Raw genomic sequence first — 54,028 nt, forward strand, 5'->3', positions numbered from 1 at the left:
GCGGGCCGGCGGAAGTAGCCTCGGCTGGTGAGTGAACTCAGCCACGTCGACGAGACCGGGGCGGCCCGGATGGTCGACGTCTCCGGCAAGACCGCCACCGCGCGGACCGCGCTCGCGGGCGGCACCGTGCGGACCACCGCGGAGGTGCTGCGGCTGCTGGCATCCGACGGCCTCCCCAAGGGTGACGCGCTGGCCACCGCCCGGATCGCCGGGATCATGGGCGCCAAGCGCGTGCCCGAGCTGATCCCGCTGTGCCACCAGATCGCGCTTTCCGGCGTGAAGGTGGAGTTCGAGCTGGGCGAGACCGACGTCCGGATCCGCGCGACGGCCAAGACCACCGACGTCACCGGTGTCGAGATGGAGGCGCTGACCGCGGTGGCCGTCGCCGGGCTGACGCTGCACGACATGATCAAGGCCGTCGACCCGGCGGCGACACTGGACGAGGTCCGCCTGCTCCGCAAGGACGGCGGCAAGACCGGGACCTGGGAGCGGCCGTGAAGCGCGACGCGCGGGTGATCGTGGCGTCCAACCGCGCCGCGAAGGGTGTCTACGAGGACAAGACCGGCCCGGTGATCGTCGCCTGGCTGGCCGGCCGCGGGTACGACGTGCCGGCGCCGGTCGTCGTCGAGGACGGCGACCCGGTCGGCGTGGCGCTGCGGGCGGCGCTGGCCGACGGCGTCGCCGTGGTGCTCACCACCGGCGGCACCGGCATCTCGCCGACCGACCGCACCCCCGACGTCACGCGCGGGGTGCTGGACCACGAGCTGCCGGGCGTCGCGGACGCGATCCGCGCGGCCGGCCTGCCGAAGGTGCCGACCGCGGTGCTCTCGCGCGGGGTCGCGGGGGTGGCCGGGCGGACCCTGGTCGTGAACCTGCCGGGCTCCAGCGGCGGCGTGAAGGACGGCCTCGGCGTGCTCGACGGCATCCTGGACCACGCGGTCGACCAGCTCGCCGGCGGTGACCACCCGCGGCCCGCCGCTTCCGCGCCTTCGGTGCGGGTCGTGCGGGCGCTGGTCACCGAGGAGGAGCTGTCGGTCGAGGAGCACGCGCGGCTGGTCGAGGACGACGCGGCGGGCGCGGTGGTGACGTTCGCCGGGGTGGTCCGCGACCACGACGGCGGCAAGGGTGTGCGCGACCTGACCTACGAAGGCCACCCGAGCGCGGGTGAGGTGATCGCCGACGTCGTCGCAGACCTCTCGGCGCGCTGGATCGGGGTGCGGGCGGTGGCGGTGAGCCACCGTGTCGGGCACCTGACGATCGGGGACGTGGCGCTGGCGTGCGCCGTGGCGGCGGAACACCGCGGCCAGGCGTTCTCGGCGTGCGCGGAGCTCGTGGACGAGGTCAAGGCGCGGCTGCCGGTCTGGAAGCACCAGCACTTCACCGACGGCACGGACGAGTGGGTCAACTCGCCGTGACCCGGCGCGGCGCCTGAGAGGCGCTGTGCGCGCCTGAAGACTCGAAGCGGCCCGGGAGGCCGTTCAGGCGTCACGGGCTCGCACGGGCGAACTCAGGCCCGGATGTGCGCGAGCCCTCCACCGCCCGGGGGATCGGCGGTGGAGGGCTCGGCTGTCACGGCTCGAGGCCGGACCTGCGCCTCAGAGCGCGATCGTCACTTGGTGGCGATCTTCTGGCCGACGAGGATCATGTCCGCGTTCGGGATGTACTTCGCGTTCAGGTCCTGCAGCTTGGCGTAGCCGCCCTGGACGTTGAACTGCTTGGCGATCTTGGACAGCGTGTCGCCCGCCACGACGGTGTAGTCACCGATCGGGTTCGAGGACGACACACCGGTCGCCGCCGGAGCCGCGGGCGCCGCCTTCTTCGGGGCGGTCGTGGTCTTCTTCGGGGTCGACTGCTTGGTGGTGGTCTTGTGGGTGGCCTTGGGGGCCGACGAGCCGCCGCCGCCCTTCTTGCCACAGACCGGCCACGCGCCGATGCCCTGACCCTGCAGGACGCGCTCGGCCACGGCGATCTGCTGCTCACGCGAAGCGTTCTGCGCGCTGCCGGTGCCGCCGTAGGCCTTCCACGTGCTCTGCGAGAACTGCAGACCGCCGTAGTAGCCGTTGCCGGTGCTGGTGCCCCAGTTGCCGCCGCTCTCGCACTGCGCGATGGCGTCCCAGTTCGTCGCCGACGCGGGGGTCGCGGCGATAGCGAGGGGAGCGCCGACCGCGATGCCCGCGATGGCGACGCGAGCGACGGTGCGGGTGGCAGCGGACATCTTGCGGTGCTTGCCTCGGTAAGACATTTGAATGCTTCTCGGTTTCCCTGCGCCTACGAGCCGGTGCTGAGGGTCAGGATCGGGGTCCTGGCGCCGGCTTCGGGGGCCGGCAGACGAGTCCGACGCACGGCGCGTCTTCGTCGTCCCCTCGTCCCTGTCCGGAAATGCTTTCGCTCGGGGTATGGGTCCGGGTATCCGTCGGACAGAGCTAGGCGCTACGGATTCCCGGTCGTGCTGGTTGGTCGGGGCCAACCGAAAAGCGACGGTACGTAACGAGCGCCGTGATCGGAAATTATTCGAGGCGTGACCTACGTCACAGTAACGGCACGCAACCCCCATCGATGTGGGTGTCTTCGCAGGTCAGCGCACCGTTACCTGGTCGTTTCCAAGCCGAGATAAAACACGGATCGTGAGGCTTGCATCACGTGTTTTGCGCAGCGAATGGGCCATTCGCGACGCCGGGCGAGCGAATGAAGCGCGCATCTTATGGCGCACTCCTGCAGTCCGCCAGACTTGACAATCCTGCCTCAGGTGCCCCTTGCGTCACAGCAGTCCCACCTGTTCGTGGGGTTTGAAGTCCCGCCGGATGCGCTCTTCCGGCCGGGGCGGGCCCCGCGGGCCGACGCAGTGCGATGGACCAGGCGAAACACGTCACCGGATGGCGTTGTGGACAGCCGCCGTTCAGCCTGCCGCGAACAGCCGGATCCGGTGACGCGCCACGCCGGGGGAGAAAGAGGTGTCGGCGAGCGGTCGGCTGCCGTACCCGAGCGGTAGGTCGAGTAAGGAGAGGACGAACTCGCGAACCGCGCCGGACGGCACCCTCGCGTGATCGGAGGGGCATCAAGCGTGATTGAAGAGGCATCAAGCGTGATTGGAGGGGCATCACGCTTGTCAGGAGGAGGGGTCAGCCGCCGGCGAAAGGGGGGAGGACGTCCAGCTCGGCGCCGTCGGTCAGGGGACGGGCTTGGTCGCGGACCGCGATGCCGTCGAGGAGGTAGCTGACCGCGTCCAGGATCTTCGGGAGACTCTCGGGGTGCAGGCGGCGCAGCTCGGCCACCGCGTCGGCGACCGACGCGCCGGACGGCAGCTGCACCTTCTCCTCTTCCGAGCCCGCGGCGGCGCGCGCCGCCGCGAAGTACCGCACCACGATGGTCAGGGTCGTCATCTCAGCCGCCGATCGCGCTCATCGGCCGGATCGGCTGCGCGAACCCGGCGTCGTTGATCTCGTGGCCGGCCAGCTTGCCCCACATCGTGGCCCGCCAGGCGTCCGCCACCTCCTCATCGCGCGCGCCCGCGCGCACGAGGGACCGCAAGTCCGTCTCGTCGTTGCTGAACAGGCAGGAGCGCACCGCGCCGTCGGCGGTCAGCCGGGTCCGCTCGCACGCCGAGCAGAACGGCCGGGTCACCGACGCGATCACGCCGACGTCGCCGGGCCCGCCGTCGACCAGCCAGCGCTCGGCCGGCGCGCCGCCCCGGGCCACCGGGAACGGCGTCAGCGTGAACGCCTCGCCCAGCATGCCGAGGATCTCCGACGCGGTGATCATCTCGCCGCGGTTCCAGCCGTGCTGGGCGTCCAGCGGCATCTGCTCGATGAACCGCAGGTGGTAGCCCTCGGCCAGGCAGAACTTCAGCAGCGGCACGGCTTCGGCGTCGTTCACGCCCCGCATCAGCACGGCGTTGACCTTCACCGGCGACATCCCGGCGTCGCGCGCGGCGGCCATGCCGGCCAGCACGTGCGAGAGCCGGTCCCGGCGGGTGATCTCGAGGAACGTCTTCGGGTCGACGGTGTCGAGCGAGACGTTGATCCGGGCCAGGCCCGCCGCCGCGAGGGCCGCCGCACGCTTGGCGAGGCCGATCCCGTTGGTGGTCATGGACAGCCGGGGCCGCGGCTCCAGGGCCGTGATCCGCGCGACGAGGTCCTCGAGGCCGGGCCGCAGCAGCGGCTCGCCGCCGGTGAGCCGGATGTCGGTGACGCCGAGCCGCTCGACGGCGATCCGGACCAGCCGGATCAGCTCGTCGTCGGAGAGCACCTGCTCGCCCGGCATCCAGTCGAGGCCCTCCGCGGGCATGCAGTAGGTGCAGCGCAGGTTGCACCGGTCGGTGAGGGAAACCCTCAGATCGGTGGCGATCCGGCCGAACGTGTCGATGAGACGGGGGTTCTCGGGCCGGGGCGCGCGAGATGAACCTCGTGTGCCGGGAACACGAGGAAACCCGAGATCCACTGCGGTCATTACGCACAGAGTAGCTCGCATGTCGCGCAAACCTCAGTGATCGTCCGGATACTTTGGGCAGTAAGCTGTTCAGTGGGCGAACGACCTGCGCGAACCGAAGGACAGTGATGACGGGCACAGCGGAAAAGAGCTATCCGGTCCCGGAAGAGGAGCTCTTCCGCTTCGCGGAATTGGGTCGCGCCGGCAGCACGCTCACGGTGCTCCGGCACGCCAGGATCGCCGAGCGGATGGGCCTGTCCGGCACCGACCACAAGACGTTCGACCTGGTCGTCCAATCGGGCGGACCGTTGACCGCGGGGCGGATCGCCGACCTGACCGGGCTGTCCACCGGGGCCGTGACCGGCGTCATCGACCGGCTGGAGAAGATCGGGCTGGTCCGCCGCGTCCGCGACCCCGAAGACCGCCGCAAGGTCCTCGTCGAGGTCGTGCCCGGGGCCGGCGAGCGCTTCGCGCCGCTCTTCGAGTCGGCCTTCGAGTGGCTCCGCGAGAGCCTGGCGCAGTTCTCACCGGCCGAGCGAAAAGTCATCGAGCGTTATCAGAATGTCATGCTCGAACAGCTGCGCGCGGAGATCATGGACAATTCGCGCCCCGCATAGCTTTTCCTCAAGTGCGGAGATAATCTTCCCTCCATGCCGCAATTCCGGTTGTCCGAGGCCGCGCACCTGCTCGGAGTCAGTGACGACACCGTCCGGCGGTGGGTGCGCGCGGGGCAGCTGACCGCCACCGACGACGCCGCCGGCCGCAAGGTCGTGGACGGCGCCCAGCTGGCCGGGTTCGCCCGGGCGCAGGCCACCAGCCCCGAGGACCCGTCCGCGGTCGGGCGCTCCGCCCGCAACCGGTTCGTCGGGCTGGTCACCGAGGTGGTCGCCGACAAGGTGATGGCCCAGGTGGAGATGCAGTGCGGGGCACACCGCGTGGTGTCCCTGATGAGTACGGAAGCCGTCCGCGAGCTGGGCCTGCGCCCGGGGGTGCTCGCGGTCGCGGTGGTCAAGGCGACCACCGTTGTGGTGGAAACACCGGAAGGAAGTCGATGAAGAAGCTTGCTCTCGCCGTCGGGGCCGTCGCGGCCGTCGCCTTGTTCGCGGGCGCGTGCAGCAGCTCGGACCAGCCCAGCACGCAGTCCGGCGGGTCGTCGGCCAGCGCCCCCGCGCCGAAGGGCACCGGCGACGCCGGCGGCACGATCACCGTGTTCGCCGCCGCGTCCCTGACCGAGTCGTTCACCGCGCTCGGCAAGGAGTTCGAAGCCTCGCACCCGGGCGTCACCGTGAAGTTCAGCTTCGCGGGTTCGTCCGGCCTGGTCCAGCAGCTGACCAACGGCGCGAAGGCCGACGTCTTCGCCTCGGCCGACCAGGCCAACATGGACAAGGCCGTCCAGGCGGGCGTGATCGACGGCCAGCCGACCGTGTTCGCCACCAACAAGCTGGCCATCGCGGTCGCGCCGGGCAACCCCAAGGGCATCAAGTCCTTCGCCGACCTGAACAAGGCCGGCCTGACCGTGGTGACCTGCGCCCCGCAGGTGCCGTGCGGTTCGGCCACCAAGAAGGTCGAGACCGCGACCGGCGTCACGCTCAAGCCGAAGAGCGAGGAGCAGGACGTCAAGCAGGTGCTGGCCAAGGTCCAGTCCGGCGACGCCGACGCGGGCCTGGTCTACGTCACCGACGCCACCTCGGCCGCGGGCAAGGTCGACAAGGTCGACTTCGCCGAGGCGAGCGGCGCGATCAACAACTACCCGATCGCCGCGGTCAAGGGCGGGCAGAGCGCGCTGGCCAAGGAGTTCGACGAGTTCGTCCTCGGTGACCAGGGCAAGGCCCAGCTGAGCAAGGTCGGGTTCGGCCCTGCGCAGTAAGCGTCTCGCGAACGGCCGGCCGGGATCCGTCCCGGCCGGCCGTTCGCGTGTCCCCTGGGTGCTCGCGATCCCCGCGACCCTGGCCCTGGCGCTGGTGGTGCTGCCGGTGGTCGGGCTGCTGGTGCGCTCGGACCTGTCGCGGCTGCCGTCGCTGGTCGCCACGCCGTCGTCGTGGCACGCGCTGCGGCTGTCGCTGATCACGGCCGCGCTGTCCACCTTGACCTGTGTCGTGCTCGGGGTGCCGCTGGCCGTCGTGCTCGCGCGGGCCCGGTTCCGCGGCGTCCGGCTGCTGCGCTCGATCGTGCTGCTGCCGCTGGTGCTGCCGCCGGTGGTCGGCGGGCTCGCGCTGCTCTACCTGCTCGGCCGCAAGGGCTTCCTCGGCATGCTGATCACCACGCTGACCGGGGAGTCGGTGCCGTTCACCACGACCGCGGTGGTCATCGCGCAGACGTTCGTCGCGATGCCGTTCCTCGTGGTCAGCCTCGAAGGCGCGCTGCGCGGGTCCGGCGACCGCTACGAGCAGGTCGCCGCGACGCTCGGCGCGCGCCCGTGGACGGTGTTCCGCCGGGTCACGCTGCCGCTGCTGCTGCCCGCGCTCGGCTCCGGCGTCGTCCTGAGCTTCGCTCGCGCGCTGGGTGAGTTCGGCGCGACGATCACTTTCGCCGGCAGCCTCGAAGACGTCACCCGCACGCTGCCGCTCGAGGTCTACACGCAGGCCGAAGTGGACATCGACAGCGCCGTCGCGCTGTCGCTGCTGCTCATCGTCGTGGCGGTCGTCGTCATCGCCGTCGCGCGGCCACGCTCGTGGGAAGGCGGCCTGCGGTGAGCCTGACCGCCCGGATCGAGGCCGTCCGCGGCTCGTTCTCGCTGGACGTCGACCTCGACGTGCCCACCGGCACGGTGCTGGCCCTGCTCGGCCCGAACGGCTCCGGCAAGTCGACGGTGCTGGGCTGCCTGTCGGGGCTGATCACGCCGACGTCGGCGGAGATCACGGTGTCGGGGCGCGCGCTGGCCGGCGTGCCGCCGCACCGCCGGGGGATCGGCCTGCTGTCCCAGGACGCGCTGCTCTTCCCGCACCTGTCCGCGGCGGACAACGTCGCGTTCTCCCCGCGCTCGACCGGCGCCGGCCGGCGCGCCGCGCGGGAACGCGCCTACTACTGGCTGGCCGAAGTGGACGCCGTCGAGCTCGCCGACCGGCGGCCCGGGCAGCTGTCCGGCGGCCAGGCCCAGCGCGTCGCGATCGCCAGGGCGCTCGCCGCCGAGCCGGACCTGCTGCTGCTCGACGAGCCGTTCGCCGCGCTGGACGTCGACGCCGCGCCGGCGATCCGCGGCCTGCTGCGGCGGGTGCTCAAGACCGGGCCGACCACGGTGCTCGTCACGCACGACCCGCTGGACGCGCTGGCGCTCGCCGGCCACGTCGCGGTGCTGAACGGCGGCCGGATCGTCGAACACGGCCCCACCCGCGAAGTCCTGTCCGCCCCGCGAACGGCGTTCACCGCGCGGATCGCCGGGCTCAACCTCATCTCCGGGACCGCGGTCCCGGACGGCCTGCGGACGGCGTCGGGTGACGTGGTGGCGGGCATCGCGGCGCCGGACGTCGTGGCCGGCGAGCCCGCGGTGGCGGTGTTCCCGCCGAACGCCGTCGCCGTCTACCCGCACGACGGTGAGCACCGGGGGAGCCCGCGCAACACCGCCGAGGCGCACGTCGCCGCGCTGGAGCCGCACGGGCCGGTGATCCGGGTCCGCGCCGAGGGCGACGGCTGGGCGCACGGCCTCACCGCCGACCTCACCCCGGCCGCCGTGGCCGAGCTCGCGCTGGAGCCCGGCTCGGCGGTGACGCTGTCGGTGAAGGCCGCGACCGTGGCCGTGCACCCGGCCGCGGCCTCCTGACGCTCAGCCGTCGTGGTGGTGGCCGCCGCCGGGGTGGACGTGGAACTTCGCCACTTCCGGCGGGTGCACGACGAACGGCCGCATCATGCCTTCGTCCTCGTGGTCGAGGATGTGGCAGTGGTACATGAACTCGCCGGTGCCGCCGCCGAACCGCCCGGCGACGCTGACCCACTGGCCGGGGTTCACGATGATCGTGTCCTTCCAGCCCTCCTCGTACTTCTCCAGCGGCACGTCGGCGAAGCCGCTGATCGGCGCGGTCGTCCGCTCCGAGGCCTGGTCGAACGTCGTGGTGAAGCTCCGCCGGAACAGCGCCTGGAACTCCGTCAGGTGGATGTGGACCGGGTGCGCCGGGCCGCCGTTCGCGACGTGCACGAGGTTCCACACCGCCCAGCGGTCGTGGTTGATGAAGATGCCGGTGGTGTCGTCGAAGAGCCGGCCGATCATCCGGAACGTCTTGAGCCCGCCGGCCGGATCGTTCAGCTGGATGATCCCCGCGCCGCCCGGGTCGGCGTCGACCTGCTCGAGGTCCCACATCTCCGGGTGGCCCTCGGCGTTGAGCAGCAGCGCGACCCAGACGTGGTCGTGGTCCTCCGGCAGCGTCGAACCGTGCACCAGCCGCGTGTAGGACGTCGAGACCTTCTCCGGCAGCCGGAACGAGTCGTGCTTCGCGCGGCCGTCGACGCGGAACTCCATGACGTCCGGCTCGATCCCGCCCAGCCGCGGGTCGGCGTTGCGCAGCTTGAGCTTCTGGCCCCTGAAGCGGCTGAAGTCGATCAGGACGTCGAAGCGTTCGGCCGGGGCGACGGTCAGGCCGCCGGCGGGCAGTGTCGTGGGCGCCGGCAGCAGGCCGCCGTCGGTGCCGATCAGGCGGACGGCGTCGTTGACCGGAGTGTTGTCCTCGTCGACCAGGTCGAGCGTGAAGAACCGCGAGTTGGCGGCGTTGAGCAGCCGGAAGCGGTACCACTTCGCGTCGACGTCCAGGTGCGGCCAGATCACGCCGTTGACCAGGGTGAACGGCCCGGAGAACGGGATCATCGGGCCGTTCGGGACGTACGGGAACTTGAACAGCAGCTGCCCGGTGAGCGCGCCGGTCGCGTCGGTGTCCAGGTTGCGGTCGGTGAGGATCAGCGGGAGCTCGCGGTCGCCGTGGGGCAGGTCGAGCGCGTCCTCTTCGTCGTCGCGGATCAGGTACATCCCGGCGAGACCCGTATGGACGTTGAAGCGGGTGATCGCCATGGCGTGGTCGTGGTACCAGAGCGGCATCGCCGGCTGGCGGTTCTGGTACTCGGCCAGCTGCGACGTGCCCTTGAGGCCGGCGTTGTGCGCCCAGCCGTCGTTGCCCGCGTTGGTGCGCGCGCCGTGGAGGTGCACGACCGTCCACGCCGGCAGGTCGGCGACACCCTCGACGACCGAGTAGCCGGGCCTGTCCAGCTCGCGGCCCGGCCGGCTGGTCGGCGCGTCCGTCACCGGGCCCTGAACGGCCACCAACGGAAACTCGCCGTCGATTTCGTTCGACCACGAAATCCGCAGCTGCTTACCACTGCGGACGTCGATCGTCGGACCCGGGAAATGGCCCGCGTACGTCCACAAAGTACTTTCGGGCAATTGTGAGTGCAGCCGCTGCTTCCTCGCCACCATGGGAATGGTGATCGTGTCCCGGCTCCGGGGCCGCAGCACCGGCGGAACCCGCAGTGGGTCCAGGAACTTGGTGAGCCCCCAGTCCGGCCCGGTGACGAGTCCGCCGGCGGTCGGGCGTTCGATGATTTCGGTCATTCGGTTCTCCCCCTTACCTGTTCGGGGGCAGGACGAATTGCGCCCCGGCGATTACGCAGGCGACGTCGAAAAGTATTCCCCCGAACCCCCTCGGTGGCCGGATACGCGACTCCCCTCGCAACACCGGCAATTCCCACTGTAGCCCTTTTCGGCGAGAGCCGCAGGCGCCTCGCGCGCGTGATAGGTTTCGCGCATGAACGAGCGCCGGTGGACGTATCTCTCCGACATGGACGGCGTCCTGGTCAAGGAGGAGCACCTCGTCCCGGGCGCGGACGAGTTCCTCGCCGAACTGAAGGCGAACGGCATCGACTTCCTGGTGCTGACCAACAACTCGATCTACACCCCGCGCGACCTGCGGGCCCGGCTGGAGCGCACCGGGCTCGACATCCCCGAAGAGTCGATCTGGACCTCGGCGCTCGCGACGGCGAAGTTCCTCTCCTCGCAGCGGCCGAACGGCTCGGCGTACGTCATCGGCGAAGCGGGCCTCACGACGGCGCTGCACGAGGTCGGCTACGTGCTGACCGAGCGTGACCCGGACTACGTCGTGCTCGGCGAGACGCGGACGTACAGCTTCAGCGCGATCACCCGCGCGATCCGGCTCATCGAGGGCGGCGCGAAGTTCATCGCGACCAACCCGGACGCGACCGGGCCGAGCATCGAAGGCTCGATGCCGGCCACGGGGTCGGTCGCGGCGCTGATCGAGAAGGCCACCGGGCGCTCGCCGTACTACGTCGGCAAGCCGAACCCGCTGATGATGCGCTCGGCGTTGCGCCGATTGGGTGCGCACTCGGAGTCGACGCTGATGATCGGCGACCGGATGGACACCGACGTGCATTCGGGCATCGAGGCCGGGCTGCAGACCATCCTCGTGCTCACCGGCATATCCACCCGGGAGTCGGCCGAACGCTATCCGTATCGGCCCACGCTCGTGCTCGACTCGATCGCCGACCTGATCGGGCGAACCACGGACCCGTTCGGCGAAGGCTGACGGTGAGCCGGGTGGAAGAAGGGCTTATCGTCAGCGGATGAGCAAGTCCACGTACGTAGTGGGCGACGTGCACGGCCACCGTGACGAACTGGCCGACGCACTACGCGCCGAAGGCCTGGTCGACGACGAAGACAACTGGTCGGGGGCCGAGGACCAGCTGTGGTTCCTCGGGGACTTCGTCGACCGCGGCCCGGACGGCGTCGGCGCGATCGACCTGGTCATGCAGCTCGAAGCCCAGGCGGCCGAGGCCGGCGGCCAGGTGCAGACGCTGCTGGGCAACCACGAGATCCTGGCACTGGGGATGTACCACTTCGGCGACGAGCCGGTGCCGTCCGACTTCGGCCCCCGCAGCTTCGCCCGCAGCTGGGAGATCAACGGCGGCCTGCTGTCGGACCAGGACCGGCTGACCCCGGAGCACATCGAGTGGCTGACCGCGCGCCCCCTGGCCGCGCTCGCCGCCGACCACCTGCTGCTGCACTCGGACACGCTGGAGTACCTCGACTGGGGGTCGTCCATCGAGGCGATCAACGAGGCGGCGACCGAGATCCTCACGGGGTCGGACCTCGAGTCGTGGTGGGACGTCTGGCGCCGCATGACGACGCGTTACGCGTTCCGCGGCCCCGACGGCGAGGAGAACGCCGACAAGCTGATGGGCGCCCTGGGCGGCTCGCGGATCGTGCACGGGCACAGCGTCATCGCCGACCAGCTGGGCATCCACCCGACGCAGATCGAGGGGCCGTTCCTGTACGCGGGCGGCAAGGCCCTCGGGGTCGACGGCGGGCTGTTCGTCGGCGGGCCCTGCCTGGTGGTGGAGCTGCCGTACGAGCCGGAGTCCTGATCAGCCGATCTCGACGATGTCCTTGCCGAGCGGCATCAGCGACACCGGGATCATCTTGAAGTTCGCGATGCCGAGCGGGATGCCGATGATCGTGATGCAGAGCGCGACGCCGGTGAAGACGTGCCCGATCGCCAGCCAGAGCCCGGCGAAGACGAACCAGATGACGTTGCCGAGGCAGGAGGCGGCGCCGGCGTCGCGCCGCTCGACGACCGTGCGCCCGAACGGCCAGAGCGCGTAGGCCGCGATCCGGAACGACGCGAGCCCGAACGGGATCGTGATGATCAGGATGCAGCAGATGACACCCGCGACCAGGTAACCCAGCGCCATCCAGAGGCCGCAGAGCAGGAGCCAGATGATGTTCAGCAGCGTGCGCATCAGACGTGCAGCTCCCCGCTCACGACGGTGACGGCCTGACCGGCGAGGTGCACCCGGTCGCCGTCCTGACGCGTCCGGACGATCCCGCCGCGCTGCGAGACCTGTTCGCCGGTGAGCTCCTTCTTGCCGAGCCGCTCCGACCAGTAGGGCGACAGGATGCAGTGCGCGGAGCCGGTCACCGGGTCTTCGTCGATCCCGACGCCGGGCGCGAAGAAGCGGCTGACGTAGTCGTCACCCTTCGCGGTGACGAGCAGGCGGCCCTTCCAGGTCTCCTTGAGCCGGACGAGGTCGGGTTCGAGGGTTCTGACCGTCTGGGCGTCGGTGAGGACGGCGAAGAGGTTCTCGACGCCGCGCCCGGTGTACTCGATCTCGACACCGGGGAGGATTCCGGACAGGTCGTCGTCGGTCGCCGCGGGCGGGTCGGAGGGGAAGTCCAGCTCGACCCAGCCGCCGTCGGCCCGGGCGCGGAGTTCGCCGCTCTTGGTGGTGTAGACCTGCTCACCGCCGAGGACGTGAGTGGCGGCGACGGTGGCGTGCCCGCAGAGCGCGACCTCGACCTCGGGCGTGAACCACCGAAGCGACTTCGGGCCGTCCCCGGTGGTGACGACGAAGGCGGTCTCGGCGTGCTTCATCTCAGCGGCGACGGCTTGCATCCAGGCGGCGTCGGCGGGCTCGTCGAGGAGGACGACTCCCGCGGAGTTCCCGGTGAAGGCCCGGTCGGTGAAGGCGTCGACGATGAAGAAGCGCATGGCTTCCAATCTAGCGGCGACCCGGTTCCCCTCGGCGAGATTTAGGGGTTCGCCCCTAGGAGGTCTCCCCGATGGTCGGCTTGACGATCTTCTCGCCGTCCGGCCCGCGTTCGGGCTTGAGGTCGAAGACGTCTTCCTCGACGGCGTACTTGTTCTTGTGCTCCTTGTCGTCTTCCTTCTTCTTGCCCGCACCCCCGGCCCCGGCGGCACCGGAGGCCCCGCCCTTGGCCCCGACCTTGCCCTTGGCCGCCGCGGCGGCGGTGGCCCCGCGTTCCAGCCGTTCACCGGGAACCTTGCCACCGGTCCTCTCCGCACCGGCTTCCTTCGGAGCACCACCGGCCCCGGAGACCCGCGACCCGGCAAACCCGGACCCGGCGCGGGACTTGCCTCGCGTGATGTCTCCGCTGCCTGAGCCGACACCGGGGTTGCCGCCACCGGTCATGGCGAGGCCGTCGGGGGTCATGCGCGGGAAGGCGCTGGGGGCGGGGCCGCCGCCGCGGAAGCTCGTGTTGCCACCGCCGAAGGTGCCGCCGGTGCCGCTGGTGGCGCCGGGCGGGACGTAGGCGGGCGGGTTGGTTGTCGTTCCCGGGAACCCGCCGCCGGTCGTCCCGCCGGGGCCGGTGATGCCGCCGCCCGGGCCGGTGATGCCGCCGGTGCCGGTGCTCGTGCCTGTTCCGCCGCCGATGGTGGGGGTGCCGGTGAAGCTGGTGCTGCTGGTCCCGTGGAAACCGGCGGCAGAGGTGGAGTCCCCACCCCCCAACTGCGGCGGCGGCGCGTAGGTGGGTTGGGAGCTGGCGGTTTCGTGGTAGGTGCCATCGAGGTTCTGAAGCACCTGAACGGCTTGCTGGTGCGCCGCGTCGGCTTGTTGTTGCTTGGCCTGGATGTCGACCATGGTGGAGCTCATGCCGATGAGGTCACCGGAGTTGTACTGCTGCTTGGCCTTGTCGAGCTCGGCCTGCTGGTTGAAGCCGGTGGGCTCAGGCATATTGGTCTTGGCGTAATGCGCGGCGGCGGACTGCTGGGAGTAGTGGTTGGAGACGAGCTGCATGGCATTGCCGGTGTCTTCGGTGTGGCCCGCGGTGTCCTGGAAGAAGCCGTTCGCCTGCTCGGCCGCGGGGCCCTGCCAGGACCCACCGGACGCGGTCGCCGCGTCCCGGAACTGGTTCGAGGCATCGGCCAGCCAGTTGCCGTAGACGTTGGCCACCCGGCTGCGGTCGTTGATGCCTTCGATGTCGAGGTCCTTGTGCACCATGTCGTACAGGACTTCGTGCGGGCTGTTGGCGTAGTTCTCACCGGGCGCCGGCGAGTCACCGCGCAGGTTTTGGCCCTGCTGCAGGAGTTTCCCCTGTGCGACGGAGTAGTCCGACGCAGCTTTTTGAGTCAGCTGCTGGCCATCCGCGCCGTGGCCCTGGAGCTTCTGCTCGGTGGCGGCGTAGTAGTCACCCTCGGACTGGCGATGCTGCGCCCGGTGCGGCTGACTCATGGCAGGACTCCGTCTCAGTTCTTCGGCAGCAGGGGTTCGACCTTCGCGGCAATTTCTTCTGCCTGTTGACAGGCTTTCGCGGTGTCCGTACCCGAGGCGAGCAGGACAAAAGCCCGGGAGCTGGGTTTCACTTCCATCCACACACCGCACTGCCCGGACGAATTCTCCGGTTCGCGTTCTTCGACCGCGGCTCGGCCGTTTACCGTCCCCTCGCTCGCCTGGCTCGGGTTTCCGACGTTGTCCTTGTAGTTCCGCCCCGGCTGCAGAATGAGTGCCGCGTCCACGCCGGGTGTGTTACCCGAGGTGGGTTTGGTGGTTCGGCAGGCTTCTTTCGTGTTCGTCTCCGCGACCATCGGGCCGGCTTTGGGAAAGCCCTGTCCGGCGAGGACCTGGTCGAGAATCGAGCACGGGCTCACGCTGGCGAAGGGGTCATCGGGATCGGCGGTCGCGCCGCTCGTGGCGGGGGCGGTTGATCCCGCCACCGTTGAACTGGGGTTCGCTTGGCCGCCGACCTGACTGGTGCAGGCGGTCAGGCCGAAGGCGATGGCCAACGCGGCGAACCCGGCCGGAACGCGTCGAACGGTCACTACGCCTGCAGCCCCTTGTTGAGTTCGGTGAACGTCATGCTGTGCGCGTCCTCGGTTTCGCGGTAGTTCTTGCGCGCGATGACCATCGCTTCGCGAGCCCGCTGGATACCGTCACGCATCTTGATGAGGTTGGGGATCAATGACTGCTCGTCCCCGTCGGCCACCTTCACGTTGAAGTCGGCGACGGATTGGGCGTACTCGCTGCCGCCCATTTTGGCCTTGAGCGACAGGGTGCGGACGTCGACGATCATGGCGTTGTAGCCGTCGAGGAAGAAGTCGCAGGCCTTCATATAGGCCTGGAAGCCCTCCTCGTTCACCGCGAACTGACCGTTTTCGGCGAGGCCCTTCAGGTGGTTGCCGCCCTCGCTGACCTGCTTCGCGGCCTCCGAGTCGACATTTCCGCTGAGCAGGCCGGAGATGAAGTTCGACCCCGCGTCCCCTTCTCCGGCCGGTGGTTTGAAAGACCCAGGTGCGCCGAACTGTGAACCGCTCATGACGCCCTCCCCGTCGTTCGGCACCACCCTGCGTGGTCCCTCTGCACTGTACTAGTGACGAACCGGCCGCGTCAGTGGTTCCGGCCACGGTCGTGGAGCCAGGTGCGCAGGTGGGAACCATCCGATGGGGTGAACCTGACGCGGGTCTCGCCGCCCGGTAGGGGCTCGTTGAACATCAGGAAGCGGCCGCCGTCGTTGTCGATGAACGTCACCGTTCCCGTCGGGCGCAACGCCCCCGACACGCGGACCGACAGCTCGAACGTCCCGTACCGGTGCAGGGGCCACGCCGAAAACTCCGCCGCCGCCTCGACGTCGCGGGCCGGGGCGCCGCGGGTGATCGTCAGCTCCGGTAGCGGGACCGGGCGGTACGCCGGCAACATGCCGACCACCAGGTCGACCAGGCGGTCCGGCCGGGACTGGGCGAACAGGATCTCCTCGCCCGCCAGCTCCGAGAACACCCCCAGCCCGTGCCCGACGGCCGCCCGGTAGAACACCTGGCGGCCCTCCTCCGCCGCGCGGACGACGATCAGCACGTCCGGCTGGGTCCAGGCGCGCAGCGTCTGCTCGACCTCGATGTCCAGCTTGTCCGGGCCCGCCAGGCCGCGCGCGCGAAGGGACTCCCACGCCTCCGCGGCGATGCGCGAGTGCTCGTCCAGGGTGCGGCCGGGGCTGCGGATTTCGAACGGGTGCCAGCTCGCCGGGAGACCGGTGCGCCGGATCGCCGTGTCGACCTCGGTCAGGCCCAGGGAAAATTGCTCCGGCACGTCCCCGAGCGTAGCGGACCCGCCACCCCGCGCTCAGATGTCGAGCTGCCGGACACCCGTCTCGCGCAACGGCACCCGCCCGGCCGTCGCCCGGGTGCGCAGCCGGACGATCTCGTGCGGCTGCAGGCCGATCGCGACGCCGAACGCCTCGACATCCGGGAAGCCGCCCTGCCGTTGCCGCAGCTCCAACGCCCGGGTCACCTTGTCCGCCGGGAGCAGCTGCGCCAGCTCGGGACCGGAAGCCGTGTTGACGTCCACCAGCGCAAGAGAAACCGGTGGTGGCGCCAGGGCAACCGCGTCAGCCGCGACGTACGCCTCGATCGTGTCGTTCTGCCGCAGGTCCCGGAACGCGATCCCCACGGTGAACGTCCGCGACCCGGCGTTCGTCCGCGTCGCGACCCCGCCCCGGGCCAGCGACAGGATCCGCAGGTCCGCCGCGACCACCGTGCTCCGCTCGTTGAACGTCGTCCCCGCCGGCCGCAGCACCCGGGCCTGCCGGCCCACCGTGAACAGCGCGCCGCGCCCCTCCGGGACCTCGACCGCCGCGACGACCGAGCCGTTGCCGAGGTCGTTCAGGCCGTGCACCACCGCCACCCCCTCGCGACGCTCCAGGTGGTCGGCCTCGGGCTCGGGGAACGCGGCCAGCGTGTCACCCGCCATCGGCGGCACGTCGCACTGGAAACCGAGCAGCACCGTGCCCGGCTGCCCCTCCGGCAGCTCCTCGACCGGCCCCGCCGGGCCGAACAGCCCCAGCACCCGCATCGGCTCGCCGACCGCCCGGCCGGCGCGCAGCAGCGTAGTCAGCACCCCGAACCGCAGCACGCCGTGCTGCGGCCGCACCTGCAGGTGGAACCCCGTCACCTGGTCGTACGCCGGCGCGAGCACCGCGGCGACCGCGTCCGGCCGGCTCGTGTCGGGCCCGACGGCGTCGTCGGTGTAGAGCTCCAGCGCGTCGCCGTTCCCGATGTCGCGCCGCCCGACGGCGACGAAGACGTCCTTGAGGAACCCGGCGTCGGTCACCGCCTCGACGTCGCTGGAGAAGAACTTCTTCCGCACCATGATCCCGAGACGCAGGTTGTCCGCCAGGATCCGGTCGCCGCGCTTCAGGCGCGCGCGGGCGCCGCGGACCGCGCGCCCGATGCTCACCTGCCCGCCGGGCAGCTCCCCGAGGCCGGGGAGGGCGACCGAGTCGTTGAGCGCCTTGCCGAACTCGATCAGGCCGACCCTGACCTCGGTCACGACGTGGCGGCCAGCGTGACGCTGATCGACTGGTCGGCGTTGACGCGCTCGGACTCGACGACCATCCCGTTCGAAGCCGCGCGCTGCTTCAGCCGCGCGAGCACCGCCTGCTGCACCTGGGCGGCGTAGGCCTCGTCGACCGACAACACCAGCCGCTGGGCTTCGGCCTCGGCAAGCCCTGGGCCGTCCACGTGCGCCAGCTGGACGCCCTCGCCGCCGTAGACGAACGTGATCCGCCGGCCTTCCCACGCGGCCGTGACGGCGTTGCCGGTGTCGCTCACCTGGGCGCGCAGCCCGGTGAGCGCGCGGGTCAGCAGGTCGCGGTGCCGCATCCGCGTCCGCACGGTGACGACGCCGGGCTGCGCCTGCGTGTGCGCGGCGATCGTGGCCGCGTTGAGCTGGGCCAGCGCCTCGCTGCGCAGCTTGAGCGTGACACTCATCGGTGATCCCTTTCGAGCAGCGCTTCGAGCACTTCGGTGGTGGCGAACCCGTTCAGCTCGATCGCGCCGTCCGGGGCGATCGTCACTTCGAGGCGGTTCGGGGCGGTGAAGATCGACTCGTCGTAGCGGTCGGTGAGGAAGTGGAACCGCTGGTTGACCGAGCCCACCCACGGCCGTGACGGCTCCGGCCGGTCGGCCAGGAAAGGCCCGTCCACCAGCAGATCCGTCGAGTCCAGGAGCTTCGACGGCGGCAGCTCCTCCAGGACGTTCCCCGTGAACGTCATCACCGAAAGGCCCTCGGAACGGACCGCCGCGGCGAAGAGCCCCAGCGGCGACGGCTGGTCGAACGGCTCCCCGCCCAGCAGCGTGACCCCCTCGATCCCGGGAATGGCCAGCACGCGCGAAACCAGGTCGGGCCACGCCAGCCGGAACCCGCCGCGGGTCGTCCACGTCTGCGGGTTGAAACACCCGGGGCAGCGGACCGAACAGCCCTGGGTCCACACCGCGCACCGCAGGCCCGGGCCCTCCGCCGCCGTCGTGTCGACGATCCGGTGCAGGTTCAGGAGTTCCATTGCGACTGCTGCTGCGACGCGGTGTTCTCGGCGGACGCCGACGTGCGCCGGTAGTCCTCGGTGAACTCCGATGTTTCCGTTTCCGCGCCGAGCATGTCCTCCAGCAGCGGGATGTAGTCCAGGCACCGGGAGCCGGTCACGCCGTGGGTCTCGGCGCTGATCGACCCGTCCTTGCCGATGGTGACGGTCACGCGGTGCGTCATACGTCGATCGTCCTTCCCCTCGGGGACTCCGGCGGCGCGACGGGCGGGGGCGCCTCGACGTCTTCGCCGTTGTCGGTGGCGGCGACGGCACGCGTCTCCGCCCAGTTCCGGATGGCCAGGATCTCGTCGGCCTGGGTGACCGACAGCGGCACGGTCGACTTCACCGCGCGCACCAGGTCGTCCCGGCGCAGCGGCCGCTTCTCGGCGAACGCGTCCACCAGGCCGGACAGCACGGCCTGCTCGATCTCGGCGCCGCTGTAGCCCGCGCTGACGTCGGCGAGCTCGGTGAACAGCGCGTCGTCCATCCGCAGCTCACTGCGGACGAAGTCGTCGGTGACCCGCCGGTGCAGGTGGATGCGCCAGATCGCGGCGCGCTCGGGCGCCGAGGGCAGGTCGACGAAGAAGATCTCGTCGAAGCGGCCCTTGCGGAGGAACTCCGGCGGCAGCGAGCCGACCTGGTTCGCGGTCGCCATCACGAACACCGGCGCCGTCTTCTCCTGCATCCAGGACAGGAACGTGCCGAACACCCGACGCGCGGTGCCGCCGTCCCCGCCGCCGCCCGCGCCGGCGAGGCCCTTCTCGATCTCGTCGACCCAGAGCACACAGGGCGCGATGCCTTCCGCGGTGCGGATGACCGTGCGGATGTTCTTCTCGCTGGAGCCCACGAGACCGGCGAAGACGCGGCCCAGGTCGAGCCGCAGCAGCGGCAGCCGCCACATGTTCGCGACGCACACCGCGGACAGGCTCTTGCCACAACCGGGGACGCCGGTGAGCAGCAGGCCCTTCGGCGCCGCGAGGTTGTACGCCGCCGCGGCGGGGGTCCAGGTGCCGGTGCGCTTGGTGAGCCACCGCTTGAGCCGGTCGAGGCCGCCGACGGCGTCGAAGCTCGTTTCCGCGGGCACGATGTCGAGCATCCCGGACCGGCGGACGGCCTGGCGCTTCTCGGCAAGGATCAGCTCGAGGTCGCTGGGGTCCAGCCCGCCGCCTTCGACGAGCGCCCGCGCGAAGGCGTTCTCGGCTTCGGGCAGCGTGAGGCCCCGCGCGGCGGCGACGATCATGTCGCGGTCGTCCCGGTCGATGCTGATCCGGACGTTCTGGCGGTGCGCGGCGACCATGCCGTCCAGCAGCTCGCCGATCTGGCGCTGGTCGGGCAGCGGGAAGTCGACGACGGTCGCGTCGTGCTCCAGCTCCGGCGGCACGGGCAGCGACGGCGACACGAGGATCAGGCTCAGCGGCACCGGACGCGTCTTGAACGCGGCGGCGAGCTCCCGCAGCCGCCGGACGACGTCGGGATCCGGCCGGTGCCCACCTTCGGAGACCAGCGACGGGTGCAGGTCGACGAAGACGAACACGGCGGGCTCGCCCCAGCTGTAGACCCGCTCGAGCGCGGCCGCGGCGGCCCGCGTCTCCGAGATCGGCGGCCCGCCCACCGGCGCCAGGCCGGTGGTCGACGACCAGACGTAGACGCGCCGCGGGGTGCGCAGCCGCTGCTGGTCTTCCGCGACCGCGCGGATCTCCCGAAGCACCCGCTGCTCTTCGTGCGTCTCGACGACCAGCAGTGGGTAGCGCGCCTGCAACAGCTGGGTCAGCTCGTCGCGAAACCCCTGGCCGGCCATCGATCGCCCCCTCGATTCGGGTCCGGATGCTACCAGCGGGGGACGGTTCGGCCCGGCTACCTCGGGGTATCCGCCGACGGTGATCGACAACGAACGGGCCGCGATCCCGCCGCACGTCCTGGTGATCTTCGGCGCCACCGGCGACCTCGCCCGGCGGCTGCTGCTGCCCGGCGTCGCCCGGCTGCACGAGCGGGGGCTCCTGCCGGACGGCTTCCGCGTGATCGGCTCCGGCCGCCACTCGCCGGGCACCGACGCCGAGTTCCGCGAGAGCCTCGGTGACACGATCCGCGGGTTCGAGGACCGGGTGTCGTTCGTCGTCTCCGACAGCGACGACGGCGCCGACCTGGCCGAGGCCGTCCGCGACGCCCGCCGCGACCTGGGCGAGGACGCCCGGACCCTGCTCTACCTGTCGGTCCCGCCGGCCGCGATGGGACCGATGGTCGAGATGCTCGGCGCGTCCGGCCTGGCCGAGGACGCGCGGCTGGTGCTGGAAAAGCCGTTCGGCCACGACCTCGCGTCGGCGAAGGAGCTGAACCGGACCGTGCACGGCGTGTTCGACGAGGAGCGCGTGTTCCGGATCGACCACTTCCTGGGCAAGGCCGCGGTCCGGGAGCTCGCCGAAGCCACCCCGGATGCGAAGTCGGTGCTGATCGACGTCCCCGAGGAGATCGGCATCGAGGGCCGCGGGTCGTTCATGGAGGCCACCGGCACCTTCCGCGACATGGTGCCGACGCACCTCTGCCAGGTCCTGGGCGTGCTCGCGGCGGAGCCGGGCACCTCGAAGCTGGACGTCTTCCGCGCGCTGCGGCCGTTCGACCCGGCGCGGGCCGTGTTCGGCCAGTACGAGGGCTACCGCGACGAGGACGACGTCGACCCGGACTCCGACCGCGAGACGTTCGTCGCGCTGGAAGCGTTCGTGGACAACGACCGCTGGCGCGGAGTGCCGTTCCACCTGCGCACCGGCAAGGCCATGGCGGAGACGCGCGAGGAGGTCACGGCCGGTTCGCTCCACGCCGACCTGACCGACGACAGCGAGGGCGAGCCGTACGCGCGGCTGCTGCTCGAGGCGTTGCGCGGTGACCGCTCGTGGTTCACCGGCGCCGACGAGGTCGAACGGCTGTGGGAGGTCTGCGCGCCCCTGCTCGACGCGCCACCGGAGACCCGGCGGTACGAGCGAGGTTCCTGGGGCCCGGAGGCGGGGGCATGAGCGAGCGGTACCCGCCGATCGCCGAGCACGGCCTGATCGGCGACCTGCGCACGGCCGCCGTCGTCGGCACCGACGGGCGGATCGGCTGGTTCTGCGCGCCCCGCTTCGACTCGCCGAGCGTGTTCGGCGCGCTGCTCGACGCCGACAGTGGCGGGCACTGGCGCCTGCACCCGGTGTGCGAGGTGACCAACCGGCACCAGTTCTACATCCCGGACTCGAACATCCTGGTCACGCGCTTCCTCACCGAGGACGGCATCGTCGAGGTGCAGGACTTCATGCCGGTCCTGCGCCCGCGCGACCCCGCGCACCGGCAGCGGCTGGTGCGGCGGGTCGTCAACGTCCGCGGCCACATCCGGCTGACCACCGACGTCCGGCCGCGGTTCGACTACGCGCGGGCGTCACACCGCGTCGAGAGCACCGACCACGGCGTGGTGTTCGCCGGCGTCGACTTGCGGCTCGGGCTGCGCACGTCGGTGCCGCTGAAGGACGACGACGGCGGCGTCACCGGCGAGTTCGAGCTCGGCCCCGGCGAGACCGCGCTGTTCGTCCTCGAGGTGCTGGACGGCGACCCGCCCGAAGCGCCGCTCGAAGAAGACGAGGCCGAGGAGCTGTTCCGCGGGACGGTCGCGTTCTGGCGTGACTGGCTCGGCCAGTCCACCTACACCGGGCGCTGGCGGGAGATGGTGCACCGCTCGGCGCTGCTGTTGAAGCTGCTGACGCACGAGCCGTCCGGCGCGATCATCGCCGCGCCGACGTGCGGGCTGCCCGAGCAGGTCGGCGGCGAGCGCAACTGGGACTACCGGCACGTCTGGATCCGGGACGCGGCGTTCTCGCTGTACGCGTTGCTGCGCCTGGGTTTCACGACCGAGGCCGAGGACTTCTTCGGCTGGCTCACCGGCCGCTTCGAAGACCCGGGCGACGGCGACCTCGGGCCGTTGCGGGTGATGTACACGATCGACGGTGAGCCGGCCCGCGAGGAGGAGGTGCTCGACCACTGGGAGGGCTATCGCGGCTCGTCGCCGGTCCGGATCGGCAACGCGGCGGGCGAGCAGCTGCAGCTGGACATCTACGGCGAGCTGATCGACTCGATCTACCTGTTCGACAAGCACGGCTCGGGGATTTCGTACGACGCGTGGCACAACCTGACCCGGGTGCTCGACTGGCTGCTGGAGCACTGGGACCAGCCGGACCAGGGCATCTGGGAGACCCGCGCGGGCCGCCAGGACCACACGTTCTCCCGGCTGATGTGCTGGGTGGCGATCGAGCGCATGGTGCGCGTCGCCCGCCGCCGCGGCCTGCCGGCCGACCTCACCCGCTGGACGACCGTCCGCGACGAGATCCACGAGCAGATCCAGACGCGCGGCTGGAGCGAAGCGGACGGCGCTTACTCGCGGCAGTACGGCGAGTTCGTCCCGGACGCGTCGTTGCTGCTGATGCCGCTGGTGAAGTTCTGCGTCCCGACGGACCCCCGGTTCACTTCGACGCTCCGGGCGGTCGAGCGCACGCTGGTGGTCGACAGCCTGGTGTTCCGCTACGACCCGGCCCAGGCCCCGGACGGCGTTGATGGCGCCGAGGGAACGTTCTCGATCTGTTCGTTCTGGTACGTGGAAGCTCTGGCCCGCAGTGGCCGAGTGGAGGAGGCGCGGCTGGCGCTGGAGAAGGTGTTCACCTACGCCAACCACGTGGGGTTGTATGCCGAGCAGATCGGCTTGACGGGGGACCAGCTGGGCAACTTCCCCCAGGCGTTCACCCACCTGTCGCTGATCAGCTCGGCGATCAACCTGGACCGGGCGTTGTCGTCTTAGACTCGGGGCGCACGACGAAGACGTCTACGGGAGGCACCATGCCTGACGCGCCCGCCCTGCCGAGCTACGCCTCGGGGATCTCGGAAGTCCCCCTGCTCGGGGACACCATCGGCGACAATTTCGACCGGACGGTCGCGGCCCACGGCAACCGGGACGCGCTGGTCGACCGCTTCGCCGGGCGGCGGTGGACCTACCGGGAGCTCGCCGCCGAGGTCAACGCGCTGGCGCTGGGGCTCGTCGCGCAGGGCATCGGCAAGGGCGACCGGGTGGGGATCTGGTCGCCGAACCGGGCGGAGTGGACCTTCCTGCAGTACGCGACGGCGAAGATCGGCGCGATCCTCGTCAACATCAACCCCGCCTACCGCTCGCACGAGCTGGAGTACGTGCTCAACCAGGCCGGCGTCCGGCTGCTGGTGGCGTCGGACAAGTTCAAGACGTCCGACTACCCCGCGATGGTCGACGAGGTCCGCGAGAAGTGCGCGGGCCTCGAGCACGTCGTGATCCTGGGCGGCGAGAGCTGGCAGGCGCTGATGGACGCCGGCTGGCAGGGCGACCCGGCGTCGCTGGCCGAAAAGCAGACCGCGCTCTCGGCCGACGACCCGATCAACATCCAGTACACCTCGGGCACGACCGGCTTCCCCAAGGGCGCCACGCTCAGCCACCACAACATCCTGAACAACGGCTACTTCGTCGGAGAGCTCTGCAACTACACCGAACAGGACAAAGTCTGCATCCCGGTGCCCTTCTACCACTGCTTCGGCATGGTGATGGGCAATCTCGCGTGCACCAGCCACGGCGCCTGCATGGTCATCCCGGCGCCCGCGTTCGACCCGAAGGCGACGCTCGAAGCCGTCGCCGCGGAGCAGTGCACCTCGCTCTACGGCGTGCCGACGATGTTCATCGCCGAGCTCAACCACCCGGACTTCGCGAGCTTCGACCTGTCGTCGCTGCGGACCGGGATCATGGCGGGCTCGCCGTGCCCGGTCGAGGTGATGAAGCAGGTCATCGACCGGATGGGGATGGCCGAGGTGTCCATTTGTTACGGCATGACCGAGACGTCCCCGGTGTCGACGCAGACGCGGGCGGACGACTCGATCGAGCGTCGCGTGTCGACGGTCGGCCGGGTCGGGCCGCACCTGGAGGTCAAGGTCGTCGACCCCGAAACCGGCCTGACGGTGCCGCGCGGCGAGCCGGGAGAGCTGTGCACCCGCGGGTACTCGGTGATGCTCGGGTACTGGGAGCAGCCGGACAAGACGGGCGAGGCGATCGACGCGGCCCGCTGGATGCACACCGGCGACCTGGCGGTCATGGACGGCGACGGGTACGTCAACATCACCGGCCGCATCAAGGACATGGTCATCCGCGGTGGCGAAAACCTGTACCCGCGCGAGATCGAAGAGTTCCTGTACACGCACCCGGACATCCTCGACGCGCAGGTCATCGGCGTCCCCGACGAGAAGTACGGCGAAGAGCTGATGGCGTGGGTCCGCATGCGCGAAGGCGCTTCGCCGCTGACCACGGAGAAGGTGCGCGAGTTCTGCGAAGGCAAGCTCGCGCGCTACAAGATCCCGCGGTACGTGCACGTCGTCGAGGAGTTCCCGATGACGGTGACCGGCAAGGTCCGCAAGGTCGAGATGCGCGAGAAGTCGATCACGCTGCTGGGCCTGGAAGGCGCGGCTGCCGCGAAGCACGCTTAAGAGCTGTCCGGTAAGCGGGTCGACAGCGTGGTCTTCGACGATCACCCCGTTCGACCACTCACCGGGCACGCCCTAAACCACATCGGCCGGCCAGGCGTGATCCGGCGGCGGCGGAGGGGGCGCTTCCGGACGGAAGCGACGGGAACCGCCGGTGGAGGGGGAATCATGCTGTCCTGCCTGAAGAAGCCGCTCACCGCGGGGACGCTGCTCGCGGCGGCCGCGCTGAGCCTGCCGGGGGTGGCGGCCGCGGCCACCCCCGAGCCGGTCGACTTGGGCACTTTGCCGGGTGACCAGTTCAGCACCGTGTCCGCGATCAACGCCGGCGGCACCATGGTCGGTGAGTCGTACCCGCAGGACGTGCGCCTGCGGTACCACCCGGTGAAGTGGGACCGCCAGGGCCGGATCAGCGCTCTGCCCACGCTGGGTGGCGAGCTGGGCAGCGCGGTCGCCGTCAACGACGACGGCGTGGCCGTCGGCTGGGCACAGGACGCGAACGGCGACGGGCACGCGGTCCGCTGGGCCCCGGACGGCTCGGTCACCGCACTGCCGTGGGCCGCGTCGTCCGACGCAGCCGTCATCAGCCGGACCGGCGTGGTCGCCGGCGGCGGCACCGACCCGCGGGGGAGCTACGTCGCGGTCCGCTGGGGCCCGGACGGCTCGGTCACCCGGCTCGCGTCGCTGCCCGGCGGCGGGCAGACCACCGTCACCGGGATCACCGGTGACGGCGCGCTGATCAGTGGCACCGCCTGGGATTCCGCCGGCAACGAGCACGCCGTCCGCTGGAGCGCCACCGGCGCGGTCACCGACCTTTCCCCGGGCAACCTGGGCAATCCGGGCGCCACGGCTGCCGCGATCAACGACTTCGGGGTGATCGCCGGGACCGTCACCGAGGCGGGCCGGTCGGCCCCGGTGGCCTGGCAGCGGGACGGGCAGCGGGTGTCGCTCGACTGGCCGGCGGCACCGGCTTCCGCGACGCCACGCGCGATCAACCGCGCCGGGGTGGTCGTCGGCAGCGGGTACACCGACTTCGCCCAGGACCGGGCGGTGCGCTGGACCGCGAGCGGGGTCACCGTGCTGGAGCCCGCCCGGCGGTCGGCGGCGGTGGCGGTCAACGCGCTGGGCACGGCCGTCGGCAACGTCGAATCGGTGGCGGCCCGCTGGGACGCCGACGGCGCCGAAACGGTCCTCGGCACCTTGCCCGGCGGTGCGTACAGCTGGGCGACCGGGATCGCCCCCGACGGGACGATCATCGGCCGGTCCGACCTGGAGCGCGGCTGGCACGCGGTCTACTGGCCGGCGAGCTGACGAAGCGGCCGGGAAGCCGCAGTCGCCGCGAAGCACGCCTAAACCGGGAGCGCCGGTCGTGCGTTGCCCCTTCGCAGTGTTTGTCACACGAAGGGAGATCCGACGTGGTTCGAGGCTGGGACTGGTCCCGCGGCGGCAACGAGTGGCGCCCGACGGCACGAGTCTGGGAGTGGTGACCGTGAAGCGCGGCTGGGAGTGGTGATCGTCGTGAAGCGAGCTTGGGAGTGGTGACTGTGAAGCGCAACTGGGATTGGTGATCGGATGAAGCGCAGCTGGGACTGGTGAGCACGTGAGGGGCACCTTCGAAGGTGCCCCTCACGGCCGGGCTCAGCCGACCGCGGCGGCCGCTTCCGCGATCGCCTTCGCGTCCTCCTCGCCGAACGTCTCTTCCAGGACCTCCGGGGAGTAGTCGAGGTCGATCTGCTCCACCGGTGTCCCGCGCGCCGACTCGATCGCGCCCAGGCGGCGCTGCGCGCGGTCCGCCGCGTACTGGATGATCTCCTCGGGGTCGTTGTCGAACGGGACCTCCTCGAACTGGTCCTGCACCCACTGGATCATGTTGAGCGCGTGCGGCAGCAGCTCGCCCATCCGCTGCTGGACGGCGTCCCACATCGAGTCGTCCGCGGCGACGTGCCGGCGGCACGTGAAGGTGCCCCACGCCATGTGACGGCGCTCGTCGTCGCCGATGCGGCGGACCAGCTCCTGCATGCCCGGCAGGATGTCGTTCTGCGTGCAGATCAGCTGCCACGAGTAGTACCCCGTGAGCGCCAGGCTGCCCTCGATGACGTGGTTGTACGTCACGCTCGCGCGGATCTGGTTGAGCGGGCTGGGATCGTCCTCCAACGCCCGCAGCGACTGCGGCAGCTCTTCGTAGAACAGCTTGCGGTAGTGCGGGTTCTCCGCGACGTACGGGTGCAGGTCCTCGGTCAGCCCGACGGCGTCCATCCAGCGGCGGAACACCTCCGTGTGCTTGGCTTCCTCGAAGCAGAACTGCGTCAGGTACATCTCGTCGCCGAACCGGCCGGTCGCCGACATCGCCCGCATGAACGGCTGAATGTCCTCGGTGACGGCCTCTTCGCCGGCGATGAACTGCGCGACCAGGTACGTCGTGCTGCGCTTCTGCTCGTCGTTGAGCGTGTCCCAGCCTTCGCGTTCGCGGCTGAAGTCGATGTCGGCGGGGTTCCAGAACTTCTTGTTGCCCTTGACGAACAGCCGCAGCGGGAACGAGTCCCAGTTCAGGCCGCCCTTGCGCAGCGAGGAAAAGCCGGTCCGCAGTTCGGAGAGCGTGTCGGTCATCGTTTCACTCCATTGTGGACGAATTGGCGGATGGCAGGAGCCAGTACGGCGGTGACGGAGTCGGCGGCCTCGGTCGCCGAGTGCGTGGAAAGCACCAGGTGCGACAGGGAAAGCCGCACCACGGTCTCCGCGAGCAGGGCCGCGGACTCCGCCGACAGGCCCGGCTCGAGCTCCCGGTACTGCCCGGCGGCGAGCTCCGCGGCCGCGCTGAGGATCGGCTCGCCCTTGGTGGTCAGCAGCGGCAGCAGGTCCTCGCCGGCTTCGGTGCCGAGCGCCGCCGCGACCAGGCGGTTCTCCCGCGCGTGCTCGATCGTGTAGACGACGGCGTGGTGGATGCCGGCCAGCAGCCCGTCCGCCGTTTCGAACCGCTGCCGGATCCCGTCGAGGAACTCCGACGCGGTGCGCAGCGCCACCGCCTGGGTCAGCGCCGCCTTGTTGCCGAACTCGTTGTAGACGGTCTGCCTGCTCACCCCGGCTTTCGCCGCGACGTCGGCCATCCGCAGGGCCGCGTGCCCGCGGTCCGGCAGCAGGTCCGCGGCGGCGTCGAGCAGCGCTTCCCGCAAGGACGCCTTCGTCCGGTCAGTGAAGCTGGTCACACCTTCACCTTGACACAGATCACTCCGCTGTCAAGGTGCTGTACATGATCGGCTGACGTGTAAATTTGTCGGTGGTGGTGGCTAACGTGTTGGCGTGGGCATCACGGTGGGGTTCGACCTCGACATGACACTGATCGACGCACGGCCGGGCATGGCCGCGGCGATGAACGCGCTCGGCGTGGAATCCGGCCTACCGCTGGACGGAGACGCCTTCGCGGCCAACCTCGGCCCGCCGCTCGACGACATCCTGCGCGGCTTCGAGGCGCCCGAGGAACGCATCCCCGGGCTCGTCGACCGGTTCCGTGCGCTGTACCCGGAGATGGTGGTGCCGAGCACGGTCGCGCTGCCGGGCGCGGTCGAGTCGCTGCGCGCGGTGCGGGCCGCGGGCGGGCGCACGCTCGTCGTCACCGGGAAGTACGGGCCGAACGCGCAGCTGCACGTCGACGCGCTCGGCCTGGACGTCGACGAGGTCGTCGGCGAGCTGTGGTCGACCCGCAAGGCCGAAGCGCTCCTGGCGCACGACGCACGGGTGTATGTCGGAGATCACGCCGGTGACATTCGCGGTGCGCTGGCCGCGAACGCGATCGCGGTGGGCGTCACAACGGGTCCGTGTGATCGCGCGCTGCTGCTGAGCGAAGGAGCGGAGGTGGTCTTCGACTCGCTGACGGAGTTCCCGGACTGGTTCGAGCGGACCTTCGCGACAGTGCCTTAACTCTTGGCGCGCGCCTCGCGGACCAGCGCGATCAGGCCCAGCAGCAGCCCGAGCGGGGTGACGACACCGGCGCCGACCGAGAGCCAGATCGGCAGGTTCTCCAGGCCGGCGGCGAACATGATGAAGACGGTGAGCACGGCGAGCATGCCGAGGCCGAAGAGGCCGATGCCGATCCGCATGAGGAACGGTTTGCCGGGGGCGGCCACGGCGGCCTCCTTTGTCGCGGTCTTCATGAAGCAGAGCGTATCCGCAGGTATCGACTTCTCCCCAGGGCATGTGGCGAGATACCCTTTACCCAGCGCGCCCTGGGTACGCCCCCGGGCGCGTTCGTCGTGAGCAGGACAGCAGAAAGACTGGTGAGGGAAGTGCCGACCGGCAAGGTCAAGTGGTACGACGCGGAGAAGGGGTTCGGGTTCGTCACGCAGGACGGTGGCGCCGACGTCTACATTCGCAAGGCCGCGCTGCCGCAGGGCGTCGAGGGGCTCAAGGCCGGGCAGCGCCTGGAGTTCGGCGTCGCCGACGGCCGCCGCGGTCCGCAGGCGCTCTCCGTCCGGCTGCTCGACCCGCCGCCGTCCGTCGTCGAGGCGCGCCGTCGCCCCGCGGAGGAGCTGCACGGCCTGATCGAGGACATGATCAAGCTCCTCGAGCTGAAGGTGCAGCCGGACCTGCGGCGCAACCGGTACCCGGACCGCAAGCACACCAAGCAGATCGGCGAGATCATGCGCGCCGTCGCCCGGGACCTCGATCCCTAAACCGCGTCATGGCTGGTCGAACTGGATGCCCCAGACATTGTCGGGCTGCAGGCTCGCCGCGCCGGTGGCCGGGTCCGGTGCGGCCGTGTAGTTCTGCACGTCGACGGCCGAGATGCGGTCGGCGGGCGTGGGCGGGCTGACCGTGTACGCGTAGCGGTCCAAGGACGTGATCGGGATCAGGCCGCTCTGCTTGAACTCGCCCTGCGGGGTCACGTACTCGAAGACGATGTGCCACGGCACCTTCGCCACTTCGCTGGGCACGGAGATCTGGACCGGCTTGCCTGGCCGGACCCGCAGGGTCTCCGGCGCGCCCTTGCGCGCGCACTGCTCCTGCGCTGGGTGCGAGTAGTCGCACGCGATGATCGGCGTGACGCGGATCGCGTGGCCGTCGGCGTAGAAGGTGACCTCGGCCGGGCCGGGCGCCGAGCAGCCGGCCACCGCGAACCCACCGGCCGCAAGCAGGGCCACCACCCGGGAACGTCGCATGGCCGGAGCCTACCGGCGGGCCGACGGGTCCCTGGGCAGGCCCTGGGCCGGGAAGCTGCCGGTCGGCTCCGGGCGCAGCGGCCGGTCGCCGCCGAGGCCCGGGATCAGCGAGCCGCCGCGGCGCACCAGGTACGTCTGCGTCATGCCGACCGCCAGCAGCACGCTGATCACGAGGAAGCCGATCCAGTACGTCGGCGGCAGCAGCAGGCCCACCGCGCCGCCGAAGCACCAGGCCAGCTGCAGCACGGTCTCCGAGCGGCCGAACGCCGACGCCCGCGACTCCTCGGGCAGGTCCTCCTGGATGACGGCGTCGAGGCTGATCTTCGCCAGCGCGCTCGCCGTCGCGCCGATCAGGCCGACGATCGCGGCCGTGGCCAGGCCGGGCAGCAGCGTCGCGACCAGCGCGGCCAGCACACAGCCCGCCACGCAGCCGACGATCACCTGGTCCGGGCTGCCGAAGCTGAGCCGCGACCCCAGCGCGTTGCCGATGAACCCGCCCGCGCCGGCCGCGGCGCCGATGATCCCCAGCAACAGCAGCTGCATGAACGGGCTGTGCCCGCTGCCCTCGGTCTGCGCCTTCACCGCGAACGCGGCGAACATCATGAGGAAGCCGGTGAGCACGCGCACCGAGCCGTTGCCCCACAACGCGACGACGATGTGGCGCCCCAGCGGCTGCCGTCGTTTCTTCTCCTTCGGGTGGGCCGAAAGCGACGTCGGGACCTCGCCTTCGGTCGCTTCCACCCAGGCCGGGATCCGCATCGACTGCACCGCCGCGGCGACGCAGATCAGCGCCGTGAACCACAGCGCGCCCGCCGATCCGGAGATCGCGTTGATACCGCTGGCCAGCGCGCCGAAGACCCCGGCGGCGACCAGGCCGAACGTCGTCAGCCGGGCGTTCGTCTTGGAGAGCGTGATCTCCGAGGGCAGCACCCGCGGGGTCACGGCCGCCTTGAGCACGGTGAAGGACTTCGAGAGCACCATCATCCCGAGCGCGGCGGGGTAGAGCAGCCAGTCGTCGAAGTGCAGCGCCATCACCACGGCCATCAGGCCCTGGCCGACCGAAGACGCGCACATCGCCAGCCGCCGGCCGCGCTGCACCTTGTCGAGCGCGGGCCCGATCACGGGCGCGACCAGCGCGAACGGCGCGATCGTGATGAGCAGGTAGAGCGCGACCTTGCCCTTGCTCTCCCCGCTGGTCGCGGCGAAGAACAGCGTGTTGGCCAGCGCGATCGCCATCGCCGCGTCGCTGGCGTAGTTCAGCATCACGGCGTAGGTCAGCGAGGTGAGGCCGGACTTCTCGGCGCCGTCGGCCTTCGTCGCGCGCTGGAAGGCGCCGACGGCCTGGCCGGTCAGCTGCCGGCTGCGCATCGCCGCCACCCGCGTGACGGTAATCTTCTTCGGCAGCTTCGGGGTGCCACCCGGCGTCCGCGGCTCTTCCCGCGGCGGCTCGGGTTCAGGCTGCGGCGGGCGCGGCTCGCCTGCGTATCCGCCGGTGTCGTAGTGCTCGTACTCACCGCTGCCGGGCCGACGTTCTCCCTGGTAGAAGCCGGGCTGCTCGCGGTGCACCGGCTCGGTGCGGTGCGGGTCGTAGGGCCGGGCGCCGCGCGGTGGCGGCGGCCGGTGTCCCGACGGCGCGGCCGCGGTCGGCGCCTCGTTCGCGTTCGGCACGCGGTCGTCGTAGTACCCGCCGCGCGGTGGTGGTGGCGGCGGGGCCGGCCGTTCGACGCGGGTGGGCGGCGGCGGGCTCGGGCTCTGGTGTTCGGCGCGCGCCGGGGTCACCGAGTCCCGCCAGGACCGGGCCTGCGCGGCGCCCGGCTCCGGCGCCCAGCGCCGCTTGGACTTCCGGCCGCGCTGCTGCGAGCCGGAGCCGTCGGAGCGGGAGCCGAAGAGTGCCACGTCTCAATCCTGCCTTACCGGAGGTCGGTCCCGCCTGCTCATCCGTGCTTTCCCGGCGTTACCGGGACGAACCTCACCCGGAACGTGACCTGCCACTGCTTCCCGGCGAGCAGGAACTCGTCCGTCCCGGGAACGGCGGCGATACCGTTGAGCACGTCTTCGGCGCCCGTTTTGTTCAGCTGGGCACGCAGCTGACCTGCGTCGATCGTCCCGGTGACGTGTCCGGTGGCGGCGTTGACCCGCAGCACGGTGTCGGTGTGCCAAACGTTTGCGTACACGTCGTCGCCGACACACTCGAGCTCGTTGAGCTGATCACGGCCGACGTCGACGCTGCCGGTGACCGCGAAGGTCTTCGGGTCGCGGAAGGTCAGCCACGACGAGCCGTTGCTCATCACGAGCCGGCCGTCCGCCTGGTGGCAGAGGCCCCAGCCTTCACCCTGGTAGGGGACGCGCCGCAGCTCGGCGAGGGTTTTGGAGTCGCGTTCGATGGCGAAGCCGTCCTGCCAGGTGAGCTGCCACAGCGTCGACCCGAGCACGGTGACGCCCTCACCGAAGAGCGGTGCGGGGAGCGTGGCCTTCGTGGTGGGCGGTCCGCCGGCCGGGCCCGCGGTGAGCGTCGACGCGCCGGCGAGACCGGTGCTCTCGTAGAGCGTGTCGCCGGCGAACTCGAGGCCTTCGGTGAACGCGGCGGGGTCGTGCGGCAGGGTCGAGAGCACCTGGACGGTCAGCTGTTCGGGGCCCGGCTCCTGCTCGGGCGCCCCGGCGCAGCCGCCGAGCGCGGCGGCCAGCAGCAGTGAGGTGATGATCGGCGTGCGCACGTTGAACAGCCTGGCACGGGCGCCGAGGATGCGTGCGGCACAATTGGCCGCATGACTCTGCTGCTGACCCTCGACGACGGCTCCGTGCAGCGCAAACTCGCCGACGCGGTGGAGTTCGCGCGAGCCGCGGTGCTGGAGGACGCGCCCGAGGAGCAGATCGGCGCCCACGTGGGTGCCGCTCGTGAGGACGCGGTCACGGCGAGTCATCTCTTCGAGGCTCAGGTCCCAGGTTATCGCGGCTGGCGCTGGTCGGTGACGATCGCACTGGCGGGCGACGACGAGCCGGTGACGGTCAGCGAGGTCGTCCTGGTGCCCGGCCCCGAAGCCCGGATCGCCCCGGCGTGGGTGCCGTGGGAGCGCCGAGTCCGAGCGGGCGACCTCGGCGTCGGCGACATCTTCCCGACGGACGAGAACGACCCCCGCCTGGCCCCGGCGTACGTCCAGTCGGACGACCCGGCGGTAGAAGCAGTGGCCCACGACGCGGGCTTGGGCCGGGTACACGTGTTGTCCCGTTTCGGCCGCACGGACGCGGCGGCCCGCTGGCACTCGGGCGAGTTCGGCCCCCGGTCCGACATGGCCCGCAGCGCCCCGGACGTGTGCGGGACGTGCGGGTTCTTCGTGCCGTTGGCGGGTTCGCTGCGCGGAGTGTTCGGAGTGTGCAGCAACGACATAGCCCCAGCAGACGGCCACGTGGTCGACGTCGAGTACGGCTGCGGAGCCCACTCGGAGGTCGAGGTCGAGGTGACGTCGTCTGTTCCGGTGGCGGAGCTGGTGTACGACGATTCGCTGTTGGATTTCACGCCGGCGCCGGAGGTGGAGGAGCCGGCGAAGGCGGAGCCGGAGTCTGCGAAGGCGGCGGCGGAGCCGGAGTCGGCGGTCGCGGAGCCGGAGACGGTGGAGTCGGCGGCGGCCGATTCGGAGACGGCGATCGCGGAGGCGGATGTCTCACCGGCCGAGGTGGAGCCGGGAGTGGTTTCGGAGAGTTCGCCGGCTGAGGCGATCGCCGAGCCGGAAGTTCCCGAGGCGGCGGTGACCGGCGCGGTTGCGGATGTGGTCGCAGAGCCGGAGCTCCCCGAGACGGCGGCGACTGCTGCGGTCGCCGAGCCGGCGGCGGTCGAGGTGCCGGAGGCTGTGAACGCGGAGCCGGTGAAGGATGCGGCCGCCGAGCCGATCCCGGCGGCGGACACCGCTGCGGAGCCGACGCAGACTGAGGCGACCGATGCGGTTGCGGAGCCGGTTGTGACTGAGGTGGCCGAGCCCGCGGTTGCCGAGCCGACTCCGGCCGAGGTGACCGATGAGGTTGCCGAGCCGGTGGTCGCTGAGGTGGCCGAGCCCGCGGATGCCGAGCCGACTCAGGCCGAGGTGACCGATTTGGCCGCCGAGCCGGTGGCCGCTCAGGTGGCGGAGCCCGCGGATGCCGAGGCCACCCAGGCTGAGGTCACCGATGCGGTCGCAGAGTCGCAGGTGGCCGAGGCCGATGTGGTCGCCGAGCCGGCTGCTGCCGAGGTGCCGGAGCCTGCCGATGTGCAGCCGACGCTGACTGAGGTGGCTGATGCGGCCGCTGAGTCGCAGGTGGCGACCGATGCGGCCGCCGAGCCGGCTGATGCCGAGCCGACCCAGGCTGACGTGGCCGACTCCGCCGCTGAGGCGCACACAACTCCTGGCTCGCAGGAAGCCGCGCCTGAAACTCACGGGATTCCCCCGGAGGCGAGCCGGCTTTCGGCGGCCGGGGTTGCTGAGTCCCTCGTGACCGACACCTCCGGTGAGCGGCTCGTCGACGTGACCGAACAAGACGTCGAGGCGACCGATGGCGGGACCGAAGAGCGCGGTGACCAGCGCAACGGCTGAGCCGCACGGTGCCGATCCCTTCGGCACTGCGCGGCTCCGCGAAGCGACCCTACGCGCCTGGCAGGACTCGCCCACCCGGCTCACCGAGGACACCAACGTCGAGCGGGACCTTCGCCTCGGTGCTTATCGGGATCGGCTTTTTGTCGAGCTCGCCCAGAATGCCGCCGACGCCGCCATGGCCGCCGGTGAGCCTGGGCGGATTCGGGTGTCTCTTGTGGACCGTGAACTCCGGTTTGCCAACACCGGGGCTCCGCTTGACGCGCGTGGCGTCGCGTCGCTCGCTTCGCTGCGGGCTTCCGGTAAGACCGGTGAGACCGTCGGGCGGTTCGGGGTTGGTTTTGCCGCCGTGCGCACCGTTTCCGACGAACCCCGCGTCGTCTCCACGACCGGTGGGGTCGTCTTCTCCGCCGATCGCACTCGGGAAGCCGCCGGTATCAGCGGTGACGTCCCCGTGCTGCGGCTGCCGTGGCCCGTGGAGGCCGATGTTCCCGTTGGCTTCGACACCGAAGTCCGGTTGCCGCTGCGAGACGACGTCGACGGTCGCGCGCTGCTCGACCAGCTTGCCAACGACGTCGCCGATCTGCTTCTCGCTCTGCCCTGGCTGACGGAAGCCGATGTGGACGGTCGCGTTTGGACTCGGGTTGCCGAGGGTGACGTTGTTGTCGTGCGGGGGCCGGAGCGGGAGACTCGCTGGCTGACCCACCGCGGTGACGTCGTCTGGGCCGTTCCGGTTGACCGTGAAGGCATTCCGCAGCCGCTCGACGAGGACGTCCTGCACGCGCCGACCCCGACCGATGACGCCCTGTCGCTTCCCGCTCGGCTTCTTGCGTCCGTGCCGGTCGAGCCTTCGCGTCGGCGCGCGCTGCCTGGTGATGAACTCGCCAAGGCACTTGAGAGCGCCGCTGCCGAGTACGTCGGGCTCGTTCGGCTTTTGCCGGACGAGAACCGGTTCGGTCTTGTTCCCAAGCCAGGATTTCCGAAGTCTACTGTGGACGCCAAGCTGCACGACGAAGTCCTGGCGAACCTCGCTAGAGAGCCTTGGCTGTCCACTCAGGACGGCGTCGAGGTCGGTGGACGCCAGGCGCGAGTCATCGACGTTGAGGTGCCTGGGCTCGCGAAGCTCCTCGCCGACGTTGTGCCTGGGCTGATCAAGAGTTCCGCGCCCGCGCAGACGTTGAAAGCCGTCTCCGTCCAGGTGATCAGCATCGAAGAGGTGCTGGAAACGCTTACCGGGATCAGCCGGGAACCCGGCTGGTGGCACGACGTCTACGCCGCACTGACCATCGCCGTCGAGTCGCACGCGCTGGCCGTGTCCAGGTTGGACGGTCTTCCCGTTCCGCTGTCGGACGGCCGGACGCTGCCGGGAGCCAAGGGTAGCCTGCTCGTCGAAGGCTCCGCCGAGCTGCTCGAACTGCTGTCCGATGTGGACATTCCGGGACTGCGGCTGGTGCACCCGGCCGCGTCGCACCCGCTGCTGGAACGCTTGGGCGCCAAGCAAGCCGATGCCCGTGAGCTGCTCAACGCCGATGAGCTGCGGGACGCCGTCGAGCGCAGTGTCGAGGACGTCCGGTCCGGATTGGACGGTACGACCCTCGCGGGCGCCGTCCTCCGGTTGATCGCCGACTGCGCGAACGACGCCCCGCGCTGGGTGGGCGCACTTGCCTTGCCCGCCACCGATTCCTGGCGACGTGCCGACGAACTGCTGCTCCCGAACTCGCCGTTGCTCGACATCTTCGACGAAGAGGTCTTCGAGGAAGACGGCGCACTCGACGTCCTCGACGAGGACTTCGCGGAAGACTGGCCCGCCGAGACGCTGCAAGCCGCCGGAGTGCTCGACTCCTTCGCGCTTGTCGTCGACGACGAACCGCACGAACCCGACCACGACCTGCCGGACGAAGAGGCCTGGTGGGACTCGCTGACGGAGCCGCCGTCGACGCTTGTGGCGATCCGGGACCTCGACCTCGTCGCCGACGATGCCTGGCCCGCCGCGCTCAAGCTGCTGGCCGCGCGGCCGGAGACGTTCCGCGCCCTGCGTGGACACGCGTCCTGGTGGATCGCGCAGTACGCCCTGCTCGGCGGGTTCGCGCCGAACGAGTGGCGACTCGGGAACGCCGACCTGGCCGGGCTTTACGACGAAGTTCCCGACGTCGGACTGAGCACGGACCTGCTCGAACTCGCGGGCGTGCGCACCGATCTGACGCTGTCCACTGTGGATGAAGTGGAAGACCTCCTGAAAAGGCTTGCCGATCCCGGTAGGACAGTCTCACCGGGACTGACCACCCGCGCCTACGACGCCGTGGTCGAGTCCGGGTTGGACCCGCGTCCGCCGGAAGCCGTCCGGGCCGCGGACGGGTCCGTCGTGGACGACGCGCTGGTCCTCGACGTGCCCTGGGTGGCCGGCGCCCTCGAACCGAACCAGTACGTCGTCGCGCCGGAGGAGCCGGAGCGGCTTTCGGCCCTGCTCGACCTTCCGCTGGCCGGCACCGAGGACGCTGAGGTGACCAGCCAGGGTGAGTACGCGCCCTGGGCCGAGCTGCCCGCGCTGAAGCTCGTCGCCGACCAGCTCGGCGTCCGGCTGCCCGAGGGCGGGGTGCTGGTGCACGACCCCCTGACCGTGGTGATCCGGGGCGCCGAACACGACGTCCAGTGGTGGTCCGACGACCGGTTGCACGCGGCCGACACCTCCGAGGGCCTGGCCCGCGCGTTTGCCTGGGCGGCCGGGCGCTGGCCCGACCGGCACCTGATCACGGCGCTGCTCGACGACCCCTCGCCGCGGACCCTCCTGAGCTAGAGCCGCTGAGCGGACTTCGAGCCGCGACGGGCTGCGGCGCGCTGCCAGGCGATGATCGCCAGGCCGATGAACCCGAGCACGAACCCGGACAGCGCCGTCTGCACCCACAGCCCCGAAGTCGTGAAGAAGAGCACCACCAGCGCGACAGCCCAGATCGAGGTGCCTACGATCACCACCGGCGTCAGGTCGGTCAGCTTCTTGGGCAGCTCCGGCGTGTGCCGCAACGAGCCCGTAACCTCCGGTGGATTGCTCGGATCACTCACGAGGTGCAGGGTACTCCGCAGCAGCGAGAGAATGGGCAGGCGAATGGCGGAGCAGGAGACGACCCGCACCGGGACGTCCACACTGGACCGGTTCTTCAAGATCACCGAACGGGGTTCGACCGTCCCGCGCGAGCTGCGCGGCGGCCTGGTCACCTTCGTCACGATGGCCTACATCGTGGTGCTGAACCCGCTGATCATCGGCAGCTTCGCCGCTGACGACGCGGGCGCCCACAAGGACCTCCTCGGCGGCATTCTGCCGGTTCCGCAGGTGGCGGCGGTCACGGCGCTCGTCGCCGGCGTCATGACCATCCTGATGGGCCTGGTCGCGAACTACCCGTTCGCCATCGCCACCGGCCTGGGCATCAACAGCCTGGTCGCGGTCACCATCGCCCCGCAGATGACCTGGCCCGAGGCGATGGGCCTGGTGGTCATCGAGGGCGTCATCATCGTGGCGCTCGTGCTCACCGGCTTCCGGACCGCGGTGTTCCGGGCGGTGCCGGCGTCGCTGAAGTCGGCGATCGCCGTCGGCATCGGCGTGTTCATCTGCCTGATCGGGCTGGTCGACGCCGGGTTCGTCCGCCGGTTGCCGGACGCCGCGCACACCACCGTCCCGGTGGGCCTGGGCATCAACGGCTCGATCGCGTCCTGGCCGACCGCGGTGTTCGTCGTCGGCCTGCTGGTCACCGGCATCCTGGTGGTGCGCAAGGTCAAGGGCGCGATCCTGATCGGCGTGCTGTCCTCGACGGTGCTGGCCGTCGTCGTGGAGGCGATCGTCAAGGCCGGGCCGTCGCAGGGCACGAACCCGAAGGGCTGGAACCTCGGCTACCCGGCGCTGCCGGACCAGGTCGTCGGCCTGCCGAACCTGTCCCTGGTGGGTGAGGTCTCGTTCGGCGCCTGGACGCGGCTGCCGATCATCACCGTCTGCCTGCTGGTGTTCACGCTGGTCCTGGCCGACTTCTTCGACGCGATGGGCACCATGACCGGGCTGGCGAAGGAGGCCGACCTGCTGCCGAAGGACGGCCAGCTGCCAGGCGTCGGCAAGGCGCTGTTCGTCGAGGGTCTCGCCGGCGCCGCGGGTGGGTTCGGCTCGGCGAGCTCGAACACGGTGTTCGTCGAGTCGGCGTCCGGCATCGCCGAGGGCGCGCGGACGGGCTTGGCGAACGTCGTCACCGGCGTGTTGTTCATCGCCGCGATGTTCCTGACGCCGCTGTATCAGGTCGTGCCGGTCGAGGCGGCCGCGCCGGCGTTGGTCGTGGTCGGCGCGATGCTGATGGCGCAGGTGCGCGACATCGACTTCACCGACTATTCGATCGCGCTGCCCGCGTTCCTGACGATCGTCGTCATGCCGTTCACGTACTCGATCGCGAACGGCATCGGCGCCGGTTTCGTCAGCTACGTCGTGATCCGCGCGGCCACCGGCAAGGCGCGTCAGGTGCACCCGTTGATGTGGGTGATCGCGCTGGCGTTCGTCGCCTACTTCGCCGTCGGGCCGATCCAGTCCGCGTTCAGCTCCTGATCTTCAGGGCTTCGTCGAGGACACCCCGGCTGCGGTCGAAATCCGCGGCCGGGGCCTCGAACCGCACTGTCACCAGGGCGTCGCCGGCGCCGAGGCCGACCACGGTCACCCGCCGCGGCACGCCGTCACGTTCGTAGGAGAAGTCCCATTCCGCGGCGTCGCGATCGGCGATCGGGGCGTGCCCGACGACCGTGCCCTGCCCGCGCGCGACGGCTTCGAGGCCGCTCAGCGCGTCCTCCTGCGTGATCGGCACCCGGTCGGTCTCGAGCAGGAGGTCGCCCTGGCGGTAGCTCGCGCGCTCCTTGTCGTGGGTCACCGTCCAGGTAGCGGGCACCGGGATGTGGAGCGTCGTGCCGGGCTCGTCGGGGAGCGGGTAGAGCGCCACGGCCCGCGCGGCGGCGCTGGGCGAGGTGGGCGGCGGCGCGGCCGCCGGGGCATCTTCGCCGCACCCGGCCACGATCGCCAGCAGCGCCAGGCCGGCGACGGCCACAAGCTTCTTGTTCATCGGACCCCCAGTCTCCGAGAAGAGGACGCCTGGGCGTCGCGGGGGGTTGCGGTTGACGGAGATCACCCGTGCGGTGGAAGTTTCGTAAGGTATGCTAACTATATGTCCGGCGACACGCACGAACGCTCGTTGGCGAGCCGTCTGCGTCTCGCGGTGGTCCGGCTCAACCGCCGGCTGCGGGCACAGCGCGTCGGGGACGACCTCACGCTGACGCAGGTCGCCGCGCTGTCCACCCTGCACAAGTGCGGTGCGCTGACACCGGGTCAGCTCGCCGCGAAGGAAGGCGTCCAGCCACCTTCGATGACGAGGGTGATCGCCGCGCTCGAGGAGATGAAGTTCGTCGAGCGGCGCCCGCACCCGACCGATGGCCGGCAGGCCATCGTCGAGCTGTCCGAAAGCGGGCTGGCGTACGTGCGCAAGGCCATCTCCGTGCGGGAGGCCTGGCTGGACCGGCAATTGGCGGAACTCGGCGACGAAGAGCGCGAAGTGCTCTCGAAAGCCGCCGAAATCATAGACAGGATGGCGGGGAACTAACCACGGTGACGGCCACGGGTAGCGAAACCAAACGTTCCATCGAGACCACTGCTACCCGGGACACGGCCCCACCGCCGTCCGCCTCGCCACCATCTCCTCCGAAGCGCGGCAGCATGTTCGCGTCGCTGCGGGTCCGCAACTACCGGCTGTTCTTCACCGGCCAGGTCATCTCGAACATCGGCACCTGGATGCAGCGCATCGCCCAGGACTGGCTGGTGTTCACCCTCAGCGGCAACAACCCGATCGCCCTCGGTGTCGCCGTCGCGCTGCAGTTCACGCCGACGCTGTTCCTCTCGCTGTGGGCCGGCGTGCTCGCCGACCGCGTCGACAAGCGCCGGCTGCTGACCTGGATCCAGGCCGCGGCGTGTTCCCAGGCCGTGGTGCTGGGGGTGCTCGACCTGAGCGGGTTCGTCGAGCTGTGGCAGGTCTACGTCCTGTGCTTCACGCTCGGCGTCACCGCGGCGCTCGAAGTGCCGACGCGCCAGTCGTTCGTCGCCGAGATGGTGGGCCGCGACCAGGTCGCCAACGCCGTCGCGCTCAACTCGTCGATCTTCAACATGGCGCGCATCGTCGGCCCGGCCATCGCCGGGTTCGCGATCACCTGGATCGGCACCGGCTGGCTGTTCATCGCGAACGCGGCCAGCACGGTCGCCGTGATCACCGGGCTGGTCCTGATGAACCCGGACAAGCTCTTCCGCGTCGCGGCGGTGCCGCGCGAGAAGGGCCAGCTGGTCGAGGGCCTGCGGTACGTCCGGCGGCGCTCCGACCTGATGACGGTGATGGTGCTGGTGCTGTTCGTCAGCACGTTCGGCATCACGTACTTCAGCTCGCTCCCGATCGTCGCGGCGAACGTGTTCCACACCGCCGCCGACGGTTACGGGCTGCTGTCGACGCTGGTGGCGGTCGGCACGTTCACCGGCGCGATCATGTCGGCCCGCCGCGGGACGAAGGGCCGGCCGCGGGTGCGGCTGATGTTGATCTCGGCGTTCTTCCTCGGCGTGTTCGAGCTGCTCACGGCGTTCATGCCGACGTACCTGACGTTCGGCCTCGGCCTGATCCCGCTCGGCTTCGCCACGATGACGTTCCTCAACACCGCGAACGCGCTGGTGCAGACCTCGGTGAGCCCCGAGATGCGCGGCCGCGTGATGGGGCTGTACGTGCTGGTGCTGATCGGCGGCAACCCGATCGGCGGGCCGATGGTCGGCTGGATGGCGCAGGCGTTCGGCGGACGGTCTCCCTTCTACATCGGCGGGGCGGTTTCGGCGCTGGCCGCGGTGGTGTGCGCGGTGGTTTTGATCCGGCGGGGTGGGGTTTCCTGGCCGGTGCAGCGCGGGTTCGGGCTTCGGGTGTTGAAGCGGGCGAAGGTCTAGCGGTCATCTTGGCTGCTTGGGGTGGGAGGCTGTAGACTGATCTTGCACCTGCCACTAGGCGGGCGAAGTGGACCCGGCAGCCTTCCGGACGGTGGGCGGGCCGGGTTTCGCGTTTCCGGCGTCAGAGGGTCTTGATGTCGACGCCGAAATCCCTGGCCCGTGTCTTCCACTGGCCTCCTCGCTGCCAGCACCAGGCGAATGCGTCGGGGATCGCGAGCAGCGGCTCCTCGTGTGCGCGGTGGTGGCGGTATTCCAGCGTCTCGCAGCCGTGTAGCCGGGTCGACCGGTAGAGGATCCGGCGGTCGAGTTCGAGTACAGATTCGTCCGTCTCGATAACGAGCATTCGCGTTCTGGCGCCCGCGAGGTCGGCAATCAGCCCATCGAGGCAAGCCTCGCGCTGCCGCCTGCGGTCGAGGATCTGTTTGCGCCGGTTGTCGCTCTCGTGTGTGAAGTGCAACCGCCGCTGCCCGGGCAGGATCAAGCCGCGAATGGCCTGGCGGGCTCGACTGAGGTCACCAGGCAGTACTGCCGCGGCGGTGATGAGGTAGCCGCCGCGCTTGCTCTCGTCGACGAATACATGAGCGGTCACCCGAGCATTGTGCCGCCTGCCATTGACACGTCGTGATCGAGTGATTCCGTTCCGTAGTTGCGACACGATCTCATCCGGACGAGTGAGATCGGGGTCTCCGCAAGGAGCCTCTTGCCCGGGAGATGAGGTTAGGCTAACCTCATACATGTCCGCTTCGTGGTGGGAGCGGCAGTCAGTTCGGGAACGGACGGAGCCCCGGCCCTGGGAACCCCAGGCCGGGGCTTCGTTCATTGCACGGGCAGTGTCGGGCTGAGCGATCCGCTCGTCAAGGGGCTCTCACCCGGCGGAGTGGGCAGCCGCGTCAGCGGGAGACCGAAGTAGACGCGGTACGCCGTGCGGATCGCCGCTTCACCCGTCAGCGTGATTTCGTTCCGGACGCCGTCGACCGTCTCGATCAGCTTGCTGCCCGACAGCGTCACCCGGCCCTGGGACGTCGGCCGCGAGCACGTCAGCGACTTCGTGAAGTGGGACTCCGGGGACGTCGCCTGCCACCAGGCCATCGGGACGAAGTCGGACAGCGGCCGCGGCCGGCGCTCGAGGCGGTACTGGGGCTTGCCGTCCATGACGACGTCCACGTCGCCGTGCGGGGCGTCCAGGAGCAGGAACTCACCGTCCGGATCGGACTGGCCGTCCACGCCGGACAGTCGCAGCGGGTGGCGGGAGAACCGGCCGAAGCCGACGTCGACCAGCCAGGGCTCATCCAGGGACACGATGATCGCCGCGTGGTCCAGCGGGGGGCCGAGCGTCCCGTCCGGCCGGAACACCTGCGCCGCGTGCAGTGAGGCGTCGTAGCCGAGCTCGCGCAGCAGCGCCGCGAACAGGCCGTTCAGCTCGTAGCAGAATCCACCGCGACGCCGGTGGACGATCTTGTCGAACAACGCCTCTTCGCCGAGCTCGACGGCCTCGCCGAGGTGGATGCTCAGGTTCTCGAACGGCACCGTGCTCAGGTGGCGTTCCTGCAGGTGGCGCAAGGTCGTCAGGTCGGCCGTCGCGGGCCACGCGACCCCCAGGCGGGCCAGATACGCGTCAACGTCCATGCCGCCACTCTCACACCTCGACCGCACTCGAGGTCAAGCGATTTCACCCGCCGACGAAAAACGGGGCCCTTCCGGGTGGAAGGACCCCGTTGCCGAGGGAGGACTCAGCCGAGCAGCAGGCCGTTGCCACCGGCGACGGCGTTGTCGAAGCGCTTGGAGATCTCCGCCCAGTTGAAGATGTTCCAGAGAGCCTTGACGTAGTCCGGCTTCACGTTCTTGTAGTCCAGGTAGAACGCGTGCTCCCAGACGTCGACCAGCAGGATCGGCACGGTCGGCAGGATCAGGTTGTTGTGGTGGTCGCGCAGCTGCTGGGTGATCAGCGTCTTGCCGATCGGGTCCCAGGAGAGCGCGCCCCAGCCGTTGCCCTGGATCGTCGTCGACACGGCGGTGAACTGCGCCTTGAACTTGTCGAAGGAGCCGAAGGCCTCGTCGATCGCCGCGGCCAGCTCGCCGGTCGGCTTGTCGCCGCCTTCCGGCGAAAGGATCTTCCACCACACGACGTGGTTGGCGTGGCCGGCCAGGTTGAAGGCCAGGGTGGTCTCCAGGCCGACGATCGAGCCGAAGTCGCCGGCGTCGCGCGCTTCGGCGATCTTGTCGAGCGTGTCGTTCGCGCCCTTGACGTAGGTCGCGTGGTGCTTGCTGTGGTGCAGCTCGTTGATCTCGCCGGAGATGTGGGGCGCGAGGGCGCTGTAGTCGTAGTCGAGATCGGGGAGCTCGTAGCGGGCCATTGGCCCTCCTTCTGTCTTCGACACAAGTTTCCGGTATCGAACCTAGTAGCACACGCCTCTCCGCGGCGAGCGGGGGCGCGTCGTGGTCACCGCGTGGGACGACCGGCTCGACAGTGGCGTACCCGAGGGCAAGCCACCCGAAACCGAGCCTGCTACCTGGACTTAACTGGAGGTCAATGAGCTGTGAGATCAGGCACGGAACTCGTCCAGCCGTGAAGCGAGCTCCTCGAACACCGCGACGTTGCACTCGAACGCCACCAGCGTCTCGTCGATCACGCGGGCGCGCTCCGCCTCGTCCCACGGCGCGTTGTCCAGCTTCGCGCGGTACTGGTCGCGGAAGCGGGGCGCGCTGCCGATGCCCTCGAAGTGGTAGAAGAGCGTGCCGGCCTCGGCGACGTCGTACTTCTTCTCCAGCAGCCGCCGGATCGCCTGGCCACCCGCGATGTCGCCCAGGTAGCGCGTGTAGTGGTGCGCGACGTACCCGCCCGCCCACGAAGACGCTTCGCCGATTCGCGCGACGTACGCCTGCGTCGAGGCCAGCGGGGAGATCGTCGAGCGCCAGTCCGCGCCGACCAGGTGCGCGAGGTCGCGCTCCAGGTTGGGCAGCCGCCGCAGCTCGTCGAAGACGAACTCGCCGCCGACCGGGTGGCCGGCCATGCGGTCGCTCGCGGCCTCGATCGCGCCGTAGACGAAGTAGTACTGGATCGCGAGCTGGGTGTAGCCCTCCTGCGTCAGCTCGCCGCCGAGCAGGGCGCGCATGTACGTCGAGTAGTTCGCCTTCTCGTGCACCTCGAGCGTCGACGCGCGCAGGGTCGCCGAGAACGGGCGAGCATCCGTGGTCACCGACATGGGGCAGCCTCCCGGCGATCGATCTGACACGCTGTCAGAAAGATCGTAGGGCATATCCTCGGGTTAGGCTACCCTAAATGGCAGTCCCGACCGCTCGGAGCACAAACCGGACCGCCGCCTCGACGACGTCTTCCAGCTGCTCGGGGGGCCCGTCGACCAGCGTCCGGTTGCCCAGCGCCGCCGTGATCATCGGGATCAGGACGTCCGGGTCGGCCGCGGGCCAGCGCCCCAGGTCGACGCCGCCGGCGAGGATCGCGCGCAGCCGGTCGGTGATCGGGTCGGCGTGCGCGCTGATCCGGCGGTACGCCGCGGGCGCCAGCGCCGACGCGAGCGCCGCGCCCGGCGGCATGTGGTACTCGGCCAGCACCCGCAGCTGCAGCCGGACGAAGGTGGCCAGCTGGTCCACCGGGTCGGCCTGCGCCTCGACGGCCTCGGTCAGCCGCGTGACGTACCGGGCGGCCTCGTCCTCGACGAAGGCGACCAGCAGGCTTTCCTTGTCCGGGAAGTGGTTGTACAGCGCGGTGCGGCCCACCCCGGCCGCCGCGGCGACACCGGCGAGCGTGATCGCGTCGAAACCGCGTTCGTAGAGCTGCGCGCGCATGACGTCGAAGACCCGCGCCCGGACCTCGCGCCGGTGCGCTTCCAGCGACTCACCGAGAATCTTCGGCATCGGCCCAGGCTAGCGCTCAGTCGTCGAGCGGCCAGGCGTGCACCGGCTCGCCGGCCTCCGACAGCTCCAGGTAGCGCGCCAGCATCCGGGTGAGCGCCGCCTCGCGGTCGAGGCCGCGTTCCTGCGCGCGCACGACGTAGTCGCGCTGCCAGGTCGCCCCGGTCTTCCGGGCGAGGCACCGGCGCTCGATGATGCCGAGGTAGCGCTCGCGGGCCTCGTCGGAGACGTCGGAGCGGCGCAGCCCCTCGTGGGCGAGCGGCAGCAGGACGCGCAGGGCCAGCTCGTCCGGCGGGATCCAGCCGATGCCGGGCCAGTACAGCTGCGCTTCGAAACCGCGGCGCGCGCCGGCGTAAAGGTTCTCCTCCGCGGCCTGGAAGGACATCTGGCTCCACACCGGGCGTTCCGCCTCGGCGAGCGCGCGCTGGGCGCCGTAGAAGAACGCCGCGTTCGCCACCGTGTCGACAACCGTCGGCCCGGCCGGCAGCACGCGGTTCTCGATGCGCAGGTGCGGCAATCCGTCGACGACGTCGTACACCGGCCGGTTCCAGCGCCAGATGGTGCCGTTGTGCATCCGCAGCTCGGTGAGCTTCGGCGCCTGGCCCGCGTCGAGCGCTTCGATCGGGTCTTCGGCGTCGGTTTCCGGGAGCAGGCCGGGGAAGTAGCGGACGTTCTCTTCGAACAGGTCGAAGATGGACGTGATCCACCGCTCGCCGAACCAGACCCGCGGCCGCACACCCTGGTTCTTGAGCTCTTCCGGCCGGGTGTCGGTCGCCTGCAGGAACAGCGGGATGCGCGTCTCGTGCCACAACGCCTTGCCCAGCAGGAACGGCGAGTTCGACGCGAGGGCGATCTGCAGCCCGGCCAGGCACTGCGCCGCGTTCCAGTGCGCCGCGAACTCCTCCGGCGCGACCTGGAGGTGCAGCTGCACGCTGGTGCACGCGGCTTCCGGCAGGATCGACTCGGCGTAGCTGCGCAACCGCTCGGGCTGCTGGCCCGACAGCGGCGCGCCTTCCATGGCCAGCACCGTGCGCTCACCGCGCGCGGCGAAGATCTGGTCGTTCAGCGTCGAGTACCGGGTCTTGTTGGTGAGCCACTTCTGGTCGAAGTGCTCGTGCTTCAACGTCGGCAGGATGCCGATCATCGCCAGCGCCGACCCGGTGTCGCGCGCCTTCGCCGACGCCGTCGCCAGGTACGCGCGGAGGTCGTCTTCCAGCTGGAGGGCCGAATCGCCGGCCAGCGGCCGCGGCGGCACGTTCAGCTCGAGGTTGTGCTGGCCCAGCTCCGTGGTGAACGACGGGTCGTCGAGCGCCTCCAGCACCGCGGCGTTCGTCATCGACGGACGCATCTCGCGGTCGACCAGGTTCAGCTCGACCTCGAGGCCGATGTTCTTGCGGGGGAACGAAAAACTGCCGTCCGTGAGCATGCGGGCCAACGTGTCGAGACAACGCTGCACCTTGCGGCGGTACCGTCCGCGGTCGAGCGTGTTGAACGGTTGAGCCGCGAGGTCCATCCCCATGACCATCCCTGCTTTGTGTCGGTGTGGAACTAGGACGTGTTTCAAGTCCTGGCGGACAACCGTTTCACAGCGGTTGCAACCGGGCTAGCGGCCAAACTGGTGCTCTCCGTCACGAGGGGTTAACCGACAGCAAAATAGACCCGTTCGTACCACTCCGGGGTCGACGTTCGGACCAGTCGGGCACCCGGCAGGCGGATGACAGACTGGGCGGATGGGCGTGATCCACATCGACGACTCCGGCGACCCGCGCGTCGACGACTTCCGCGACCTGTCCACAGCGGACCGCCGCCCGGACCGCCCGGGCGGCAAGGGACTCGTCATCGCCGAGGGTGCCGTCGTGGTGTCCCGGCTGCTGGCGTCCCGCTACCCGGTGCGGGCGTTGCTGGGTGTCGAACGCCGGTTCGCCGAGCTGGCCGGTGATCTCCACGGGACAGACGTGCCCCAGTACGTCACTTCCGCGGAGACGATGGCCGAGGTGGTCGGCTTCCACCTCAACCGCGGGATCCTCGCCGTCGCCGGCCGGCCCGCGCCGCTCACGGTTTCCGGCGTCGTGGCCGGCGCGCGCACGATCGCCGTGCTGGAAGGCGTGGGAGACCACGAAAACCTCGGCGCGCTCTTCCGCAACGCGGCTGCGCTCGGCGTCGGCGGGGTGCTGCTCGGCCCGGGCTGTTCGGACCCGCTGTACCGGCGCAGCGTGCGCGTGTCGATGGGCCACGTCCTGCGGGTGCCGTTCGGGCACCTGACGGACTGGCCCGGCGGCCTGGACGAGCTGCGGGAGCACGGCTTTTCGGTCGCGGCCTTCACCCCTCGGCCGGGCTCGGTTCCGCTGCGCGAGCTGCGGAAGCACGCGCCCGGACGGGTCGCGCTGCTGTTCGGCGCCGAAGGCCCCGGACTGACCGAGGCGGCGCTGGCGGCGGCTGATCACGCGGTCCGGATACCCATGCCGGCGGGAGTCGACTCCCTCAACATCGCGACGGCCGCCGCCGTGGCCTTCTACGAACTGGCGGACGCCGACTAAGGTTCTGGTCTCGGGACTGGTGGAGCGGCGCGAAGGGACCCCATGGAGCTGCGGATCCGCGGTGAGCGCGCCGTGCTGGCCGGCCCCGGCGGGGAACACGCCCGTGAGGTGGACCCGCACAAGCTCGCGATCGGCGCCGACCTGGCACAGGCACTGCACGAGTGGGCGCGCGTGGCGGCCGCGGTCTCGGTGGACTCCGGCGCCGAGGCGGGCGCGGTCGTCTCCCAACGCGGCCGCCAGCTGGCCGGTCGGCTGGCCTCGGTGATGGGCACGACGGTGCGGTTCGTCGACCCGGTCACCGGCGCCGACACGGTGGTCGAGCCCCCGCCGCGGCCCACCGAACCCGGCCAGCGCCTGGTCCGCTCACTGCTCGGCCCGCCGGGCGAGCCGGGGGAGCCGACCCCGTGGCTGACCGGACTGACGGTCTCGGCGTTCATCGCGGCGGTGGTCGTGGTCGCCATGCTGGCGCTGGCCTCGACGTTGGCCCGCGAGACCAGCGGCTGGCTGGCGCTGGTGGCGTCGGTGGTCGTGACGGCCGGGATCGCGCCGTCGTTGTGGCTGATCCGCCGGACGCCGATCCTGCGCTGGGCCGCTTACGGGGCGGCGGGTGGCGTGGTCATCGCTTGGATCGGGGTGCTGGTCATCGCGCTTTAGCGGATGCGCGGTGACCTGCGGACGACGCCGCACGCAGGTCGTAACCTGGCGGGATGAAGCAGCTCGACGCGTTGCGGAAGGTGTGCCTGGTCCTGCCGGAAGCGACCGAGCGCCTCAGTCACGGCTCGCCCGCCTGGTTCGTGCGCGGCAAGAAGACCTTCGTCATGTTCGCCGACGACCACCACGGTGACGGCCGGCTCGCCTTCTGGTGTCCCGCTCCGCCCGGTGCGCAGGAGGAACTCGTGCGCACCGAGCCGGGGCGGTTCTTCCGGCCGGCCTACGTCGGCCATCGTGGCTGGCTGGGCGTGCGGCTGGACGTCGACGTCGACTGGGCCGAGGTCGACCGGATCGTGCGTGAGGCCTACCGGCTGGTCGCGCCGAAGACGCTCGCCGCGCTGGTGGACTAACCGCGCTGCGAGCGGACCCCGAGGAGCACGTCCTCCCAGGACGGCACGATCGGGTGATTCTTCTTGGCCTTCGGCCGCGGCTCTTCCTCGGCGACGTCTTCCTCGGGATCGGCCGGGACACGCGGGATCTCGCGCGTGTCGTCGTCCGGGTCCGGCTCGGCCGCCGGCAGCTCGGCGCGTTCCGGCGGCACGGAGTCCAGCGTCGGCTGGAACTCCGCGTCGCGGGCCGGGTCGAGGGCGCGGACCGTGCGCGGGGCGCGGTAGGCGTTCGGGTCGAGCAGGACCTCGGCGTTCTCGTCGAGCGCCACGACCGTGCCGCCGTGCGCCCCGGGCGCGAACGCCCAGTGCGCGCGGTTGTCCGAGCGCCCGGCCTTCCACTGCAGCACGACGACCCAGCGGCCGTCGTCGCCCTTCCAGGCGTCCCAGGCGGCCTTCGAGTAGTCGTGCCCGCGGACGCCGAAGCCGTACGCGACGACCTCGCCGAGCGTCTGCACGTCGGGGCCGTCCTCGCGGACGGGGTGGGCGCTTTGCGCGAGCTCGGCGGTCCGGGACCGCTCGAGCAGGACGGGGTAGGCGTACCGCTCGACGCGCTGCTCCGAAATCCCGGCGCCCGCCGCGACTTGCTGGACTGACTCGCCGGCACGGATTCGCGCCTGGATCTCGCGTGGCCGCATCTGGCTCTCCAACTCGATTTCGATCTGGCCGAGGCGGGTGAGGTCACCCCGCGCCGCCGCGCGCAGTCTTTCATCGGCCGGGAGGAGGAAGCGCGTACCGCTCGCCGAGTCTTCGCACACGATGGACTTACCGTCCTCGTGCAACCCGACTACCCGAAGCGCGCGCATTGTTCGCCTTCCCCGATGCTTCACCGTTGTGGGTGCCCACGTTAGAACGGCGCGTCGGCTTGACGTGCGAGGCGCGCCGAGTCCGCACCGAACTGCCCACTGTTCACTTAGCGACGTCCGCATCATGGATCACCCAGGTCGGCGGCCGCCGGGTGACACGCCGGACACGGTCAGTCACGATCGAGTGGATCACGCCGGCGGCAGCCGGACGACGACGGTGAGGCCGCCGCGCCGGCCGGGCTGGGCGTCCGCGTACCCGCCGTGGGCCTGGGCCACCGACCGGACGATCGACAGCCCCAGCCCCGCGTTGCGCGTGTCCCCGGTCCGCTCCGACCCCACCCGGCGGAACGGCTCGAACAGCGTCGGCACGGCTTCGGACGGCACCACCGGCCCGGAGTTGCGCACCTCCAGGGCCGGATCCCCGCGGACCTCGACGTACACCCAGCCGCCCGCGGCGTTGTACGTGATCGCGTTGACCACCAGGTTCGTCACGAGCCGCTCCAGCAGCACCGGGTCGCCCGCGACCACCCGCGGCCGCAGGCGGGTCTCCACCTTCACCCCGGCCGACCCGGCCTGCGCGGACGTCGCCCGCACGACCGACGCCACCACCTCGTCGAGCCGGACCGGGGCACGCGCCGTCAGCCCCCGGTCGCTGCGGGCGAGAACCAGCAGGCCCTCGATCATCCGCTCGCTGCGCTCGTTGGTGTGCAGCAGGTGCGTGCCGAGCTTCCGCAGCTCGGGCGCCACTTCCGGGTCGGCCATCGCGACCTCGATCAGCGTCCGCTGCACCGCCAGGGGTGTCCGCAGCTCGTGGGACGCGTTCGCGACGAACCGCTTCTGGCTGTCGAACGACTCCGCGAGCCGGTCGAGCATGCCGTCGAAGGTGTCGGCGAGCTCCTTCAGCTCGTCGGGCGGGCCTTCGAGGTTGATGCGCCGGTCGAGCTTGCCCGCCTCCAGCCGCCGCGCGGCGGAGGTGATGTCGTGCAGCGGCCGCAGCGCGCGCCCCGCCATCAGCCAGCCGAAGAGCACCGCCAGCGCCGCCGTCACGACCAGCGCGATCGCCGAGCCCACCACCAGCGTGGACAGCGTCGAGGAGCGGTAGTCCGCCAGCGAACCGCTGAGCAGCCGGACCGCGACACCCTGGGAGCCCACCGTGTCCGCCGGGACGCCGTAGGTCAGGTCGGCCGTGCCGATCGTCGAGGAGGCGACCCGGGCCGGGTCCGGCAGCGTGCTCTGCACCAGCAGGTAGTTGATGACGACCAGGACGAGCCCGGCCAGCAGGAACAGCCCGCCGTACCAGGCGGTGAGCTTGGCGCGGACCGAAATGCCGTTCACCGGGCGCCGAACCGGTAGCCGGCGCCCGGCACGGTCTCGATCACCGGCGGGTCGCCGAGCTTGCGCCGCAGGGTCATCACCGCGACGCGCACCGCGTTGGTGAACGGGTCCGCGTGCTCGTCCCACGCCTTTTCCAGCAGGGCCTCGGCGCTGACGACCGCGCCCTCCGCCCGCATGAGCACCTCGAGCACGGCGAACTCCTTCGGCGAGAGCAGCAGGAACCGGCCGTCGCGGGCGGCCTGGTGACGCGGCAGGTCGAGCACGACGCCGTCGCGCTCCAGCACCGGGGGCAACGCGGGCCGCGCGCGCCGCGACAGCGCCTGCACCCGGGCGACCAGCTCGGCGAAGGCGAACGGCTTCGTCAGGTAGTCGTCGGCGCCGGCGCCCAGGCCGGCCACCCGCTCGGTGACGTCGGCGGCCGCGGTCAGCATCAGCACCCGCGCCTCGCCACCCGCCCGGACCACGGCGGCGCAGACGTCGTCACCGTGCACCTTCGGCAGGTCGCGGTCGAGGACCACGACGTCGTAGCCGTGCACACCGACGCGTTCGAGGGCCTGCTCGCCGTCGTAACAGACGTCGACGGCCATGGCGAACCGCCGCAGCCCCTCCGCGACCGAGTCGGCCAGCAGCCGTTCGTCCTCCACCACCAGCACCCGCACCCGCCCAGTCTGCGCAGGAGGGCCATAAGGACCGCATAAGCGACGTCGCTTAGCGCGCCCGAATCCCCCGATCCGTAGACCTGGCACCCCACCGAAGGAGAAAGGAGCGAGCCATGCGGACACGGATCGTCGTCGCGGCGCTCGGGGCGGCTCTGCTGCTCGGGGGCTGCGGCGCGAAGGGCGACGACGGGTCGAAGGTCGCGTCGATCTCGACGCCGCCGAAGCCGGGCGGGCCCACGGCCGCGGACAACAGCGGCAAGAGCGACGAGGACAAGATGCGCGACTTCGCCAAGTGCATGCGGGAGCACGGCGTCGACATGCCCGACCCGAAGCCGGCCGGTGAGGGCGGCGGGATGGCGGTCACCCTCGGCGGCGACGGCGTCGACATGGGGAAGATCGAGGCCGCGCAGAAGGCGTGCAAGCACCTCATGCCCAACGGCGGCGAGATGAAGCCGCCGAGCGCCGAGGAGCTCGACAAGATGCGCAAGGACGCCAAGTGCATGCGCGAGCACGGCATCGACATGCCCGACCCCGACCCGAGCGGCAAGGGCGCGACGCGGCTCGGCGGGCCGGGCGACGACCCGAAGAAGTTCGAAGCCGCCGCGAAGGCCTGCGGGCTGGGCGCGAGCATCAGTGCCCGCGGGGCGGACCAATGAGCGAAGTGACCCACCTCAAGCCCCGCCGTCGTGGCCGGACGCGGTGGTTCGTCGCCGCCGCGGTGATCGTGGTGGTGCTGGGCACCAGCTCCGTCGTGATCCTGACGCGGGTTTCGAGCGCGACGCCCGTCAAGGAAGCCGCGCCGCCGTCCGTCGAGACGGCGGAGGTGGCCAAGACCGACCTGAGCGAGGAGGAGGAAGCCGACGGCACGCTCGGCTACGGCGACGAGGACGGCGTCCAGGGCCGCAAGCCCGGCACGATCACGTCGCTGCCCGCCGCCGGCGCCACCCTCACCCGCTGCCAGCCGGTCTACGGCGTGGACGCCAATCCGGTGCCGCTGTTCTACGGCACCCTGCCGTTCTACCGCGACCTCGCAGCGGGCGCGGCCGACGGCGCCGACGTCAAGCAGCTGGAGGAGAACCTCAAGGCGTGCGGGTTCGGCGGCTTCGGCACGCCGGACAAGAAGTTCACGTCGGCGACGGCGTCGGCGCTGAAGAAGTGGCAGAAGTCGCTCGGGCTGGAGCAGAGCGGCGCCTTCGGCCAGGTTGACGTCGTGCTCGCGGCGGGCGAGGTCCGGGTGTCCGCGCTGTCGGCCAAGCTCGGCGCGCCGGCCCAGGGTGACGTCCTCAAGACGACCGGCACCGTCCGCTCGGTGCAGGTGAAGCTCGACGCGGCGAAGCAGGACCTCGCGCAGCAGGGCGCGAAGGCGTCGGTGACGATCAACGGGAAGACGACGCAGGGCACGATCACCGACGTCGGACGGACCGCCGTGGAGGGCAAGGACGCGGCGGGCCAGGACGACGGCAAGCCCAAGATCACCGTGACCGTCCGGCTCGACGACCCGGCCGTCGCCGGCTCGCTCGACTCGGCCCCGGCGACCGTCCGGTTCACCAAGAGCGTCCACGCCGGGGTGCTCGCGGTCCCGGTCGGCGCGCTGCTCGCGCTCGCCGAAGGCGGTTACGCCGTCGAGGTCGACGAAAACGGGCAGCGCCGGCTGATCGGTGTCCGAACGGGACTGTTCAGCGGCGGGAAGGTCGAGGTCACCGGCGCCGGGCTGACCGAAGGCATGCGGGTGGTGACGACGTCGTGACACCCGTGCTGCGCGTCCACGAGGTCACGCGCACCTACCCCGGCGGGGTCGCCGCGCTCGACGGTGTCTCGCTTTCGCTGGAGGACGGCGAGATGGTCGCGATCGTCGGGCCGTCCGGGTCGGGGAAGTCGACCCTGCTGCACCTGATGGGGACGCTCGACCGGCCGTCGTCGGGCCGGGTGGAGCTGCACGGCCACGACGTCGCCGCGCTGTCGGACCGCAAGGTCTCCGCGCTGCGCTCGCGCTGGATCGGGTTCGTGTTCCAGCAGTTCTTCCT

Annotated in this window: 58 protein-coding genes (1 of these 58 only partly in view); 26 read left to right on the forward strand and 32 right to left on the reverse strand. The window is 70.6% G+C overall.

Annotation, left to right across the window (positions count from 1 at the left end; all coding sequences use genetic code 11):
- Positions 1-27: 27 nt before the first annotated feature.
- Positions 28-498 (forward strand): cyclic pyranopterin monophosphate synthase MoaC, encoded by a 471-nt coding sequence (moaC, locus tag ACZ61C_RS02060; protein ID WP_465301838.1) that lies wholly within the window; start codon positions 28-30, stop codon positions 496-498.
- Positions 495-1,415, forward strand: a complete 921-nt coding sequence (locus ACZ61C_RS02065; RefSeq protein WP_465301840.1) for a molybdenum cofactor biosynthesis protein MoaE — start codon at positions 495-497, stop codon at positions 1,413-1,415. Before moaC ends, ACZ61C_RS02065 begins: the two co-directional genes overlap by 4 nt.
- A gap of 194 nt (positions 1,416-1,609) precedes the next feature.
- On the opposite strand, the gene ACZ61C_RS02070 is transcribed toward ACZ61C_RS02065, so the two are convergent.
- The 3 genes from ACZ61C_RS02070 to moaA form a co-directional block, all read right to left on the reverse strand.
- Entirely contained in the window at positions 1,610-2,242 is a 633-nt protein-coding gene (locus ACZ61C_RS02070) for a LysM peptidoglycan-binding domain-containing protein (RefSeq protein ID WP_465301842.1), read from the reverse strand.
- An 877-nt stretch (positions 2,243-3,119) separates the two neighbouring features.
- Positions 3,120-3,380, reverse strand: coding sequence for a MoaD/ThiS family protein (locus ACZ61C_RS02075; protein ID WP_465301844.1), 261 nt, complete (start codon positions 3,378-3,380; stop codon positions 3,120-3,122).
- A 1-nt stretch (position 3,381) separates the two neighbouring features.
- A complete protein-coding gene (gene moaA, locus ACZ61C_RS02080) occupies positions 3,382-4,446 on the reverse strand; it encodes a GTP 3',8-cyclase MoaA (protein ID WP_465301846.1) in 1,065 nt (354 codons plus the stop codon).
- A 107-nt stretch (positions 4,447-4,553) separates the two neighbouring features.
- Here moaA and ACZ61C_RS02085 point away from each other — a divergent pair, with 107 nt between their 5' ends.
- Genes ACZ61C_RS02085 through ACZ61C_RS02105 form a run of 5 tightly spaced genes read left to right on the forward strand, consistent with a single transcriptional unit; the run spans position 4,554 to position 8,182 of the window.
- The gene (locus tag ACZ61C_RS02085; RefSeq protein WP_465301848.1) at positions 4,554-5,042 is read left to right on the forward strand and encodes a MarR family winged helix-turn-helix transcriptional regulator; all 489 of its coding nucleotides are present in this window, start codon (positions 4,554-4,556) and stop codon (positions 5,040-5,042) included.
- 33 nt (positions 5,043-5,075) lie between these two features.
- Complete coding sequence (locus tag ACZ61C_RS02090; protein ID WP_465301850.1) at positions 5,076-5,480, forward strand: TOBE domain-containing protein; 405 nt, start codon at positions 5,076-5,078, stop codon at positions 5,478-5,480.
- A complete protein-coding gene (gene modA, locus ACZ61C_RS02095; RefSeq protein WP_465301852.1) occupies positions 5,477-6,292 on the forward strand; it encodes a molybdate ABC transporter substrate-binding protein in 816 nt (271 codons plus the stop codon). Before ACZ61C_RS02090 ends, modA begins: the two co-directional genes overlap by 4 nt.
- Positions 6,293-6,350: 58 nt before the next feature.
- Positions 6,351-7,118 (forward strand): ABC transporter permease, encoded by a 768-nt coding sequence (locus ACZ61C_RS02100; RefSeq protein WP_465301854.1) that lies wholly within the window; start codon positions 6,351-6,353, stop codon positions 7,116-7,118.
- Positions 7,115-8,182: a sulfate/molybdate ABC transporter ATP-binding protein gene (locus ACZ61C_RS02105; protein ID WP_465301856.1), complete on the forward strand. Its 1,068-nt coding sequence runs from the start codon at positions 7,115-7,117 to the stop codon at positions 8,180-8,182. Before ACZ61C_RS02100 ends, ACZ61C_RS02105 begins: the two co-directional genes overlap by 4 nt.
- A 3-nt stretch (positions 8,183-8,185) precedes the next feature.
- On the opposite strand, the gene ACZ61C_RS02110 is transcribed toward ACZ61C_RS02105, so the two are convergent.
- The gene (locus ACZ61C_RS02110) at positions 8,186-9,955 is read right to left on the reverse strand and encodes a multicopper oxidase family protein (protein ID WP_465301858.1); all 1,770 of its coding nucleotides are present in this window, start codon (positions 9,953-9,955) and stop codon (positions 8,186-8,188) included.
- Between the two features lie 193 nt (positions 9,956-10,148).
- On the opposite strand from ACZ61C_RS02110, the gene ACZ61C_RS02115 reads away from it, so the two are divergent.
- Positions 10,149-10,943, forward strand: coding sequence for an HAD-IIA family hydrolase (locus ACZ61C_RS02115; RefSeq protein ID WP_465301860.1), 795 nt, complete (start codon positions 10,149-10,151; stop codon positions 10,941-10,943).
- Between the two features lie 37 nt (positions 10,944-10,980).
- Positions 10,981-11,781, forward strand: coding sequence for a metallophosphoesterase (locus ACZ61C_RS02120; protein ID WP_465301862.1), 801 nt, complete (start codon positions 10,981-10,983; stop codon positions 11,779-11,781).
- On the opposite strand, the gene ACZ61C_RS02125 is transcribed toward ACZ61C_RS02120, so the two are convergent.
- The 11 genes from ACZ61C_RS02125 to ACZ61C_RS02175 form a co-directional block, all read right to left on the reverse strand.
- Entirely contained in the window at positions 11,782-12,156 is a 375-nt protein-coding gene (locus ACZ61C_RS02125; protein WP_465301864.1) for a YccF domain-containing protein, read from the reverse strand.
- A complete protein-coding gene (locus tag ACZ61C_RS02130; RefSeq protein ID WP_465301866.1) occupies positions 12,156-12,905 on the reverse strand; it encodes a PhzF family phenazine biosynthesis protein in 750 nt (249 codons plus the stop codon). Before ACZ61C_RS02130 ends, ACZ61C_RS02125 begins: the two co-directional genes overlap by 1 nt.
- Before the next feature lie 55 nt (positions 12,906-12,960).
- Positions 12,961-14,388 carry a hypothetical protein gene (locus ACZ61C_RS02135; RefSeq protein ID WP_465301868.1) on the reverse strand — a complete coding sequence of 476 codons (1,428 nt, stop codon included), beginning with the start codon at positions 14,386-14,388 and terminating at the stop codon, positions 12,961-12,963.
- A 14-nt stretch (positions 14,389-14,402) separates the two neighbouring features.
- Entirely contained in the window at positions 14,403-14,975 is a 573-nt protein-coding gene (locus ACZ61C_RS02140; protein ID WP_465301870.1) for a DUF3558 family protein, read from the reverse strand.
- Positions 14,975-15,469 (reverse strand): hypothetical protein, encoded by a 495-nt coding sequence (locus ACZ61C_RS02145; protein ID WP_465301872.1) that lies wholly within the window; start codon positions 15,467-15,469, stop codon positions 14,975-14,977. The genes ACZ61C_RS02140 and ACZ61C_RS02145 overlap by 1 nt, the downstream gene beginning before the upstream one ends.
- Before the next feature lie 71 nt (positions 15,470-15,540).
- Positions 15,541-16,233, reverse strand: a complete 693-nt coding sequence (locus ACZ61C_RS02150; RefSeq protein WP_465301874.1) for an ESX secretion-associated protein EspG — start codon at positions 16,231-16,233, stop codon at positions 15,541-15,543.
- Between the two features lie 33 nt (positions 16,234-16,266).
- Complete coding sequence (locus ACZ61C_RS02155; protein ID WP_465301876.1) at positions 16,267-17,472, reverse strand: ComEA family DNA-binding protein; 1,206 nt, start codon at positions 17,470-17,472, stop codon at positions 16,267-16,269.
- Positions 17,469-17,912: a hypothetical protein gene (locus tag ACZ61C_RS02160; RefSeq protein WP_465301878.1), complete on the reverse strand. Its 444-nt coding sequence runs from the start codon at positions 17,910-17,912 to the stop codon at positions 17,469-17,471. Before ACZ61C_RS02160 ends, ACZ61C_RS02155 begins: the two co-directional genes overlap by 4 nt.
- Positions 17,909-18,484: a 4Fe-4S single cluster domain-containing protein gene (locus ACZ61C_RS02165; protein ID WP_465301880.1), complete on the reverse strand. Its 576-nt coding sequence runs from the start codon at positions 18,482-18,484 to the stop codon at positions 17,909-17,911. Before ACZ61C_RS02165 ends, ACZ61C_RS02160 begins: the two co-directional genes overlap by 4 nt.
- A complete protein-coding gene (locus tag ACZ61C_RS02170) occupies positions 18,472-18,687 on the reverse strand; it encodes a DUF2997 domain-containing protein (RefSeq protein ID WP_465301882.1) in 216 nt (71 codons plus the stop codon). Before ACZ61C_RS02170 ends, ACZ61C_RS02165 begins: the two co-directional genes overlap by 13 nt.
- On the reverse strand, positions 18,684-20,303 hold the full coding sequence (locus tag ACZ61C_RS02175) for an AAA family ATPase (protein WP_465301884.1): 1,620 nt from the start codon (positions 20,301-20,303) through the stop codon (positions 18,684-18,686). Before ACZ61C_RS02175 ends, ACZ61C_RS02170 begins: the two co-directional genes overlap by 4 nt.
- A 79-nt stretch (positions 20,304-20,382) precedes the next feature.
- Here ACZ61C_RS02175 and ACZ61C_RS02180 point away from each other — a divergent pair, with 79 nt between their 5' ends.
- The 4 genes from ACZ61C_RS02180 to ACZ61C_RS02195 all read left to right on the forward strand — a co-directional run bounded on the left by ACZ61C_RS02180 (position 20,383) and on the right by ACZ61C_RS02195 (position 26,317).
- The gene (locus tag ACZ61C_RS02180; protein ID WP_465301886.1) at positions 20,383-21,510 is read left to right on the forward strand and encodes a glucose-6-phosphate dehydrogenase; all 1,128 of its coding nucleotides are present in this window, start codon (positions 20,383-20,385) and stop codon (positions 21,508-21,510) included.
- Positions 21,507-23,315: a glycoside hydrolase family 15 protein gene (locus ACZ61C_RS02185; RefSeq protein ID WP_465301888.1), complete on the forward strand. Its 1,809-nt coding sequence runs from the start codon at positions 21,507-21,509 to the stop codon at positions 23,313-23,315. The genes ACZ61C_RS02180 and ACZ61C_RS02185 overlap by 4 nt, the downstream gene beginning before the upstream one ends.
- A 38-nt stretch (positions 23,316-23,353) precedes the next feature.
- A complete protein-coding gene (locus tag ACZ61C_RS02190) occupies positions 23,354-25,012 on the forward strand; it encodes an AMP-binding protein (protein ID WP_465301890.1) in 1,659 nt (552 codons plus the stop codon).
- A gap of 165 nt (positions 25,013-25,177) precedes the next feature.
- The gene (locus ACZ61C_RS02195; RefSeq protein ID WP_465301892.1) at positions 25,178-26,317 is read left to right on the forward strand and encodes a hypothetical protein; all 1,140 of its coding nucleotides are present in this window, start codon (positions 25,178-25,180) and stop codon (positions 26,315-26,317) included.
- Between the two features lie 327 nt (positions 26,318-26,644).
- On the opposite strand, the gene ACZ61C_RS02200 is transcribed toward ACZ61C_RS02195, so the two are convergent.
- Together ACZ61C_RS02200 and ACZ61C_RS02205 are read right to left on the reverse strand one after the other, a co-directional pair.
- Complete coding sequence (locus ACZ61C_RS02200) at positions 26,645-27,613, reverse strand: R2-like ligand-binding oxidase (RefSeq protein ID WP_465301894.1); 969 nt, start codon at positions 27,611-27,613, stop codon at positions 26,645-26,647.
- Positions 27,610-28,209 (reverse strand): TetR/AcrR family transcriptional regulator, encoded by a 600-nt coding sequence (locus ACZ61C_RS02205; protein WP_465301896.1) that lies wholly within the window; start codon positions 28,207-28,209, stop codon positions 27,610-27,612. The genes ACZ61C_RS02200 and ACZ61C_RS02205 overlap by 4 nt, the downstream gene beginning before the upstream one ends.
- Positions 28,210-28,303: 94 nt before the next feature.
- Here ACZ61C_RS02205 and ACZ61C_RS02210 point away from each other — a divergent pair, with 94 nt between their 5' ends.
- Positions 28,304-28,921 (forward strand): HAD family hydrolase, encoded by a 618-nt coding sequence (locus ACZ61C_RS02210; protein ID WP_465301898.1) that lies wholly within the window; start codon positions 28,304-28,306, stop codon positions 28,919-28,921.
- Here ACZ61C_RS02210 and ACZ61C_RS02215 read toward each other — a convergent pair.
- Entirely contained in the window at positions 28,918-29,154 is a 237-nt protein-coding gene (locus ACZ61C_RS02215) for a hypothetical protein (RefSeq protein ID WP_465301900.1), read from the reverse strand. The genes ACZ61C_RS02210 and ACZ61C_RS02215 overlap by 4 nt on opposite strands.
- Before the next feature lie 132 nt (positions 29,155-29,286).
- Here ACZ61C_RS02215 and ACZ61C_RS02220 point away from each other — a divergent pair, with 132 nt between their 5' ends.
- Positions 29,287-29,673 (forward strand): cold-shock protein, encoded by a 387-nt coding sequence (locus tag ACZ61C_RS02220; RefSeq protein WP_247025487.1) that lies wholly within the window; start codon positions 29,287-29,289, stop codon positions 29,671-29,673.
- A gap of 6 nt (positions 29,674-29,679) precedes the next feature.
- On the opposite strand, the gene ACZ61C_RS02225 is transcribed toward ACZ61C_RS02220, so the two are convergent.
- Genes ACZ61C_RS02225 through ACZ61C_RS02235 form a run of 3 tightly spaced genes read right to left on the reverse strand, consistent with a single transcriptional unit; the run spans position 29,680 to position 32,873 of the window.
- A complete protein-coding gene (locus ACZ61C_RS02225) occupies positions 29,680-30,159 on the reverse strand; it encodes a DUF2771 family protein (protein ID WP_465301902.1) in 480 nt (159 codons plus the stop codon).
- Positions 30,160-30,168: 9 nt separating this feature from the next.
- Positions 30,169-32,055: an MFS transporter gene (locus ACZ61C_RS02230; RefSeq protein ID WP_465301904.1), complete on the reverse strand. Its 1,887-nt coding sequence runs from the start codon at positions 32,053-32,055 to the stop codon at positions 30,169-30,171.
- Positions 32,056-32,093: 38 nt separating this feature from the next.
- The gene (locus ACZ61C_RS02235) at positions 32,094-32,873 is read right to left on the reverse strand and encodes a glutaminyl-peptide cyclotransferase (RefSeq protein WP_465301906.1); all 780 of its coding nucleotides are present in this window, start codon (positions 32,871-32,873) and stop codon (positions 32,094-32,096) included.
- 51 nt (positions 32,874-32,924) lie between these two features.
- On the opposite strand from ACZ61C_RS02235, the gene ACZ61C_RS02240 reads away from it, so the two are divergent.
- Positions 32,925-34,721, forward strand: a complete 1,797-nt coding sequence (locus ACZ61C_RS02240; RefSeq protein ID WP_465301908.1) for a DUF3027 domain-containing protein — start codon at positions 32,925-32,927, stop codon at positions 34,719-34,721.
- The gene (locus ACZ61C_RS02245; RefSeq protein ID WP_465301910.1) at positions 34,681-37,512 is read left to right on the forward strand and encodes a sacsin N-terminal ATP-binding-like domain-containing protein; all 2,832 of its coding nucleotides are present in this window, start codon (positions 34,681-34,683) and stop codon (positions 37,510-37,512) included. Before ACZ61C_RS02240 ends, ACZ61C_RS02245 begins: the two co-directional genes overlap by 41 nt.
- On the opposite strand, the gene ACZ61C_RS02250 is transcribed toward ACZ61C_RS02245, so the two are convergent.
- Positions 37,509-37,736: a DUF2530 domain-containing protein gene (locus ACZ61C_RS02250; RefSeq protein ID WP_364516951.1), complete on the reverse strand. Its 228-nt coding sequence runs from the start codon at positions 37,734-37,736 to the stop codon at positions 37,509-37,511. The genes ACZ61C_RS02245 and ACZ61C_RS02250 overlap by 4 nt on opposite strands.
- A gap of 82 nt (positions 37,737-37,818) precedes the next feature.
- Between ACZ61C_RS02250 and ACZ61C_RS02255 the strand changes: the two genes are divergently transcribed.
- The gene (locus ACZ61C_RS02255) at positions 37,819-39,291 is read left to right on the forward strand and encodes an NCS2 family permease (RefSeq protein ID WP_465302747.1); all 1,473 of its coding nucleotides are present in this window, start codon (positions 37,819-37,821) and stop codon (positions 39,289-39,291) included.
- On the opposite strand, the gene ACZ61C_RS02260 is transcribed toward ACZ61C_RS02255, so the two are convergent.
- Entirely contained in the window at positions 39,281-39,796 is a 516-nt protein-coding gene (locus ACZ61C_RS02260) for a hypothetical protein (protein WP_465301912.1), read from the reverse strand. The two genes, ACZ61C_RS02255 and ACZ61C_RS02260, sit on opposite strands and share 11 nt — an antisense overlap.
- A 102-nt stretch (positions 39,797-39,898) precedes the next feature.
- On the opposite strand from ACZ61C_RS02260, the gene ACZ61C_RS02265 reads away from it, so the two are divergent.
- Together ACZ61C_RS02265 and ACZ61C_RS02270 are read left to right on the forward strand one after the other, a co-directional pair.
- Positions 39,899-40,330, forward strand: a complete 432-nt coding sequence (locus ACZ61C_RS02265; RefSeq protein ID WP_290059953.1) for a MarR family winged helix-turn-helix transcriptional regulator — start codon at positions 39,899-39,901, stop codon at positions 40,328-40,330.
- Between the two features lie 113 nt (positions 40,331-40,443).
- Complete coding sequence (locus ACZ61C_RS02270) at positions 40,444-41,700, forward strand: MFS transporter (protein WP_465301914.1); 1,257 nt, start codon at positions 40,444-40,446, stop codon at positions 41,698-41,700.
- Positions 41,701-41,821: 121 nt separating this feature from the next.
- Here the strand turns inward: ACZ61C_RS02270 and ACZ61C_RS02275 are convergent, their stop codons facing one another.
- The 6 genes from ACZ61C_RS02275 to ACZ61C_RS02300 form a co-directional block, all read right to left on the reverse strand.
- Positions 41,822-42,289, reverse strand: coding sequence for a hypothetical protein (locus ACZ61C_RS02275; RefSeq protein ID WP_465301916.1), 468 nt, complete (start codon positions 42,287-42,289; stop codon positions 41,822-41,824).
- Between the two features lie 227 nt (positions 42,290-42,516).
- Positions 42,517-43,326 (reverse strand): arylamine N-acetyltransferase family protein, encoded by an 810-nt coding sequence (locus ACZ61C_RS02280; protein WP_465301918.1) that lies wholly within the window; start codon positions 43,324-43,326, stop codon positions 42,517-42,519.
- Between the two features lie 104 nt (positions 43,327-43,430).
- Entirely contained in the window at positions 43,431-44,054 is a 624-nt protein-coding gene (locus ACZ61C_RS02285; protein WP_103355325.1) for a superoxide dismutase, read from the reverse strand.
- A gap of 189 nt (positions 44,055-44,243) precedes the next feature.
- Positions 44,244-44,903 (reverse strand): biliverdin-producing heme oxygenase, encoded by a 660-nt coding sequence (locus ACZ61C_RS02290; protein ID WP_465301920.1) that lies wholly within the window; start codon positions 44,901-44,903, stop codon positions 44,244-44,246.
- 73 nt (positions 44,904-44,976) lie between these two features.
- Entirely contained in the window at positions 44,977-45,573 is a 597-nt protein-coding gene (locus ACZ61C_RS02295; protein WP_465301922.1) for a TetR/AcrR family transcriptional regulator, read from the reverse strand.
- Positions 45,574-45,589: 16 nt separating this feature from the next.
- A complete protein-coding gene (locus ACZ61C_RS02300; RefSeq protein WP_465301924.1) occupies positions 45,590-47,089 on the reverse strand; it encodes a glutamate-cysteine ligase family protein in 1,500 nt (499 codons plus the stop codon).
- Between the two features lie 211 nt (positions 47,090-47,300).
- Between ACZ61C_RS02300 and ACZ61C_RS02305 the strand changes: the two genes are divergently transcribed.
- The 3 genes from ACZ61C_RS02305 to ACZ61C_RS02315 are packed head-to-tail and all read left to right on the forward strand — an operon-like array spanning position 47,301 to position 49,168.
- Positions 47,301-48,107 carry a TrmH family RNA methyltransferase gene (locus ACZ61C_RS02305; protein ID WP_465301926.1) on the forward strand — a complete coding sequence of 269 codons (807 nt, stop codon included), beginning with the start codon at positions 47,301-47,303 and terminating at the stop codon, positions 48,105-48,107.
- Positions 48,108-48,149: 42 nt separating this feature from the next.
- Positions 48,150-48,761 (forward strand): DUF2537 domain-containing protein, encoded by a 612-nt coding sequence (locus ACZ61C_RS02310; protein ID WP_465301928.1) that lies wholly within the window; start codon positions 48,150-48,152, stop codon positions 48,759-48,761.
- Between the two features lie 53 nt (positions 48,762-48,814).
- On the forward strand, positions 48,815-49,168 hold the full coding sequence (locus ACZ61C_RS02315; protein ID WP_465301930.1) for an MmcQ/YjbR family DNA-binding protein: 354 nt from the start codon (positions 48,815-48,817) through the stop codon (positions 49,166-49,168).
- On the opposite strand, the gene sepH is transcribed toward ACZ61C_RS02315, so the two are convergent.
- The 3 genes from sepH to ACZ61C_RS02330 form a co-directional block, all read right to left on the reverse strand.
- Positions 49,165-50,010: a septation protein SepH gene (sepH, locus tag ACZ61C_RS02320; RefSeq protein WP_465301932.1), complete on the reverse strand. Its 846-nt coding sequence runs from the start codon at positions 50,008-50,010 to the stop codon at positions 49,165-49,167. The genes ACZ61C_RS02315 and sepH overlap by 4 nt on opposite strands.
- A gap of 189 nt (positions 50,011-50,199) precedes the next feature.
- On the reverse strand, positions 50,200-51,345 hold the full coding sequence (locus ACZ61C_RS02325) for a sensor histidine kinase (protein WP_465301934.1): 1,146 nt from the start codon (positions 51,343-51,345) through the stop codon (positions 50,200-50,202).
- Positions 51,342-52,004 (reverse strand): response regulator transcription factor, encoded by a 663-nt coding sequence (locus tag ACZ61C_RS02330; RefSeq protein ID WP_465301936.1) that lies wholly within the window; start codon positions 52,002-52,004, stop codon positions 51,342-51,344. The genes ACZ61C_RS02325 and ACZ61C_RS02330 overlap by 4 nt, the downstream gene beginning before the upstream one ends.
- Before the next feature lie 113 nt (positions 52,005-52,117).
- On the opposite strand from ACZ61C_RS02330, the gene ACZ61C_RS02335 reads away from it, so the two are divergent.
- The 3 genes in view from ACZ61C_RS02335 to ACZ61C_RS02345 are tightly spaced (each overlapping or abutting the next) and all read left to right on the forward strand, a layout consistent with a single transcriptional unit that may run on beyond the window.
- A complete protein-coding gene (locus tag ACZ61C_RS02335) occupies positions 52,118-52,660 on the forward strand; it encodes a hypothetical protein (protein ID WP_465301938.1) in 543 nt (180 codons plus the stop codon).
- The gene (locus ACZ61C_RS02340) at positions 52,657-53,751 is read left to right on the forward strand and encodes a peptidoglycan-binding protein (RefSeq protein ID WP_465301940.1); all 1,095 of its coding nucleotides are present in this window, start codon (positions 52,657-52,659) and stop codon (positions 53,749-53,751) included. Before ACZ61C_RS02335 ends, ACZ61C_RS02340 begins: the two co-directional genes overlap by 4 nt.
- A protein-coding gene (locus tag ACZ61C_RS02345; RefSeq protein ID WP_465301942.1) for an ABC transporter ATP-binding protein crosses the window boundary here: on the forward strand, positions 53,748-54,028 show its start. It continues 406 nt past the right edge of the window; the window shows 281 of its 687 coding nt (coding positions 1-281); the start codon lies at positions 53,748-53,750; its stop codon lies beyond the right edge, outside the window. The genes ACZ61C_RS02340 and ACZ61C_RS02345 overlap by 4 nt, the downstream gene beginning before the upstream one ends.

Source organism: Amycolatopsis sp. NPDC104587 (genome assembly GCF_055583645.1).

Excerpts from the sequence above, each read along its gene's own strand:
- ACZ61C_RS02070 (WP_465301842.1), bottom strand. The coding sequence starts at position 2,242 with ATGTCTTACCGAGGCAAGCACCGCAAGATGTCCGCTGCCACCCGCACC.
- ACZ61C_RS02075 (WP_465301844.1), bottom strand. The coding sequence starts at position 3,380 with ATGACGACCCTGACCATCGTGGTGCGGTACTTCGCGGCGGCGCGCGCC.
- moaA (WP_465301846.1), bottom strand. The coding sequence starts at position 4,446 with ATGACCGCAGTGGATCTCGGGTTTCCTCGTGTTCCCGGCACACGAGGT.
- ACZ61C_RS02085 (WP_465301848.1), top strand. The coding sequence starts at position 4,554 with ATGACGGGCACAGCGGAAAAGAGCTATCCGGTCCCGGAAGAGGAGCTC.
- ACZ61C_RS02090 (WP_465301850.1), top strand. The coding sequence starts at position 5,076 with ATGCCGCAATTCCGGTTGTCCGAGGCCGCGCACCTGCTCGGAGTCAGT.
- modA (WP_465301852.1), top strand. The coding sequence starts at position 5,477 with ATGAAGAAGCTTGCTCTCGCCGTCGGGGCCGTCGCGGCCGTCGCCTTG.
- ACZ61C_RS02110 (WP_465301858.1), bottom strand. The coding sequence starts at position 9,955 with ATGACCGAAATCATCGAACGCCCGACCGCCGGCGGACTCGTCACCGGG.
- ACZ61C_RS02115 (WP_465301860.1), top strand. The coding sequence starts at position 10,149 with ATGAACGAGCGCCGGTGGACGTATCTCTCCGACATGGACGGCGTCCTG.
- ACZ61C_RS02120 (WP_465301862.1), top strand. The coding sequence starts at position 10,981 with ATGAGCAAGTCCACGTACGTAGTGGGCGACGTGCACGGCCACCGTGAC.
- ACZ61C_RS02125 (WP_465301864.1), bottom strand. The coding sequence starts at position 12,156 with ATGCGCACGCTGCTGAACATCATCTGGCTCCTGCTCTGCGGCCTCTGG.
- ACZ61C_RS02130 (WP_465301866.1), bottom strand. The coding sequence starts at position 12,905 with ATGCGCTTCTTCATCGTCGACGCCTTCACCGACCGGGCCTTCACCGGG.
- ACZ61C_RS02135 (WP_465301868.1), bottom strand. The coding sequence starts at position 14,388 with ATGAGTCAGCCGCACCGGGCGCAGCATCGCCAGTCCGAGGGTGACTAC.
- ACZ61C_RS02145 (WP_465301872.1), bottom strand. The coding sequence starts at position 15,469 with ATGAGCGGTTCACAGTTCGGCGCACCTGGGTCTTTCAAACCACCGGCC.
- ACZ61C_RS02160 (WP_465301878.1), bottom strand. The coding sequence starts at position 17,912 with ATGAGTGTCACGCTCAAGCTGCGCAGCGAGGCGCTGGCCCAGCTCAAC.
- ACZ61C_RS02165 (WP_465301880.1), bottom strand. The coding sequence starts at position 18,484 with ATGGAACTCCTGAACCTGCACCGGATCGTCGACACGACGGCGGCGGAG.
- ACZ61C_RS02170 (WP_465301882.1), bottom strand. The coding sequence starts at position 18,687 with ATGACGCACCGCGTGACCGTCACCATCGGCAAGGACGGGTCGATCAGC.
- ACZ61C_RS02175 (WP_465301884.1), bottom strand. The coding sequence starts at position 20,303 with ATGGCCGGCCAGGGGTTTCGCGACGAGCTGACCCAGCTGTTGCAGGCG.
- ACZ61C_RS02185 (WP_465301888.1), top strand. The coding sequence starts at position 21,507 with ATGAGCGAGCGGTACCCGCCGATCGCCGAGCACGGCCTGATCGGCGAC.
- ACZ61C_RS02190 (WP_465301890.1), top strand. The coding sequence starts at position 23,354 with ATGCCTGACGCGCCCGCCCTGCCGAGCTACGCCTCGGGGATCTCGGAA.
- ACZ61C_RS02195 (WP_465301892.1), top strand. The coding sequence starts at position 25,178 with ATGCTGTCCTGCCTGAAGAAGCCGCTCACCGCGGGGACGCTGCTCGCG.
- ACZ61C_RS02200 (WP_465301894.1), bottom strand. The coding sequence starts at position 27,613 with ATGACCGACACGCTCTCCGAACTGCGGACCGGCTTTTCCTCGCTGCGC.
- ACZ61C_RS02215 (WP_465301900.1), bottom strand. The coding sequence starts at position 29,154 with ATGAAGACCGCGACAAAGGAGGCCGCCGTGGCCGCCCCCGGCAAACCG.
- ACZ61C_RS02225 (WP_465301902.1), bottom strand. The coding sequence starts at position 30,159 with ATGCGACGTTCCCGGGTGGTGGCCCTGCTTGCGGCCGGTGGGTTCGCG.
- ACZ61C_RS02240 (WP_465301908.1), top strand. The coding sequence starts at position 32,925 with ATGACTCTGCTGCTGACCCTCGACGACGGCTCCGTGCAGCGCAAACTC.
- ACZ61C_RS02245 (WP_465301910.1), top strand. The coding sequence starts at position 34,681 with ATGGCGGGACCGAAGAGCGCGGTGACCAGCGCAACGGCTGAGCCGCAC.
- ACZ61C_RS02255 (WP_465302747.1), top strand. The coding sequence starts at position 37,819 with ATGGCGGAGCAGGAGACGACCCGCACCGGGACGTCCACACTGGACCGG.
- ACZ61C_RS02260 (WP_465301912.1), bottom strand. The coding sequence starts at position 39,796 with ATGAACAAGAAGCTTGTGGCCGTCGCCGGCCTGGCGCTGCTGGCGATC.
- ACZ61C_RS02265 (WP_290059953.1), top strand. The coding sequence starts at position 39,899 with ATGTCCGGCGACACGCACGAACGCTCGTTGGCGAGCCGTCTGCGTCTC.
- ACZ61C_RS02270 (WP_465301914.1), top strand. The coding sequence starts at position 40,444 with ATGTTCGCGTCGCTGCGGGTCCGCAACTACCGGCTGTTCTTCACCGGC.
- ACZ61C_RS02280 (WP_465301918.1), bottom strand. The coding sequence starts at position 43,326 with ATGGACGTTGACGCGTATCTGGCCCGCCTGGGGGTCGCGTGGCCCGCG.
- ACZ61C_RS02285 (WP_103355325.1), bottom strand. The coding sequence starts at position 44,054 with ATGGCCCGCTACGAGCTCCCCGATCTCGACTACGACTACAGCGCCCTC.
- ACZ61C_RS02290 (WP_465301920.1), bottom strand. The coding sequence starts at position 44,903 with ATGTCGGTGACCACGGATGCTCGCCCGTTCTCGGCGACCCTGCGCGCG.
- ACZ61C_RS02295 (WP_465301922.1), bottom strand. The coding sequence starts at position 45,573 with ATGCCGAAGATTCTCGGTGAGTCGCTGGAAGCGCACCGGCGCGAGGTC.
- ACZ61C_RS02300 (WP_465301924.1), bottom strand. The coding sequence starts at position 47,089 with ATGGGGATGGACCTCGCGGCTCAACCGTTCAACACGCTCGACCGCGGA.
- ACZ61C_RS02305 (WP_465301926.1), top strand. The coding sequence starts at position 47,301 with ATGGGCGTGATCCACATCGACGACTCCGGCGACCCGCGCGTCGACGAC.
- ACZ61C_RS02310 (WP_465301928.1), top strand. The coding sequence starts at position 48,150 with ATGGAGCTGCGGATCCGCGGTGAGCGCGCCGTGCTGGCCGGCCCCGGC.
- ACZ61C_RS02315 (WP_465301930.1), top strand. The coding sequence starts at position 48,815 with ATGAAGCAGCTCGACGCGTTGCGGAAGGTGTGCCTGGTCCTGCCGGAA.
- sepH (WP_465301932.1), bottom strand. The coding sequence starts at position 50,010 with ATGCGCGCGCTTCGGGTAGTCGGGTTGCACGAGGACGGTAAGTCCATC.
- ACZ61C_RS02335 (WP_465301938.1), top strand. The coding sequence starts at position 52,118 with ATGCGGACACGGATCGTCGTCGCGGCGCTCGGGGCGGCTCTGCTGCTC.
- ACZ61C_RS02340 (WP_465301940.1), top strand. The coding sequence starts at position 52,657 with ATGAGCGAAGTGACCCACCTCAAGCCCCGCCGTCGTGGCCGGACGCGG.